Annotated in this window: 47 protein-coding genes and 1 pseudogene (1 of these 48 running past the window's edge); 20 read left to right on the top strand and 28 right to left on the bottom strand. The window is 71.0% G+C overall.

Translation table 11 applies throughout. The annotated features are described in order from the left end of the window. A protein-coding gene (locus tag EAO76_RS15125; RefSeq protein ID WP_148836466.1) for a M20 family metallopeptidase crosses the window boundary here: on the top strand, positions 1 to 362 show its 3' end. The gene continues 823 nt to the left of window position 1, outside the view; only the last 362 of its 1,185 coding nucleotides appear in the window; its start codon lies off the left edge, out of view; its stop codon occupies positions 360 to 362. A gap of 110 nt (positions 363 to 472) precedes the next feature. Here EAO76_RS15125 and EAO76_RS15120 read toward each other — a convergent pair whose 3' ends face one another. Continuing rightward, a complete protein-coding gene (locus EAO76_RS15120; RefSeq protein ID WP_148836465.1) occupies positions 473 to 952 on the bottom strand; it encodes a hypothetical protein in 480 nt (159 codons plus the stop codon). 128 nt (positions 953 to 1,080) lie between these two features. Here EAO76_RS15120 and EAO76_RS15115 point away from each other — a divergent pair, with 128 nt between their 5' ends. Both EAO76_RS15115 and EAO76_RS15110 read left to right on the top strand, forming a co-directional pair. After that, a complete protein-coding gene (locus EAO76_RS15115) occupies positions 1,081 to 1,785 on the top strand; it encodes a hypothetical protein (RefSeq protein ID WP_148836464.1) in 705 nt (234 codons plus the stop codon). Next, entirely contained in the window at positions 1,782 to 2,171 is a 390-nt protein-coding gene (locus EAO76_RS15110) for a GntR family transcriptional regulator (protein WP_148836463.1), read from the top strand. Before EAO76_RS15115 ends, EAO76_RS15110 begins: the two co-directional genes overlap by 4 nt. Positions 2,172 to 2,235: 64 nt before the next feature. On the opposite strand, the gene EAO76_RS15105 is transcribed toward EAO76_RS15110, so the two are convergent. From EAO76_RS15105 to EAO76_RS15085, 5 genes are all read right to left on the bottom strand, one after another. Next, a complete protein-coding gene (locus EAO76_RS15105) occupies positions 2,236 to 2,820 on the bottom strand; it encodes a DUF4240 domain-containing protein (protein WP_148836462.1) in 585 nt (194 codons plus the stop codon). A 67-nt stretch (positions 2,821 to 2,887) separates the two neighbouring features. After that, on the bottom strand, positions 2,888 to 3,355 hold the full coding sequence (locus EAO76_RS15100) for a hypothetical protein (protein WP_262375486.1): 468 nt from the start codon (positions 3,353 to 3,355) through the stop codon (positions 2,888 to 2,890). Positions 3,356 to 4,221: 866 nt separating this feature from the next. Further along, positions 4,222 to 5,214 (bottom strand): ABC transporter permease subunit, encoded by a 993-nt coding sequence (locus tag EAO76_RS15095; RefSeq protein ID WP_148836461.1) that lies wholly within the window; start codon positions 5,212 to 5,214, stop codon positions 4,222 to 4,224. Continuing rightward, a complete protein-coding gene (locus EAO76_RS15090; RefSeq protein WP_148836460.1) occupies positions 5,211 to 6,116 on the bottom strand; it encodes an ABC transporter ATP-binding protein in 906 nt (301 codons plus the stop codon). Before EAO76_RS15090 ends, EAO76_RS15095 begins: the two co-directional genes overlap by 4 nt. 17 nt (positions 6,117 to 6,133) lie before the next feature. Continuing rightward, positions 6,134 to 6,313 (bottom strand): hypothetical protein, encoded by a 180-nt coding sequence (locus EAO76_RS15085; RefSeq protein ID WP_148836459.1) that lies wholly within the window; start codon positions 6,311 to 6,313, stop codon positions 6,134 to 6,136. Positions 6,314 to 6,431: 118 nt separating this feature from the next. On the opposite strand from EAO76_RS15085, the gene EAO76_RS15080 reads away from it, so the two are divergent. Further along, positions 6,432 to 7,574, top strand: a complete 1,143-nt coding sequence (locus tag EAO76_RS15080; protein WP_222872168.1) for a histidine kinase — start codon at positions 6,432 to 6,434, stop codon at positions 7,572 to 7,574. Then, positions 7,571 to 8,239 carry a response regulator transcription factor gene (locus EAO76_RS15075; protein ID WP_148836458.1) on the top strand — a complete coding sequence of 223 codons (669 nt, stop codon included), beginning with the start codon at positions 7,571 to 7,573 and terminating at the stop codon, positions 8,237 to 8,239. The genes EAO76_RS15080 and EAO76_RS15075 overlap by 4 nt, the downstream gene beginning before the upstream one ends. A 533-nt stretch (positions 8,240 to 8,772) precedes the next feature. Here EAO76_RS15075 and EAO76_RS15070 read toward each other — a convergent pair. The 15 genes from EAO76_RS15070 to EAO76_RS15000 all read right to left on the bottom strand — a co-directional run bounded on the left by EAO76_RS15070 (position 8,773) and on the right by EAO76_RS15000 (position 22,911). Next, the gene (locus EAO76_RS15070; protein ID WP_148836457.1) at positions 8,773 to 9,255 is read right to left on the bottom strand and encodes a GNAT family N-acetyltransferase; all 483 of its coding nucleotides are present in this window, start codon (positions 9,253 to 9,255) and stop codon (positions 8,773 to 8,775) included. Positions 9,256 to 9,664: 409 nt separating this feature from the next. Next, entirely contained in the window at positions 9,665 to 10,381 is a 717-nt protein-coding gene (locus tag EAO76_RS15060; RefSeq protein ID WP_148836456.1) for a DUF6390 family protein, read from the bottom strand. After that, entirely contained in the window at positions 10,382 to 11,461 is a 1,080-nt protein-coding gene (gene hypE, locus EAO76_RS15055; protein WP_376449677.1) for a hydrogenase expression/formation protein HypE, read from the bottom strand. It lies immediately after the preceding gene. 17 nt (positions 11,462 to 11,478) lie between these two features. After that, a complete protein-coding gene (gene hypD, locus EAO76_RS15050; RefSeq protein ID WP_148836455.1) occupies positions 11,479 to 12,582 on the bottom strand; it encodes a hydrogenase formation protein HypD in 1,104 nt (367 codons plus the stop codon). Beyond that, complete coding sequence (locus tag EAO76_RS15045; RefSeq protein ID WP_148836454.1) at positions 12,579 to 12,875, bottom strand: HypC/HybG/HupF family hydrogenase formation chaperone; 297 nt, start codon at positions 12,873 to 12,875, stop codon at positions 12,579 to 12,581. The genes hypD and EAO76_RS15045 overlap by 4 nt, the downstream gene beginning before the upstream one ends. Before the next feature lie 57 nt (positions 12,876 to 12,932). Then, positions 12,933 to 15,443 (bottom strand): carbamoyltransferase HypF, encoded by a 2,511-nt coding sequence (hypF, locus tag EAO76_RS15040; protein ID WP_222872167.1) that lies wholly within the window; start codon positions 15,441 to 15,443, stop codon positions 12,933 to 12,935. A 38-nt stretch (positions 15,444 to 15,481) separates the two neighbouring features. Beyond that, complete coding sequence (locus EAO76_RS15035) at positions 15,482 to 16,012, bottom strand: hydrogenase maturation protease (RefSeq protein ID WP_148836452.1); 531 nt, start codon at positions 16,010 to 16,012, stop codon at positions 15,482 to 15,484. A 7-nt stretch (positions 16,013 to 16,019) separates the two neighbouring features. Then, a complete protein-coding gene (locus tag EAO76_RS15030) occupies positions 16,020 to 16,232 on the bottom strand; it encodes a hypothetical protein (RefSeq protein ID WP_148836451.1) in 213 nt (70 codons plus the stop codon). A gap of 35 nt (positions 16,233 to 16,267) precedes the next feature. Further along, positions 16,268 to 16,387, bottom strand: a complete 120-nt coding sequence (locus EAO76_RS47590; protein ID WP_376299118.1) for a DUF6893 family small protein — start codon at positions 16,385 to 16,387, stop codon at positions 16,268 to 16,270. Beyond that, positions 16,384 to 17,787 (bottom strand): hypothetical protein, encoded by a 1,404-nt coding sequence (locus EAO76_RS15025; protein WP_148836450.1) that lies wholly within the window; start codon positions 17,785 to 17,787, stop codon positions 16,384 to 16,386. Before EAO76_RS15025 ends, EAO76_RS47590 begins: the two co-directional genes overlap by 4 nt. After that, positions 17,784 to 18,425: a DUF6084 family protein gene (locus EAO76_RS15020; protein ID WP_148836449.1), complete on the bottom strand. Its 642-nt coding sequence runs from the start codon at positions 18,423 to 18,425 to the stop codon at positions 17,784 to 17,786. The genes EAO76_RS15025 and EAO76_RS15020 overlap by 4 nt, the downstream gene beginning before the upstream one ends. Continuing rightward, on the bottom strand, positions 18,422 to 19,075 hold the full coding sequence (locus tag EAO76_RS15015; protein ID WP_262375485.1) for a DUF5947 family protein: 654 nt from the start codon (positions 19,073 to 19,075) through the stop codon (positions 18,422 to 18,424). Before EAO76_RS15015 ends, EAO76_RS15020 begins: the two co-directional genes overlap by 4 nt. Beyond that, positions 19,072 to 20,016: a NifU family protein gene (locus EAO76_RS15010; RefSeq protein ID WP_148836448.1), complete on the bottom strand. Its 945-nt coding sequence runs from the start codon at positions 20,014 to 20,016 to the stop codon at positions 19,072 to 19,074. The genes EAO76_RS15015 and EAO76_RS15010 overlap by 4 nt, the downstream gene beginning before the upstream one ends. After that, positions 20,016 to 21,809 (bottom strand): nickel-dependent hydrogenase large subunit, encoded by a 1,794-nt coding sequence (locus tag EAO76_RS15005; RefSeq protein ID WP_148836447.1) that lies wholly within the window; start codon positions 21,807 to 21,809, stop codon positions 20,016 to 20,018. The genes EAO76_RS15010 and EAO76_RS15005 overlap by 1 nt, the downstream gene beginning before the upstream one ends. 46 nt (positions 21,810 to 21,855) lie before the next feature. Further along, on the bottom strand, positions 21,856 to 22,911 hold the full coding sequence (locus tag EAO76_RS15000; protein WP_148836446.1) for a hydrogenase expression protein HypE: 1,056 nt from the start codon (positions 22,909 to 22,911) through the stop codon (positions 21,856 to 21,858). A 260-nt stretch (positions 22,912 to 23,171) separates the two neighbouring features. On the opposite strand from EAO76_RS15000, the gene EAO76_RS14995 reads away from it, so the two are divergent. Then, positions 23,172 to 23,501 (top strand): hydrogenase maturation nickel metallochaperone HypA, encoded by a 330-nt coding sequence (locus EAO76_RS14995; protein ID WP_148836445.1) that lies wholly within the window; start codon positions 23,172 to 23,174, stop codon positions 23,499 to 23,501. A 3-nt stretch (positions 23,502 to 23,504) separates the two neighbouring features. Next, positions 23,505 to 24,290 (top strand): hydrogenase nickel incorporation protein HypB, encoded by a 786-nt coding sequence (gene hypB / locus EAO76_RS14990; protein ID WP_148836444.1) that lies wholly within the window; start codon positions 23,505 to 23,507, stop codon positions 24,288 to 24,290. Between the two features lie 22 nt (positions 24,291 to 24,312). Here hypB and EAO76_RS14985 read toward each other — a convergent pair whose 3' ends face one another. Beyond that, positions 24,313 to 25,992 (bottom strand): enoyl-CoA hydratase-related protein, encoded by a 1,680-nt coding sequence (locus EAO76_RS14985; RefSeq protein ID WP_148836443.1) that lies wholly within the window; start codon positions 25,990 to 25,992, stop codon positions 24,313 to 24,315. 546 nt (positions 25,993 to 26,538) lie between these two features. Next, entirely contained in the window at positions 26,539 to 26,907 is a 369-nt protein-coding gene (locus tag EAO76_RS14980) for a VOC family protein (protein WP_148836442.1), read from the bottom strand. A gap of 180 nt (positions 26,908 to 27,087) precedes the next feature. Here EAO76_RS14980 and EAO76_RS46210 point away from each other — a divergent pair. Beyond that, positions 27,088 to 27,500 (top strand): annotated as a pseudogene (locus EAO76_RS46210) (IS30 family transposase); the annotation flags it as partial. A gap of 283 nt (positions 27,501 to 27,783) precedes the next feature. Here EAO76_RS46210 and EAO76_RS14970 read toward each other — a convergent pair. Then, positions 27,784 to 28,425, bottom strand: coding sequence for a ScbR family autoregulator-binding transcription factor (locus tag EAO76_RS14970; RefSeq protein WP_148836440.1), 642 nt, complete (start codon positions 28,423 to 28,425; stop codon positions 27,784 to 27,786). Positions 28,426 to 28,997: 572 nt separating this feature from the next. On the opposite strand from EAO76_RS14970, the gene EAO76_RS14965 reads away from it, so the two are divergent. The 6 genes from EAO76_RS14965 to EAO76_RS14940 all read left to right on the top strand — a co-directional run bounded on the left by EAO76_RS14965 (position 28,998) and on the right by EAO76_RS14940 (position 45,682). Continuing rightward, a complete protein-coding gene (locus EAO76_RS14965; protein ID WP_148836439.1) occupies positions 28,998 to 29,684 on the top strand; it encodes an HAD family phosphatase in 687 nt (228 codons plus the stop codon). Positions 29,685 to 29,690: 6 nt separating this feature from the next. Beyond that, complete coding sequence (locus EAO76_RS45400; RefSeq protein ID WP_148836438.1) at positions 29,691 to 29,957, top strand: hypothetical protein; 267 nt, start codon at positions 29,691 to 29,693, stop codon at positions 29,955 to 29,957. Positions 29,958 to 30,119: 162 nt separating this feature from the next. After that, the gene (locus EAO76_RS14955) at positions 30,120 to 30,647 is read left to right on the top strand and encodes an IFRD domain-containing protein (protein WP_262375483.1); all 528 of its coding nucleotides are present in this window, start codon (positions 30,120 to 30,122) and stop codon (positions 30,645 to 30,647) included. 265 nt (positions 30,648 to 30,912) lie between these two features. After that, positions 30,913 to 43,191, top strand: a complete 12,279-nt coding sequence (locus tag EAO76_RS14950; protein WP_262375482.1) for a type I polyketide synthase — start codon at positions 30,913 to 30,915, stop codon at positions 43,189 to 43,191. A 111-nt stretch (positions 43,192 to 43,302) separates the two neighbouring features. After that, complete coding sequence (locus EAO76_RS14945; protein ID WP_222872171.1) at positions 43,303 to 44,901, top strand: DHA2 family efflux MFS transporter permease subunit; 1,599 nt, start codon at positions 43,303 to 43,305, stop codon at positions 44,899 to 44,901. A gap of 223 nt (positions 44,902 to 45,124) precedes the next feature. Continuing rightward, on the top strand, positions 45,125 to 45,682 hold the full coding sequence (locus EAO76_RS14940; protein ID WP_148836436.1) for a YrhB domain-containing protein: 558 nt from the start codon (positions 45,125 to 45,127) through the stop codon (positions 45,680 to 45,682). 19 nt (positions 45,683 to 45,701) lie between these two features. On the opposite strand, the gene EAO76_RS14935 is transcribed toward EAO76_RS14940, so the two are convergent. After that, positions 45,702 to 46,268, bottom strand: a complete 567-nt coding sequence (locus tag EAO76_RS14935; RefSeq protein ID WP_148836435.1) for a TetR/AcrR family transcriptional regulator — start codon at positions 46,266 to 46,268, stop codon at positions 45,702 to 45,704. 151 nt (positions 46,269 to 46,419) lie between these two features. On the opposite strand from EAO76_RS14935, the gene EAO76_RS14930 reads away from it, so the two are divergent. The 4 genes from EAO76_RS14930 to EAO76_RS14915 all read left to right on the top strand — a co-directional run bounded on the left by EAO76_RS14930 (position 46,420) and on the right by EAO76_RS14915 (position 49,943). Then, positions 46,420 to 47,889: an MFS transporter gene (locus tag EAO76_RS14930; protein ID WP_148836434.1), complete on the top strand. Its 1,470-nt coding sequence runs from the start codon at positions 46,420 to 46,422 to the stop codon at positions 47,887 to 47,889. 72 nt (positions 47,890 to 47,961) lie between these two features. Continuing rightward, positions 47,962 to 48,627, top strand: a complete 666-nt coding sequence (locus tag EAO76_RS14925) for a CatB-related O-acetyltransferase (protein ID WP_376044039.1) — start codon at positions 47,962 to 47,964, stop codon at positions 48,625 to 48,627. 5 nt (positions 48,628 to 48,632) lie between these two features. Beyond that, positions 48,633 to 49,532: a virginiamycin B lyase gene (locus tag EAO76_RS14920; protein ID WP_376044037.1), complete on the top strand. Its 900-nt coding sequence runs from the start codon at positions 48,633 to 48,635 to the stop codon at positions 49,530 to 49,532. 63 nt (positions 49,533 to 49,595) lie between these two features. Next, entirely contained in the window at positions 49,596 to 49,943 is a 348-nt protein-coding gene (locus tag EAO76_RS14915) for a YciI family protein (protein ID WP_148836431.1), read from the top strand. Between the two features lie 211 nt (positions 49,944 to 50,154). Here EAO76_RS14915 and EAO76_RS14910 read toward each other — a convergent pair whose 3' ends face one another. Beyond that, positions 50,155 to 51,360, bottom strand: coding sequence for a cytochrome P450 (locus tag EAO76_RS14910; RefSeq protein ID WP_148836430.1), 1,206 nt, complete (start codon positions 51,358 to 51,360; stop codon positions 50,155 to 50,157). Positions 51,361 to 51,549: 189 nt separating this feature from the next. Here EAO76_RS14910 and EAO76_RS14905 point away from each other — a divergent pair, with 189 nt between their 5' ends. Beyond that, a complete protein-coding gene (locus EAO76_RS14905; RefSeq protein ID WP_187438632.1) occupies positions 51,550 to 52,575 on the top strand; it encodes a ketoacyl-ACP synthase III family protein in 1,026 nt (341 codons plus the stop codon). A gap of 73 nt (positions 52,576 to 52,648) precedes the next feature. Beyond that, entirely contained in the window at positions 52,649 to 52,903 is a 255-nt protein-coding gene (locus tag EAO76_RS14900; protein WP_148836429.1) for a phosphopantetheine-binding protein, read from the top strand. A gap of 88 nt (positions 52,904 to 52,991) precedes the next feature. Here EAO76_RS14900 and EAO76_RS14895 read toward each other — a convergent pair whose 3' ends face one another. Next, on the bottom strand, positions 52,992 to 54,512 hold the full coding sequence (locus EAO76_RS14895) for an FAD-dependent monooxygenase (RefSeq protein WP_187438631.1): 1,521 nt from the start codon (positions 54,510 to 54,512) through the stop codon (positions 52,992 to 52,994). A 78-nt stretch (positions 54,513 to 54,590) separates the two neighbouring features. Continuing rightward, positions 54,591 to 57,416 carry an SDR family NAD(P)-dependent oxidoreductase gene (locus EAO76_RS14890; protein WP_148836427.1) on the bottom strand — a complete coding sequence of 942 codons (2,826 nt, stop codon included), beginning with the start codon at positions 57,414 to 57,416 and terminating at the stop codon, positions 54,591 to 54,593. Between the last annotated feature and the right edge of the window lie 255 nt (positions 57,417 to 57,671).

The following is a 57,671-nucleotide window of genomic DNA, read 5'->3' as shown; positions in this document are numbered from 1 at the left end:
CCGTACGGCAGATCCAGCCCGACTACCTCGATCTGCGCCATGACCCTGCGCTGATGGCCTCTTACGCCCGCAATCTGCGCGCGACCGGGCGGGAGGTGCCCGAGCCCGGTCCGGTGCCGCAGGGCACGGGCGGCTCCACGGACATGGGCAACGTCACCCACGCCCTGCCCGCCATCCACCCCGGCCTCGGGGTGCTGGGCGCCGGTGGCATGCCGCACACCCGGCAGTTCGCCGAAGAGACCGCGAGCCCGGCCGCGGACGACGCGGTGCTCGACGGAGCACTCGCGATGGCATGGACCGGCCTGGACCTGGCCTCCGATACCGAGTGGCGGGCCCGCTGCGTAACCGCTCGGCACGGCTGACGCACGCAGGGCCCGGGGCAGGATCCGGGGTGTGCCGGGGCATGCGATGCCGGCGTCGTGACCGGTCGGCCCGGCGAGTGCCTGCTCGGCCAAGGCCGGGCCCATCGCGTTCACCGCGCCTTCGGCAGCCTGCCGAGCACGAGGCGGTCCTCGCCCTGGCCAACGGCCCGGCTCCGGCATTCCTCGCACAGGTGCGGGTGTGGCTGTCGCCTGCTCCGGTCCCGTGTGTATTCGACCGCCTTCCAGCGGTCGTCGGTGAACTTCTGTCCGCAGTCCACGCACGTCGGCCGCCGCGCTTCCCGCTCCGCGCGGTGTCGTTCCTCGCGGCGCCGTTCCTTTTCCCGGGTGGTCCGGCGGCGGCGGGCGAGGTGGGCGTCCCGGCGCGGGTTGCCGACCGTGTCCAGCAGCGACTGGTGACGGTCACGGCCGAAGCGCCGGAACGCGGGCCCGGCCGGGCCGTGCTCGCGCAGCAGGTCCGGCGTGGTCGCCACGATCGGGATGCGGCGGCCGTAGGGGCGGTAGCCGTCCTCGGCGAGTGGTGCGCGGGAGCAGAAGGCCGGAGGCCGGTATCGAACAGGGAAGTGTGTCACTTCCTTGACACACTTCGACGCGTCGGGCAGTGTGTCACAGAGTTGATACACATCGAGAGGGAACGGGGTCGGCCATGTCTGCTGCCGCTGAAACGGAAAGAGCATGGCGAGCGAGGCTGGACACTCCTGTGCGATGGGTCGGTGCGGCGTCCGGTCTGGCCGTCAACGCCCTGGTCTCCTTCAGCCCCGAGCCCGATGTGGATCTGCTGTACGGGTTTCCCGTATTCGGTCTGTGCGTCATGGGCGGCGTGTTCGCGGCGGATGTGGTCGCGCGCCCGAGTCCTGGCCGGCTGCGAGTGGCCGAAGTGGCGCCGCGCCGGATCCGGGACCACTTGCCCCGACTCCTGACTGCCGCACTGGTCACGCAGGCTGTTGTCCTGACGGTGCTCCTGATCGTCGCCGCCGCGACGGGCTCGGAGGACGCCGACGGCCGTGCGGGACGGGCTCTTTCCGTCACGTGCCCGAAGGGCACCCAACTGCTCTCGCCCTGGCCCGGCCCCTACTACGCCTGGCCGACCCTCGGCGGTCTCGCCCTCGGCACCGTTGCCTGCGCATTGCTTCTGCGCCACGTCACCGCGCGGCGCGGGAGCGACGACCAACGCCGCACGAGCGTCCGGGCGGCGGTCGGCGCCTGGGGAGTGGTGGTGACCGCCCCTCTTTTCGCCGTATCCTTGACGATGGGCGCTGCGGTACTGAGCATGTCCTGCGCGGGCGGGATGAAGAGCGTGGCCCTGTGGGGGCTGGCTGTCACCGCTCTCACCTCCGCACTGACCGCGTCTCACTGTCTGGGAGTCCTGCTGCTGCCGCAGGCATACATCAAGGCTCGACCATGACGACAAACGGCATCAGCGTCAACGTCAACCAGGCTTCGCCTGTCCCGCCGTACGAGCAACTCCGCGCACAACTGGCGGATCTGATCTCCGTCGGTCGGCTGAATCACGGGGACAGACTGCCGTCCGTGCGCCAGCTCGCCTCCGACCTCGGGCTGGCCAACAACACCGTGGTGCGGGCATACCGCGAGCTGGAGACCGCCGGCCTGGTCAAGAGCCGCCGCGGCTCCGGCACTCAGGTCGTCGCTCCTGCGGCCACTGCCGACATCAAGGTGAAACTCGCGGAACACGCGCGCAGTTACGCGGCCGTGGCCAGGCAGCTCAAGGCCACTGAAGAGGAAGCCCTCGCGGCGATCCGACAGGCTCTCGCGTGCCGCGATACGCCGTGACCTCAGGGAGGTGACCCCGGAGAGGGCCCGGGTCGTGTTTCAAAAGTCCCGTCCGCCCGGCGGGTCACGTGCCGGGGCCGGTTTCTGCGGGAAAGAGGGCGTCGAGCCGCGGTGTCCCGATCCTCGCCGCGGCTTCTGCGGTGCAGATCGCTTCCTCGGGCTTCGCCCATGTCTCCTGGACGGCGTCCAGGGCCTCGTGGAACGCTTCCAGGCAGTCGTTCCCCCGGCCCGCCAGCTCGTCGAACACCTCCTGGGCCACGTAGTCGAGCTCCTCCCATTCCGGCCACTCCTCGTCACGCCACTTTCGCGGGTGCCGTCCCGCCAGGGCCCGCACCTCGGCAACGTCGGCGAGGGCATCCGGATCGGCGAGCACCGCCCTGTACGTCCCTTGCCCCTGGGCCACCAGCCAGAGCGCGAAGTAGTCGAAGCCGTCGTCGGAGCACAAACCACTCTCGATCCGGCGCACCGCCCGCCACAGCGCGCCCGTGGCAACCGCCTCGCACGCGGCCTCCAGACGTGCCTGAAACTCCACCCCCTCCGCGGCCGGCCGGCCCCGCAACTCCCCGCGCAGCCACTCCAACCGTTCGTGTCGGCCACCGGAGCGACGGCCCAGCTCATCCATGAGCGCCCAGAAGGTCTTCTCGTCCATGCCGCCCAGGATCGCAACCACCACTGACACACACCCGAGAGCCCCGTGCGAGAACAGCAGTAGCGGATCACGGAGCCTCGGGCCGGGGCTCCTCACCGTCGTAGGCCGCCAGTGCGGCCTGGCGGCATTCCAGCAGGTCGCCGAGGTCCTCGTGGGCCACGTGCTCCCGGGTCAGCGTCACCACGGCCCTGGCCTCGACCGAGGCCCATGCGTGCCGGGCACGCTTGTTGGCGCGGCGCCTGGTGTCGCTGCGCAGGAAGCCCGCTCCCGCCGCGAACCCGGCAGAGGCCAGAGCGGCAAGGGCGGCGGGAACGCGCACGTCCGCCGAGGCCAGTCCTGCCGCTCCCGCCGTGCCCGCGAGCAGGGCTGCGGGGAAACCGAGGGCGATGTCCAACTTGGCCCAGAACTCGGCCCGGCGGTGGGCGAGTTTCCTCTGGCGCGTCGCCTCGTCTCTCAGCCGCTCGATCTCGGCACGCAGGCGGTGCGCGAGCTCGTCCGGGCTCAGGCGCGTGGTTCCGTCAGCGAAAGTGACCATAAAGAAATTCCAACACGTCTGTAATAGAAGGGACTTGGCGAGCACGGACAGTCTTCGGGCGCGGCGGACGTGAGCTTCCCACAACGTTGTGCCGCCAGGTCGTGCAGCCGATCTTGCCGATGTGGCGGCAGGCGAACCGCACCGGGTTCGGTACCGCTCGATGACCAGCCGCACCCCGGTCGCATCACCCGACCGCCGGACCGAACCTCCTCCGGAACCGCGGGCCCGGGACGGCCTTCACCGAGATCACCGCCCAGGAGGAAATCCTCCGGGCCCGGCCCCGCCGCACCGGGCACGACGGAACACTGGAGTCCGGCATCCGCGCCGCCCAGTACCGGGCCCGTGCCGGGTACGGCCAGGCGTCACCACCGTGCCGGACCAGGCCCGGCACACAACCGCGACGCAGCCCCCGGCACCGACCACGCACACCTGACGCGGAGTACGCATATGCCCAGCGCAGGGCGGCCCCCTCCGGCTCACAGTCCAGGCCCTGATGCGCCTGACCGGCGAAGGCCAGGCCGACCTCGCCACCGGCACCGGACCCGGATCGGCCGCAAACAGTCCGGCACCGCCGCATGGTCCCCGACCGCCATCTCTCTGCCCACCACGGCATCCCCGTCCCGGGAGCACCGTCCTGTCAGGGCACTCATGCCCGACCGTACGAGCAGCTACGGGGCCGGGCCGGCGACCGGTCCCGCAACCGCCCGGATCGGTGCCGGGGGCGCTCACCACGCCGGGCGTCTTCCTCGTGAGGGAAGTGTCTCCCGATTTCGGATCTCGTATCCTCCGTCTTCCCCGACGGCCCGGAGCGCACCAGCGGTCCGGGCCGTCGTCGTGTTCGGGAAGCGAGTCGCGGCGGTGTTCCGTCAGACAGGATGCCTACGGATCCGCCAGAAGGCGAGAGCGGCCAGGAGGGCCGTCAGGACGGCGAAGAGCGCGGTTTCCACGTACTGGAAGGTCCAGTAGCGGTCGGCCGGCTGCTCGGCGATCTCGACGTGGACGTTGCCTTCGGCCAGGCAGGTGGGCAGTTCGGAGAGTGAACTGCGGTCCATGCAGTCCTGAAACCACGTGGTGTGGCCGACCTCCCTGCCCGCGGAGTCGAGGATCGGGCTGGTCTCGACGACCCACGGTCCGCCGGGGACTCGCAGGCCGCCGATGTCCCCGTAGGTGCCGATCTTCGTCAGGCGGCCGACCAGTTCGGCGGTGAGTGGCACCGAGGTGCGGGCGGGCGCTTCGTAGTGCGGGCGGATCATTGTGGGTACAGCGATCTGGAGCACGGCGAAGACCACCAGCGTGGCGGCCATGGCGGGCACGGCACGGCGAAGGACCAGGCCCAGGGTGGCGCCCAGGGTGAAGGCAAAGGCCGCGTGGCCCAGCGGAGCGATGTTGCGCGAGGCGAAGAGCGCCGGTTCGAAGCGGTTGTCGAGGACGTCGGCGACCGGGCCGGTCGCCCAGGTCAGCAGCAGGCTGTACAGGCCGACGCCGGTCGTGCTCACCAGGCCCACCAGGCCGAGTTTGGCCGCGAGCCACCGGCTGCGGGTCACGCTCTGGTTCCACACCATGCGGTGGGTTCCGGCCTCCAGTTCCCTGGCGATGAGCGGTGCGCCCCAGAAGACCCCGATGGCACCGGGGACAGCGAGCAGCAGGTAGCCGAGCAGGTCGGTCCGGAGGCTGTAGCGGTCGGCGAAGGCACCCAGCGGTCCGGTACAGGCGTCACGATTCGCGCAGTGGGCGAGGGTGTCGTCGTACGCGCCGTGGATCTGCCCGCCGAGCACGACGAGGTACACGGCGAGGAGCAGGAGCGCCCCGAGGCCCACCAGCGCCTGGGTTCGGAACTGACGCCAGGTCATCCAGATCATCGGCGGGCCTCCACGGCAGTCGGAACAGGTCGGCCATCGGTCCGGTCCGTCCGGCCGAGGTAGGCGAGGACCAGCTCTTCGAGGCCCACGTCCGCCGTCGCCCATGGACCGCCGGCCAGCAGCCTGCGGTCGGCACGGACCAGGGCGGTCCTCTCCTGCTCGGTGCGGTCGGTGAGCGCGATGACGTCTGCGTCGGCGGGCAGGGCCGAGAGGGCGGAGCGGGCGCCGGTGATCCGGACGTGGCCGGCCAGCAGCTCTGTCACATCACCGGCCAGCTGGATCCGGGAGCCCGCCAGCACGATCAGGTAGTCACAGACCCGTTCCACGTCGGACAGGGCGTGGGAGGAGAGGATGGCGGCGGCGCCCAGTTCGGTGACGGACTCCATCAGGTGGTCCAGGAAGGCACGCCGGGCCAACGGGTCCAGGGCGGCGGCGGGCTCGTCGAAGATCAGCAGCTCGGGTCGCTTGGCCGCCGCGAGGGTCAGGGCGAGCTGGGCACGCTGGCCGCCGGAGAGCCGGCCGGCCTTCTGCCGGGGGTCGAGGTCCACGCGGGCGAGGCGGCGCCGGGCAAGTTCCGGATCCCAGCCGGGATTGAGCCGGGCGCCCATCCGCAGGTGGTCGGCGACGGACAGTTCGGCGTAGACGGGTGTGTCCTGGGCGACGAAGCCGACCTTGGCCAGGTGGGCGGAGTCGGCGGCGGGTGTGGCGCCCAGTACGCGGATCGTGCCCGAGCTGGGCGTGATCAGTCCGCTGGCCAGTTGCAGCAGCGTCGATTTGCCGGCGCCGTTCGGGCCGACCAGTCCGATCACCCGTCCTGGCGGAACGTTCAGGTCACAGTCGGTGAGCGCGTGGTGTCGGCCGTACCGCTTGCCGAGCTTCACGGTTTTCAGTACCGGTGTCATGTGTTCTCCCCTCCGGTTCAGCCACGAGGGGCGCGCTTTGCGCGCCACGACTTGACGAACCGGTACGCGCCGTAGCCGACTGCGATCAGCACGGCGAGGTTGAGCGCCCACCAGGCGTACAGCAGCGGGCTCCGTTCGGTCTTCTCGGCGTGCGCCGCCGCGGCGAGCAGGAGAGGTGCGGAGGTGAAATCAGGCATGTGGACAGCCTGTTGAGCGGCTGCGGGCCGCGCACCGGCCGAAGGGACGCATCCGGGCGCACGGAGTCGTACTTTCGGCTGGTTCGGCGGCCCGCCGGGGCGGGCTAGCGTGAGCCGGGTGAGTACAGCAGAGCGGCCGGTCCGCAGGCCGACAACCGTGGTGAACGCGGCGCTGGGCGCATTCTTCGCGCTCGTACTGACCGTCGTGGCGGTGCAGTACAGCGTGCAGGGCCGTGTCTGGGCCGTCGACGCGTGCGTCGGCGCCGTCGTCTGCCTGATCGCACTCGGCAGGGAGCGCCATCGGGGCTGGGCCGCCGCGGCCGGCCTGGTCGTCGCGGGGGCGGGCGCGGTGATCGCCGGGGTCGCGGATCTGCCGGGCGAGCCCGGCGTCGGCGCCGTCGTGGGGCTGCTCGTCCTCGGCGGCTCCGCTGCGAGAACGCTCCCGTGGCGCCCGACCGTTGCCGTCGCTTCAGCCGGGCTGGCGCTGATGGCCGCCGGGCTGCTGACGGCCGAGGGCCCGGGAACGCCCTTCCGGGTGGGGATCGAGGGCTGGATCCTCGCGCTCGGGGCCGGGCTGGGGCTGCGCTTCGTGGACTTCCGCCGACGGGCCGCCACCGACGCGGTCCGGCAGGAGGAGCGGCTCGCTCTGGCACGGGAGTTGCATGACGTGGTCGCCCATCACATCACCGGCATCGTCGTCCAGGCCCAGGCCGCGCGGATCGTGGCCGGGCGGCGGCCCGAGAGTCTGGACGCCACTCTCAGCGACATCGAGGAGGCCGGTGGCGAGGCGCTCACCGCGATGCGTCGGGTGGTCGGGCTGCTGCGCGATACCGACGACGTCGCCACCACGGCTCCCACCGCACCCGGTCGGCAGGAACTGACCGAACTGGTCCGCCGGTTCGACGGGCACGGCCCCGAGGTGTGCCTGCGGCTGCCCGCCGACCCCGCGCCCTGGGCACCCGAAGTGGCCACCACCGTCCACCGGATCGTCCAGGAGTCCCTGACCAACATCGCCCGCCACGCCGGGCATGCCCGCTCCGCCGTCATCGACATCGCCCACGGCCCGGACGGCGTCACCGTAACGGTCACCGACGACGCCCCGCCCGGCTGCACCCGGCCCAAACACCACGGCGGCTTCGGCCTCATCGGCATGCGCGAACGCGTCGAGGCGCTCGGCGGCCACTTCAGCGCCGGCCCCGGCCGGGACACCGGCTGGTCGGTCCGCGCAATCCTGCCCGCCCCCGGCAAGGAGACCCGTTGAGCATCCGCGTCCTGCTCGCCGACGACCAGGCGATGATCCGCAGCGGCCTGCGCCTCATCCTGGAGGACCAGGGCGACATCACCGTGGTCGGCGAAGCCGCCGACGGCGCCGAAGCGGTCGAACTCGCCCGCCGACTGCGCCCGGACGTGTGCCTGGTCGACATCCGCATGCCCGGACTGGACGGCATCGACGTCACCCGTGCCCTGGCCGGCCCCGGAATCACCGACCCGCTCCGGGTGGTCATCGTCACCACCTTCGACCTGGACGAGTACGTCCACGGCGCACTGCACGCCGGGGCGGTCGGCTTCGTCCTCAAGGGCGCCGCCCCCGCCCTGCTCACCGAGGCCGTCCGGGCCGCACACGCCGGGGACGCCCTGATCTCCCCGTCCATCACCCTGCGCCTGCTCCGCGACCTCGCCCCGGCGCGGACGGCGGCCGCGGCCCGGCCCGCCCGGCCGCTCTCGGCACGGGAGATGGATGTGATCCGGGCCATCGCCCGGGGCCGCACCAACCAGGAGATCGCCACCGCGCTGTTCATCACTCTCAGCACCGTCAAGAGCCATCTGTCCACCATTCAGGACAAACTCGGCGTCCGCAATCGCGTCGAGGTCGCCGCCTGGGCCTGGCAGAGCCGCCTCATGGACTCCTGGGGACCACGCACCTGAGCGCGTGAAGCGGGCTCGGTGCCGGTGCTGTTGGGTCCGGTCCCGTTCGTTCGCTCCAGCACATAGGCCCAAGGCCGTGGTCGGGCCTCCTCGGGCCGGCTCGGATGCCGCCGGGCGGCGGTTTGTCTCGGTTCGGCTGAGGCGGTGGGCACCTGCTGTGGCAGGCGGGACGGGTGGCGGCGTTCGCAGACCCGTTTCGGGCCCATCCGGCGGTGCCGGCGGGGATGCGACCGACGGCGGGCGGGTGAAGGAGTAGCGGCCGAGGACGTTGATGCGGTCGTACTGGAGGGGGAGAGGCGGGCGAGGCGCCGGAGCGGGAACGCACCGAGTGTCAGTGACCGACCAGGGCGGTGATCGGCTTGCGGGCCGCCCCGGTCAGCCGCTCGGCAGCGGTCGAGGTCCGCTCGGGGGCGGCGCGATCGGATGCCGGTCCCTTTGACGGCCCTGGCGAACCCGGCGTTGAAGTGCATGAGGGCCTCGCCGCAGCCATCTGCTGCTACGAGCGACTCCTCCGCTTCACCACACAGGATCTCTCACAGGTTCTTACGCATGGACATCGACGACACTTCGTAGCCGCTGTGGCGGTACATTGCGATGGCCGCCTCGTTGCCTCCGACGACATCCAGGGCGAGCGCTGTCCTGCCCTCGCGAGCGACGAGTTCCTCGGCGGCCGCGAGGATGGCGGATCCGTATCCACGGCGTCGGAACGGCTCGAAGACGTTGATGTCGTACAGCCAGGCGGAGTCGGCGGTGCCCGACGCCTGACCCGGGTCCGGACCGATCCACGCGTTACCCACCACCTCGCCCGATCCGTTCTCCGCCATCACGAGATGATGACCGGCCGTGTCGACACCGTCAGGAAGGAACGTGGCCGTGCCGTGCCGGAACCGCTCCCGCGCCAGCTCTTCCGGCATGAACTTCCCGAGCACACGAACCGACTCGGCTTCACGATGCTCAGCCGCCGCGTGATACTCCGCTGACGTCATCTTCCGCAAGGTCACCCGCTCCGCATTCATGCCGCCATCTTCAATCGGTCACTTGCAGCAGCGCCACCGGTTTCCAAGCCCGATGAATCTCGCCACCACCCCCATCCACAACACCAACGGATCGACCACAGGTTTTGACGATTGCTCCCCGATCGGCCCTGGTGGGCGGCTGACGGAACGTCGGCGGCGGGACCCGTCTGAAGCCGTCCCGCAGACAACACCCCATTGTCCGCGGCAAGGGGGAAGCGGTGCCGGCCGTCGTGCGACTGCCCGTCGGGAAGGCGCTCCCCGTCCGCGCGGCGGCCGACGTGCTCTCCTCGCCCCGCTCGGCAGCCCGAACACGGTCCGCGACCACGGGGCCGGTGTCGGGAAGACCGCCGAGCGGATCGGCGGAGTCCTCGGCTGTCAGCCCGGAGCGCCGTGGATGCCGATGCCCGGTTCAGGGGGGAGAGAGGCCCAAGTCGGTGCGTCGGCGTTCCTCAAGGAATTCGATGCGCCGGGCCTGTTCGTCATTGATCACATCGCACACCCAGTCCCAGTGCAGCGCCACCCGGTCGCCGGCGGAGAGCCCGTCGAGCAGCGTCAGACCACCGGCCGAGCAGCGTACGGTCTCCTCCCGCCACGAGCCGTCGGTCAGCCCCGCGCCGTCCCAGCACAGGGGGCGTGACCGCACGGTCGCGATGTCCCTGTCGGCGGCCACGACCACTCCCGTACGGACCCGGCACCGGTCGAGTACGGACAGGGCGGTCGGATGGCCCACCGACCGCAGCATCGGGGCCCACGGATACACCTCGAACACCTGGAAGCTGTGATGGGCCAGGGCGCGCCGCCCGGCGTCGCGCCAGGTGCCGCCGCGCTGTCCCCGGAACCGGTCGGTCATGCGCTCCACCAGAGCGGCGGGATCGGCCCGGTCCAGCAGCTCGTTGCCGATCCAGTACGCCTCGACCACCCGCACGTCGAGCGGGTCCGCCAGGCCGGCCGTCTCCGCGAGGAACTGGAGATAGCACCAGGCCCCCTCGAACTGCCGAGCCCGCCGCTCGATGTCGGCGGTCGCGTCACGGCGCAGAAGGGCCGACGCATCGGCGGGGCCGCAGTAGCCGAGCTCGTTGGGCGGGTAGGCGTATCGCGCGAACAGCAGGGCGCCCTCGGCACTCACTCAGCAGATCCTCGGTAGTTGTTCGCCGATCGGCAGCCCGATCACCCGGCTCCCGCCCAACCCCGTCCTCGCCACGACCATCCCGGCATGATCCGGAACACAACTGCCGATCCTGCAGGCGGACCTGCCCAGGGGGTGGGCCCGCATGGCGGCCAGCACCCGGTCCGCGTCCTCCGCCGGGACGATCGCGATCAGTTTGCCCTCGTTGGCCACCTGGAGCGGGTCGAGCCCCAGCAGGCTGCACGCGTCGCGCACCGTGGGCGGCACGGGAAGCAGCCGCTCGACCAGTTCGATGCCCACGTCCGAGGCGCGGGCGATCTCGTTCAGCGAAGCCGAGACGCCCCCGCGCGTGGGATCCCGGAGCACATGGAGGTCGGTACCGGTGGCGAGCATGGCGGCGACCAGTCCGTGCAGCGCGGCGGTGTCGCTCTCCACCGTCGTGCCGAATTCGAGGCCCTCCCGGCAGCTCATGACGGCCACACCGTGCACGCCGATGTCGCCGCTGACGAGCACCGCGTCGCCGGGATGCGCCCGGCGCGCGTGGATGTCGACACCGGGAGGGATCACGCCGATGCCCGAGGTGTTGAGGTAGACGCCGTCACCACTGGCGTGCTCCACGACTTTCGTGTCCCCGGTGACCAGGCGTACGCCGGCGTCCTCGGCGGCCCGGCCCACGGCCTGTGCGATCCGGCCGACGTCGCTCAGCGCGGTGCCCTCCGCGAGAATGAAGGCGGTGGACAGGAACAGGGGCGTCGCACCCGACATGGCCAAGTCGTTGACCGTGCCGTTCACCGCCAGATCACCGATCGATCCTCCGGGGAAGAACATCGGCTTCACCACGAACGAGTCCGTGGAGAAGGCGAGGCGGGTGCCGGATCCGACCGTCAGGACGGCCGAGTCACCGAGGTCGGCGGCGGCCGCGGCACCGTACGCGGGCAGGAACAGGTGCTCGATCAGCTCACCGGACATCGCACCGCCGCCCCCGTGCCCCATGACGACGGACGGGATGTCCCGCAGCGGGACCGGGCAGGCCCACCCCTCGAAGTCGAGGTCGGGCACGTCGTTCACCACAACGGTCATGTCCTGCATCGCGTCAGTCACTTCGCATCGACCAGTTCCAGGCGGCGGTGGGTGTAGTACGCGGCACACGCGCCCTCGGACGACACCATGGTCGCGCCGAGCGGGTTCCTCGGCGTGCACTCCTTGCCGAACGCCTCGCACAGATGCGGTTTGATCAGGCCCTGGAGCACCTCGCCCGAGCGGCAGAGCGACGACTCGGCGGTGTGGATGCCCGTCACGTCGAACCGCTGCTCCGCATCGAACGCCCGGTACTTCTCGGAGAGCTTCCAGCCGCTGCGGGGAATCATTCCGATGCCGCGCCAGGTCCGGTCGGTCACCTCGAAGACATCGGCGAGCATCTCCATGGCGGGCACATTGCCCTCCGCGCGCACGGCCCTGGGGTAGGCGTTCTCCACCTCGTGCCGACCCGTCTCCAGTTGGACAACGGTTCGGCGGATCCCTTCGAGGATGTCCAGCGGCTCGAAGCCGGTCACCACGATCGGCACCTTGTACTTCCGGGCCAGCGGCGGGTACTCGGCCGTTCCCATCACACTGCACACGTGGCCCGCGGCGAGGAACGCCTGCACCCGGCAGGTCGAGGACTCCATGATCGCGGCGATCGCGGGCGGCACCAGCACGTGGGACACCAGCAGCGAGAAGTTCCGCACCCCGAACCGCTGGGCCTGGTACACCGTCATGGCGTTCGCGGGGGCGGTGGTCTCGAACCCGATCCCGAAGAAGACGACTTCGCGGTCGGGGTTCTCCCGGGCGATCTTCAGCGCGTCGAGCGGCGAGTACACCACGCGTACGTCGCCGCCGGCGCTCTTGACGGAGAAGAGGTCCTGGCTGCTGCCGGGCACGCGCAGCATGTCGCCGAACGAGCAGAAGACGACTCCGGGGCGGGCGGCGATCGCCAGTGCCCGGTCGATGGTCTCCAGCGGGGTGACGCAGACGGGACATCCCGGTCCGTGGATCATCTCCACGCTGTCCGGCAGCAGTTGGTCGATGCCGTGCCGGATGATCGAGTGGGTCTGGCCGCCGCAGACCTCCATCAGCGCCCACTTCCGCGTGGTGGCCGCGTGGATCTGGTCGATCAGCTTCTTCGCGACATCGGGATCACTGAACTCGTCGAGGTACTTCACCGGTCGGCTCCTTCGGGAGAGGCACCCTGTCGGGCTGCGTATTCGAAGTCGTCTCCGAACTCCTCGGCCAGGATGCCGAGCCGCTCGAAGTCGGCGAGGGTGTCCAGGGCCGACCGTTCGTCGAGGCGCTGGATGGCGAATCCGACGTGCACGATGACGTACTCACCGACGGCCACATCGGGGATGTACTGGAGGCACACCTCCTTGCACACCCCGCCGAAATCGACCTCGGCCATCACCGTGCCGTCGACTTCGGCGGTGCTGAGGACACGCCCCGGAACAGCCAGACACATGGTCTCTCTCCTCTGTGGATCCCTCTTGAGGTACGGCGGTGCGGTCGTGCGGCGGCGTCATCCCGATGCGGCGATCATGAGCTGGCCGAGGGCGATCCCGCCGTCGTTCGGGGGGAGCAGGCGCGGCCGCAGGACGGTGAAGCCCCGCTCGGTCAGGCCGCGTTGCGTGGCTTCGAGCAGTACGGCGTTCTGGAAGACGCCACCGCCCAGCGCCACAGTGCCGAGGCCGGTGCGCGAGCGGCAGAGGTCCGCGAGGCGGGTGGTCAGAGCGGCGACGGCGGTGTGGAAGCGCACGGCGATCAGCCCGGCCGGAACGCAGTCCCGCACGTCGGACACCACGGCCCGAATGACCGGACCCGGATCCGCGACGGCGGGTTCCTCCCCCTTCCCGGGCCGGATGCCGAAGCGGTAGCCGCCCTCCGGTGCCGCAGGACCGGCTGCCGCGGTACGGGCCAGCCCTTCCAGTTCCATGGCCGCCTCCGCCTCGTACGCCACCATGTGCCGGACGTCGGCCAGGGACGCGACCGCGTCGAAGAGCCGGCCCATGCCCGACGTGGGCACGCAGCCGAATCCGGTGGCGAACTGATGGGCCAGCACGTCGCGTTCGGCAGGCGGGCAGGCACGGACCGCGGGCATGTCGTCGGCCCAGGGGATGCCGGCCGCGTGCAGATGCGCGAGGGCCATCCGGTACGGCCGCAGCACACTCGCGTCGCCTCCGGCCAGCGGAACGTAACCCAGGTGCGCGGCCCTGCCGAACGACGCGTAGCCGGCCACCAGGACCTCACCGCCCCAGGCCGCCCCGTCGGTGCCGTGGCCGGTGCCGTCGAAGGCGATGCCGATCACGCGCTCGTCCGCGCCCAGGCCGTGCTCCGCCATCACGGACGCGATGTGCGCGTGGTGGTGCTGCACGGTGCGGACCGGCCGCCCGGCCGCGTGGGCGCGAGCCCAGCCGCCGGAGTGGTAGCCGGGGTGGCGGTCGGCCACCAGCCGGGTGGGCGCCACTCCGGTGAGGTCCTCCAGATGCTTCTCGGTCCGGGTCAGAGCGCCGACCGTGGAGAGGTCGTCCATGTCGCCGATGTGCTGGCTCAGCCAGGCGTAGCGGCCCTCGGCCAGCGCACAGGTGTTCTTCAGGTCGGCGCCCACGGCGAGCGTCGGGGGCACGTCGAAGGGCAGTGCGAGTGGCAGCGGGGCGTATCCGCGCGAGCGGCGCAGCGGCAGCTCGGCACCGGCGGCCCAGCGGCTGACCGAGTCGTCGCACGGCACATGAATGCGCCGGTCGTGCCGTAGCCAGGCATCGACCAGCGGTGCCAGAGCGGTCAGCGCGTCGCCGTCGTCGGTGACAATCGGCTCGCCCGACAGATTGGCCGACGTCATCACGAGCGCGTCCGGGCCCGGCGGGTCGTCACCGATCCCGAAGAGCAGGACGTGCAACGGGGTGTAGGGCAGCAGCAGTCCGAGGTGGGGGCTGCCGGGTGCCACGGCGTCGGACACCCCGGCCCCGGTGGCGAGACGGGGGAGGAGGACGATCGGCCGGCGCCCACCGCTCAGCAGCTCCTCCTCGTCAGCCGTAGGAGTCACCAGCCCACGCGCGACGTCGAGGTCCGGCACCATCACCGCGAACGGTTTGCCACCGCGCTGCTTGCGCCGGCGCAGCTCCGCCACGGCCGCGTCGTCGCGGGCGTCGCACACCAGGTGGTAGCCGCCGAGGCCCTTGACCGCGATGATCCCGCCCTCGGCGAGAAGCTTCCGCGCGGTCCGCAGCGCGTCCGCGTCGTGCGACGGGAGCGCGCCCTCCTTGCCCACGAGTTCGAGCCGCGGTCCGCAGTCGGGACAGGCGATCGGCTGGGCGTGGAAGCGCCGGTCGTGCGGGTCCTCGTACTCTGCCCGGCAGGCCCCGCACATTTCGAAGTCCGCCATGGTGGTGGCGGCGCGGTCGTACGGAAGGCCGGTGACGATCGTGAACCGGGGGCCGCAGTGCGTGCAGGTGATGAACGGGTGGCGGTAGCGCCGGTTCGACGGGTCGCTCAGCTCCTCCAGGCAGTCGTCGCAGGTGGCGATGTCGGGCGAGACCAGCGTCCTGGCCCGGCCGGACGCGCTGGACCGCTCGATGGTGAAGCCCGTACCGCCGCGCGTCGGCTGTTCGCTCGTACGCACGTCCTCGACGACCGCGAGCGGTGGGGCGTCGGCGCAAAGGCGGCGACCGAACTCCTCCACGGCCCCGGCCGTTCCCTCGACCTCGGCGAGCACCCCGTCGCCGGTGTTCGTCACCGAGCCCGTGAGCAGCAGCTCCGAGGCGGTGACATAGACGAAGGGCCGGAAGCCCACCCCCTGCACGACACCGCGCACCTCGAATCTGCGCCGGATCCGCTGTTCCCGGCCGCGGCCCATCATCTCCAGTCCCGACAGAGCCTCCCGGGCCTTCGCCCGGTCGATGAGCTCGACGGCGAAGCCCATGTGGAGAAGCACCCAGTCGTCGCGACCGGGCGCCTCGTCGAGCATGCCGATGTTGACGCGGCGCCTGGCGCCCTCCACGTCCACCAGAGCCAGCTGGCCCGCATACCCGTCCACGATCTCCACGACGCGGCCAGGAATGCCTAGGCACATGATCAGGATCTCCGGGGTTCGGCGCTGTTCACGGACGCGGTCGGTACGGCGGGCACGAGCTGCCGGACCAGGGTGTGCACTGCCTGCATCGCCTCGGGCACCACGCTGTCGACGGCTTCGCTGAGCCCGATGCCCTCCTCCACTCCGGCGGGTGTGCAGCCGACGAGGTAGGTGAGCGGAAGCGTACCGCCCAGTTGGTCCAGATTTGCCAGGACGGAAACCGGATTCATCCCGTGGGCGTCGAATTCACCCGAACCGAGGTCCTCCACACCGATGCGGAGCACCGTCACCTCCCCGGGGGCGCCGCCCCCCGGGTACGCGTCGACCAGAACGAGTGCGTCGTACCCGTCGAGCAGGTCGTACGCGAGGTGCATGCCGCGGATGCCGTAGTCCACCACCCGGACCTGCGGGGGCATCCCGCCGTCGTGGGCCAGTCGGCGCACGACCTCCGGGCCGAAGCCGTCGTCGCCGAGAAACAGATTGCCGATGCCCGCGACCAGCACCCGGGCGGTGGCGTCGGGTTCCTTCGCCATCCTCGGCTCAGCCGCCCCCGGACTGAAGGTCGGGTGATTCCGGATCCTGGGCCTTCTCCGGCTGCACGGAGGTGTCGGAGCGTTCGTCCGAGGTGCCCGAGGGGCGGTCGGCCGGCCCGCCCGAAGGCCGGTCCGAGCCGGTGCCGCGGGACCCCTTCGGGCCCCGTTCCTCCTGCGGCTCCTCCTGGACGTCGCTGTTCTTCTCCGGTGTGTCCGCCATGGGGTGCTCCTTCATCACTTCACTCGGGTCGGGATTCACATCGAACGGATGCGCAGGTAGCGGCGGATGTCGGGGATCGATCTGATCCCCACCGCCACGGCGACGAGCGCCACGGCCGCGGCCGCTCCGGTGGTGATGATGCCCAGGGTCTTCACGATCGGTTCTCCTCACGGTGCTGCGCCGTTTCCTCGACGCTCAGGGGTGTCAGCTCGTCGGGCGCGAAGTAGAAGTAGCGGCCGTACCAGTCGTGCAGGTCCGACGCGGGGTCGTCGACGAGGACCAGGGCGATGTGCGTACCACCGTCCACGTCCGACAGAACCGCCGTCACCCGGGCCACCCGGCCGGCGAAGAACAGGTCCTGCGCGTCCGCCCTCCGGGAGGGGTGGACGCGGACCAGACTGTCCTTGGCCACCCGGACCCCGTCGATCACGACCGCGTCGCTCCCGGGCCGTACCGAGGCGTCGGCCGCCGGGTCCCACCAGGGGGCGCCCGCGGTGTCGAAGGCGGCGGGTTCCACATCCCGGACGTCGGCCGCCGGGCCCACGGGGGGCGCGGGCTGCGGCGGGTGCGAGTCGCGCAGCAGGCCGTGCAGCTGCTGGAGGTCGGCGGGCGACATGCCGTCGCACCGGTCGATGATCTCCCGGGCCCGGGGGTCGGTGGCCCTGGCCTCCGCCTTCTCCTCCTCCGTCATGGTCATCACGCGGAGGGTCAGGATCTCGTCGATCTCGGTGGAGTCGAAGAGCGCGCCGGGGCTCTGCTCGGCGACCTCCGGGTGGTCGTACAGGATGATCGGCGCACCGAGCAGGGTGTCCGTCGTCCCCTTCGGTCCGGCCAGCACTGGCCAGCACCTGCGCTGGCGGCAGCGGCCGGCGGCCGCCGCCGCCCCGGCGGGCGGTTCGAGCAGCGAGACGAACTCGGCTTCGTGCGCCCGCAGCAGCAGATGCGCGCCGATCAGCGAGGACCGGATCGCGGCGTCCTTGGTGGCCGCGGACTCCGGATGCTCGTTGCGCACCACCACCGAGAGGCGCACATATCCGTCGTCGACGACGGCCCGCGTGCGCACCCGGACCGCCAACGGCAGCCGCCGTCGTACGATCCGGCCCATCACCACGCCCCGCGCGTCGGTCACCGGCTCGGTGTCCTCGCCACCCGGTACCTCGTGGACGGTGTCCGCCACCTCACCCAACGGCAGGGCGGTCAGCACGACTTCACGCTCGACGGCCTCGTCCCAGGACATCACCGGCACCCCGTCGACGACGAGCTGCTCGACGGGTGTGTCCGCCCCGTCCTCGCCCGTGCCGCGCACCTCGCGGACCTGGAGCTGGAGGAAGCGCAGATGCACGGTGACGGCGGCCGGCCCCTCGTGCGGCGCCAGCAGGCACTGCATCTCCATCTCCGGCTCCTCGCCGAAACTCGCCGCCGTGGCGTGCGGCGGGCCGAGGACCCCGAACTGCCAGCGCGACCGGTTCTTGTGCGAGCTCGCCCGGTACGGGTACAGGAGGTACCCCTCGTACAGGACGGCGTCGGCGATCGAACGCACCTGGTCAAGACTCACCGGACCACCTCGTCGTGCTCGGCCAGGAGGGCCTGGACCGTCTCGTCCCAGCTGATCAGCCCGCGCCGGGCCCGGAAGTCCGCGAAGCGTGCCAGCACCTCGTGGTCCAGCCGGATCCATCCGGTGTTCGGGTAGTGCGCCGCCATCATGCGCCGCCACACCTCGACCGGCATCGGATGCCGGGCCTCGCAGTCCCACGGCACCTGCTCGACCCCGAAGCCCTTGCTGCCACGGGTGAAGACCGTGCCGGAGAACATCAGGACGAGAGGTACCGAACCCTCGCCCAGGGCGTGCAGATAGCGGGAGCCGATCACGTCGAAGTCGTAGGTGCAGGGCAGGGCGAGATCGACCTCGGTCGCACCGCTGAACCCCTGCACGGTGGTGTCGCAGCTCATCCACTGGAACGGTTTGAGGGTGTCCGTCCAGCGGTCCCGGCAGCCGAACAGCGCCACCAGGCCGCTCTGTTCGGCCTCGTCGTAATGGCGCCGCTGCGGCTCGATGCGGACCTGGCAGTGCAGCGCGATGGCGTGGATCCGCCGGCCCGTCCGCTCCTCGATCCGCAGCCGCGCGGTCAGCTGCGGTGCGGCCGCGTACGGCTCGGCGACGACATCGAGCACGGAGAACGCGAAGTCGCTCACGGCGCCCCGATCCCCGCGGCGGGCCGGCTGCGCTCCGCCACCCGCGCGAAGAAGCCGTCCATCGCGGCACGGGCCTCGGTGCCACCGTCGAACCCGCGCCACAGCGAGCGCAGTTGTCCCACCAACTCGTAGCAGGCGTCGATCGGCACGAGATGGCATGAAGCATCGCTCCGGGCCGTACGCCGGATCAGCAGCGCCTCCACATCCGGACGCAGCACGGCGAGCTCCGGACTCGACTCGACGACGGCCGCCCAGGCGTCCAGCGGCAGTTCCGACTCGGTGGCCCCGGCGGGCCCGGGGTAGAACGCGACCATCCGGTCCTGGACGGAGTTGCGGAACAGGAAAACGAGCCCCACGGGAATCTGCAGCTCGTCCCAGGCGCGCCCGTCCACAGTCAGCCCGGCGAAGTGCAGATACCGCTCGGGGACCGACCGGTAGCGCAGCTCCGCGTTCTCGTCGGTGAACAGCAGGTAACAGGACCGACAGCAGCACATCAGGGCGCGGCTGTCGAGGTTCACCACATGGGAGTGGCTCCCGCCGATCGGTTCCGCGCACATCTCGCAGCGCTCACCGGCGGGCGGCCGCGGCCGGTTGCGCCTGAGCCGCAGCAGGGTGGAGGCCGGCGAGGCGGAACGACCCGTGGCGATCACGGCGCCACCGCCGCGGGCACCGCCACCGAGACCGCGGCACCGTCGGACAGCAGGGGCAGCGGAGCCAGGTGCACACTGTCCCCGTCGAGGCAGATCCCGGCCCGCCGCACGTCGTAGTGCGCACGGCACCCGGCGCAGCGCAGGACCGCGTCCCCGGACCGTCCGCCCAGCCGCCGCGCCAGCGTGGCACCCTCGAACGGCCGCTCGCAGCGTGCGCACCGGTCCTCGAAGGCGAAGAGATCCGCGCCCACCCGACAGGCCACCACCGGCATCCTGCCGACATCGAACCGGGCCACGGCACCGGACTCCAGCCCCGACAGCTCCGGCACGACCTCCCACGAGGCGCCGTCGTCGCTAGCCGTCCCGGACTCCGCGTGCAGCCGGGCGAACAGCGAGTCCACCGGTACCAACGGCCCCGCTGCCCCGGCGTCCTCGTCGGCCGCGGTCTCGACCTCGATCGAGGTGATCTCCGGCGCCGCCGCCTCCACCGCACCCTGCACGGCCAGCCTGAGCGTGACCGAGGACGAGGGGCAGCCGTCACAACTGCCCAGCAGCCTCAACCGGACGGTTCCCTCGTCGGTGACGGCGAGCAGCTCCACATCACCGCCGTGCGAACCCAGATACGGCCGTACGCTCTCCAGCGCCCGCTCGACCCGGGTCTCCACGCCGTACGGATGCAGCCCGTGGACCAGCAGGACGCCGGCCACCAGCTCGTCGTCGGCCAGGGCGGCCAGGACGTCGTCGTCCAGCCGCCCCTGTTCGTGCACCAGGTCGAGCAGCCGTTCCAGCCCGGCACCGTAGAAGTCGGTGACGAGCCGGACCAGTTCCTCGCTGCGCTCGCGGGCGACCGCGCCGCCCGAGCCGCTGGCGGCGATCAGGGTGTCGATGCGTTCACCGGTCGTCCGCCAGTCGGGCGCGGCCGTGGACTCCTCCCGCGCCATCACTCACTGCCCGCGGACTGGGTGGGGGAGTGCAGGAGCTCCAGCTTCTTGCCCTCGCCGAGATACATGTGCACACCGCAGGGCAGACAGGGGTCGAAGCTGCGCACCGTGCGCATGATGTCGATGCCCTTGAAGTGCTCCCGGTCGTTCTCCTCGAAGATCGGCTGGCCCTGCACGGCGTCCTCGTAGGGGCCGGGCGTGCCGTACGTGTCACGGGGGCTCGCGTTCCACGGAGTCGGCGGGTACGGGTGGTAGTTGGCGATCTTGCCGTCCCGGATCACCATGTGGTGGGAGAGGACACCGCGGACCGCCTCGGTGAACCCGCAGCCCACGCCCTCCTCGGGCACCTCGAACTTCTCCCAGGTCTTGGTGTTCCCGGAGCGGATCTCCACGAGAGCCTTCTCCGCGAAGTGGAGCGCGCAGGCGGCCGCGTAGGCCTGGAAGTAGCTGCGAGCCCGGTTGCGCTCGATGGTGTTGCTCCACTTCGGGACGTGCCACTCCAGCTCCACCGGCCCCTTGAGGGCGGTCTTGGGGAGGTTGATCTTGACGCTGTGACCGGTGGCCCGGACGTAGCCGATGTCGACCAGACCGGCCAGCGCGGTGGTCCACAGCCGTGCGAGCGGCCCGCCGCCCGTGTCGAGCGCCAGGTAGTCCTTGCCGTCGAACCACCGCGGTGACATGACCCAGCTGTACTTGTCGTCCAGGTCCCGCTTCTGCGGCTGCGGGTTGGTGTGCTGGTTCCACGGGTGGCGCCGGTCGACCGGATTGCCGAGCGGGTCGTGGGAGACGAAGGTCTCCTGCTCGTCCCAGTCGTTGTAGTACGACGAACCGAGCAGGATCCGGATGCCGAGGTTGATCTTCACCAGGTCGGTGGTGACCAGCTTCCCGTCGACGACGACACCGGGGGTGACGTACATCTTCCGGCCCCAGTCGGTCATGTCCTTGTACTCGAAGTTGCAGTGCTCCGGGTCCTGGAAGGAGCCCCAGCAGCCCAGCAGGATGCGCCGGTTGCCGACCTGCTCGTACCCCGGCAGGGCTTCGTAGAAGAAGTCGAAGAGATCGTCGTGCATCGGCACGACCTTCTTCATGAACTCGACGTACCGCTGGAGGCGGGTGATGTAGTCCGTCATCAGCTGGATGGTCGCCACGGTGCCGACCCCGCCGGGATAGAGCGTGGAGGGGTGCACGTGCCGGCCCTCCATCAGGCAGAACATCTCCCGGGTCATCCGGCTGACCTGGAGCGCCTCGCGGTAGAACTCGCCGGTGAACGGGTTCAGCGATCGCATGATGTCGCCGATCGTCCTGTATCCGTGCGCGTCGGCGTGCGGGGAGGGGGTGCGGTTGGCCTGTTCCAATACACCGGGATTGGTCTCCGCGACCATCTTCTCGCAGTAGTCGACCCCTACCAGGTTCTCCTGGAAGATGTTGTGGTCGAACATGTACTCCGCGGCCTCGCCGAGATTCACGATCCATTCGCCGAGGTGCGGCGGCTTCACCCCGTACGCCATGTTCTGCGTGTAACAGGAACACGTGGCGTGGTTGTCACCGCAGATTCCGCAGATGCGACTCGTGATGAAGTGCGCGTCCCGGGGGTCCTTTCCCTTCATGAAGACCGAATAGCCCCGGAAGATGGAGCTGGTGCTGTGACACTCGGCGACCACCTTCTGCTTGAAGTCGATCTTCGTGTAGATGCCCAGACTGCCGACGATCCGGGTAATGGGGTCCCACGCCATTTCGACCAGGTCGTTCTTTCCCCGGCCGCTCCCGGCGCCCTTGTGCTGCGTCGCGGTCATTGCGCCGCCTCTGCTTTCTGTCCATTGCGGTGATGTACGCGGTCACTCACCAGGTGCGTGTGGCGCCGGTGGTGAGTTTCTTGCCGGGCTTGCGCCATTTCGGTTCGCGGTCCAGGGCGTGGGTGGTGAGATGGCGCAGCCGCCGTATCGTCGACCCGTAGAGTCCGACCGCGTTGGTCGAGAGCTTTCCTCCGGGGGGCTCGTCCATGAACGGCATGAACTTGTCCGGGAACCCGGGCATGGTGCAGCCGATGCAGATGCCACCGACGTTGGGGCAGCCGCCGATGCCGTTCATCCAGCCGCGCTTGGGCACGTTGCACTTGACCGCGGGGCCCCAGCAGCCCAGCTTGACGATGCACTTCGGTGAGCCGTACTCCGTCGCGAAGTCGGCCTGCTCGTAGTACCCGGCCCGGTCGCAGCCCTCGTGGACCGTCGACCCGAACAGCCATGTCGGCCGCAGCGCGTCGTCGAGCGGGATCATCGGGGCCTGGTCGGTGGCCATGTAGAGCAGGTAGGTGAGCGTCTCCGAGAGGTTGTCCGGCTGGATCGGGCACCCGGGGACGCACACGATCGGGATGCCGGCTTGGGACTTCCAGTCCCAGCCCAGGTAGTCGGGAACCCCCATCGCGCCGGTCGGGTTGCCCGCCATGGCGTGGATGCCGCCGTACGTCGCGCAGGTGCCGACCGCGACGACCGCGGTCGCCTTCGGAGCCAGCCGGTCGAGCCATTCGCTGGTCGTCATGGGCTGGCCCGTGGCGGGATCGTTGCCGAACCCGCACCAGTAACCCTCGTCGTGCAACCGCTCGTTCGGAATGGACCCCTCGACCACGAGGACGAACGGTTCAAGTTCTCCTCGATCGGCTTTGAAGAACCATTCGAGGAAATCATCGGCGCCACCGTTCGGGCCGCATTCGAAATCGATGAGCGGCCAGTGGACGGAGACCTGTGGAAGCCCTGGAAGGGCGCCGAGCGCGATTTCCTCGATACTCGGCTGCGTGGCTGCGGTCAGGGAGACGGAATCGCCGTCACAGCTCAGTCCTGCGTTGATCCACAGCACATGGATCAGTGTGTCCTCCGCCTTTACCGATTCCTCTGTCGGCATGGAAGTGCCGCCTTTCAGAATGACGGCCCACCGGCCATCGGCCCCCCACGGGTATGTATGCGCACATTGCTACCATCACGCCTCGATTCGCGGGCACCGGCAACAGGGGGATTCGCCGCCCCGCCGCGTCACCGGGGCCCGAATGACGGCATGCGGTGGGCCGCTCGGGTGGTCCGGGCGGGGGACCGGTCCTGTCGGGCGGTGCCACGGTCCTCCCGTGGCCCTACGGTCGGAGCCACCCGCGGAAGGTCGAGGCACCGGTGCACGAGCTGGCCATCACACAGAGCGTCGTCGACTCGGTGTGCGAACGCGCCGGGGGGCGTCCGGTCCGATCGGTCCGCGTCCGCGTCGGCGTGCTCACGGCCGTGGTGCCCGACTCGATGCGGTTCTGCTTCGGCCTGGTCACGGAGGGAACGGCCGCCGAGGGGGCGCGGTTGGAGATCGACCAGCCACCCGGCGCCGGCCGCTGCCGCACCTGTGCCGTCGAATTCACCTTGACCGACCTGATTCTGCTGTGTCCCTGCGGCAGCGCGGATGTGGAGATCACATCGGGACAGGAACTGCAGATCGTTTCCATGGAAGTGGGCTGAACCATGTGCGGTACCTGCGGCTGTGCCGAGGAGGCCGGCGGGACCAGGATCGTGATGCCGCGGGAGGATGGTGCACCGGACCACGCTCATCCGCATCCGGACCCGCACCCTCATCCGCACGAGTGCCGTCAGCCGAGTGGAGCGGGTGGGACCGTCACCATCGAGCAGAAGGTACTCGCCAAGAACGACCTGCTCGCGGAACGCAACCGGACATGGATGACCGACCGCGGCGTCGTGGCCGTGAACATGATGAGCTCGCCGGGCGCAGGCAAGACAACCCTGCTGGAACGCACCGTCACCGACCTCGGCGGCCGTCGGCCGGTGGCCGTCATCGAGGGCGATCAGGAGACGAGGCTCGACGCCGACCGGATCAGGCGTACGGGCTGCGCCGTGGTGCAGGTGAACACGGGGGCGGGATGCCACCTCGACGCGGAGATGATGAGGGACGCCCTCACGGCGCTGTCCCCGGCCGAGGGATCGCTGCTCATGGTGGAGAACGTCGGAAACCTGGTGTGCCCCGCCCTGTTCGACCTGGGGGAGTGCAGCAAGGTCGTGATCATCTCGGTCACCGAGGGCACGGACAAGCCGCTGAAGTACCCGTACATGTTCGCCGCTGCCGACCTGATCCTGATCAACAAGTCCGATCTGCTGCCCCATGTCGACTTCGACGTCGAGCAGTGCGCGCAGCACGCGCGCTCGGTGAACCCGGACGTGCGCGTGCTGACGGTCTCGGCGACCACCGGCGAGGGCCTGGCCCACTGGTACGACTGGCTGGCGGAGCAGCGGTAGCCGCCCCGCCGCCGCACCGCGGTCAGCCCCGGGGGAACGGGGGCTGCGGGACCGCGGTGGCGGACGCCGGGCGTTCCTTGCGGACGAAGGCCCGGCGCAGCCCGTGGTACGGGTGGTGCGGGTCCGCGAAGATGCGATGCATGCGGACGAGTTCGGCCTCCCGGTACGGGGCCAGGTCGACCCGGTCCCGCTCCTCCTTCTTCGCGTGGATCCGGGACTGCGTCGCGGGCAGGGCCGCCAGGCGGGTCGCCAGGGCGCCGACCTCCGAGTCGAACGACTGGGGTGCGCACGGGATCACCCTGTCGACCAGCCCGAGCCGGTGGGCCGCGGCGGAACCGACCGGCAGGGCGTCCCGCATGAGCCGGTCGGCCGCCGCCGCCCCCACCCGTCGCGGCAGTGTGTACGTCCAGTACTCCGATCCGTACAGCCCCATCAGGCGGTAGTGCGGATTGAGTACCGCACCCGCCCTGCACCACACCTCGTCGGCGGCGAGGGCCAGCATCACCCCGCCCGCCGCGGCGTTCCCGGCCAGGGCGGCGACGACGAGCCGGTCCGTGGTCGTCAGCACCGCCTCCACCAGGTCGTCCATGGCGTTGATGTTGGCCCAGGACTCGGCGCCGGGATCGGCCGCCGCCTCGATCACGTTGAGGTGGATGCCGTTGGAGAAGAAGTCCCGGCCACCGCCGACGACCAGCACCGAGGTGGGCCGGGAGCAGGCGAACCGGTAGGCGCGCAGCAGGCGTCGGCACTGCTCCGTGCTCATCGCGCCGCTGCGGAACGAGAACGACAGGAAGCCGGTCCCGGCCTCCTCCCGGTAGCCGATCTCGGACCAGGCGTCGTCGTCCCCGGTCCGGTGCAGCGGAGCCGGCCGCTCGGGCACGGCGGACAGCCGCCCGGCCAGCGCCGAGGTGGCGGGGAGCTTGAAGGTGGCCGGACCTCCCGGCGCCCGCCGTGGCCGCAGCTCGGGGATCCACACCGCGCCGTCGGTGGTCGCCCGGCAGATCGCACCGTCCCGGGTGGCCACCACATCCCCCGGACGCCCGCTCAGCCGGGACTCGGGATGCCCGCCGTGCAGGAACCACTCGCCGCCCAGCAACTCGTCGAGCACACCGGGCCGGGAGTCCGCCGCCCTGAGTTTGCGGACCACCGTCGCGGTGGAGTCCGACCCCCAGTCGATGCGGCGCAGCGGCTGGCGGAACAGGGGGCGGCAGCCGCCGCCGGAGGCCTGCGGCGCCGGGGTGTACGTCCCCGACGCGAAGCGTCCGACCGCCAGAAGCACCGCCTCCACGGCGGCGTCCGAAATCTCGTTTCGGTACAGGTCGCTCTTGCTCACCGGGGGCAGCGGACAGGTCACGGACGCCCAGACGTCGCCCGCGTCCATCTCCGCGTTCGCCTGAAGCACGGTGACGCCCCAGCGTTCCGCTCCCTCGTGGACGGCCCAGTCCAGGGAGGAGGGCCCGCGGTCGCCGACCGGCCCGGGATGGACGACGAGACAGGTGTGGACCGACCAGACGTCCCTCGGGATCGCGGTCTTCAGGTACGGCGCCACGACAAGGTCCGGGCGCTCCCGGCGGACGGCTTCCCGGACCGGGTCCTCCTCGTGCGCGAGTTGCACGGCAACGCAGTGCCCGTGGTCCCTGAGCTCCGCCTGGACACGTTGGGTGAGACTGTTGAAGGCGCTTGCGACAAGCAGGATGTGCACGGCGATCTCCCGATGGCTATGGTCCGTCCTGAACGAGCGTGAGCGCGGGCTCTTGCCCGGAGGGACTCACCCAGCGGGAACATGCCGGGAATTCACCCGAAGCGCACAGAGCGGACAGGGAGCCGACCCGCTGCTTCGCCTGCCGAGTTCACAGCGGCGGAGCGGCCCGCTGTCCTGTCCGGGTGCCACGAGCGGTTGGCACCGCCGGCTTTTGTCCGGCAGCGGCAAATCGGTTTTGCGAGTGTCACGCGCGCGGCACCGAGCCGGGCCACTGAGGCTGATCCTTTGAAGCGGACACTCTGATAACGGATCTTGATGGTCCGGGGAGGGGGTTCCAGGTGGGACGCAGATCTCCGCATCCGCCAGTTCTTCAGGACGGCTTCGCTCACCTGAAGAACTGGCGGATTCTCACCAAGCTCCGTACTGCCCCCGCCCGTGCCACCCACCTGTCTCGCGCGCTGCTCGTCCTGACGAACATCGAGGCCGCTGCCGACGGTTGATCTCTACCGGGGGCAGTCCACGATCAGTACATGCCCCGGAACGGCGTCACCGGGCCGGGGTCGGCTGAGTGAGGTTCACCGGGTTGCCGTCGGGGTCCTGGATGTGGGCGACGCGCTGTCCCCACGGCATGTCGTTGGGGCCGCCGCGGACCGAGCCGCCCAGCGCCTCCACCCGGCCGAGCGTCTCGTCGACGTCGTCGACACCGATGCTGAGCAGGATCCGTGGCGCCGCCCCGGTCCCCGGGTTCGCCTTGGCCACCAGCCCGAGGTCGGTGTCGCCGATGCGCAAGCCGAGGTAGAAGGCCGGGCCTTCCGCCGGTACCCGGAAGATTTCCTCAGCACCGAACAGTTTCGTATAGAAGCCGAGCAGAACGTCCTGGTCGGCAGTAATGATCACCGGCTGGATGGTGGACATGGCACTCCTGTCGAGAACGGTCGTGTCGCCGGGTAGACCGTTCGAGGACGGTGAACTCATCGGTGGAACCACCCCGCCGGACGATCTGCAACACGGACTGCCGCCCACGACCAGCCCGAGCACCCCGAAACGAGGCAACGCCACCCCGCTGACCAGCCACTCCAAGATGGCGGAGCTTCGATGAAGTCACCGGGGCGCGTCGTTGCGACGTGAGGTCGAGCGCGAGTTCTGGCGCGAGATCGCCAAGGGGCTCCTGGGCGAGGAGGGCCGCTGCTGAGGGCGCAAGGAGCCGGAGTCCGTGGGACAGGGCGTCGGCCGGGCCGTGCTCCGTCCACGATCTCCCGCGGCCTTCGCCGCAGCGCGGCGACCCGCGCGGGCAAGCTGGACTGCCGTGCCTCGGTCGCGCAGTGGAAAGCGGACCTGCTGGCGCTTCGTCCGAAGGAGGCGAAGCTCGTCGCGCATCAGCGACTGCGCGAACATGTGCAGGAGAGGCTGTCGGGCCACGTGCACCGCCTGCGGAGCCTTTGGCGCAGGGGCCCGGGACGGAGCGTCGGAAGGGCCGCGACAAGCCGCACCGCAAGGACCGGAAGTGGAGGCCGGCTACGCCAATGTGGTGTGCGTCAACGACGCCCGACAGGTACCCGCCCGCGCCCGGCGCCGGCCCGCGGCCGGGTACGGGCAGGCCTCGGCAACTGCCCGTCCGCAGTGGCACCCTGGTGCCGGGGGAGAATGCCCGGCCAACCGCCGCTCCCGCTCGGGACCCGATCCGCGAGGCAGGGGCACACCTTCCCTCCGACCCGCCATCCCGAGCTTCTCGATTTCGGCCACTCGCCCGGCCTTCGACGTCACCACGAACGCTGCTTCCCCGACAGCCCCTCAGCTTCGTTGCGCCGACCCGTGGTGCGCCAGGGCCCGTGCCACCAGGGCAGCGGGCTCGGGGCGCGCCTGCAGGGCCTTCAGGATCAGCATCCACCACCGGTGCAGCCGGTCGGGGAGATCCTCGTGCTCCGCCATCTCCTCGGTGAGGTCGTACAGCCCGAAGAACGAGCACACCAAGGTGGTGGCGGTGCCCGACGGCTCGACTTCGTCGGCCAGTTCGCCGTCGTCGCGCGCCTTGGCCAGAAGGCGAGTGGCGGCAGCCGTCCAGACGGCGAAGGGAGCGGGTATGGCGACGTCGATGGTGCGGCGCTCGGCCCACAGGCGCGCGCCGGCCCGGGTCATGACGTCGTCGCGCAGTGCCTTGGCGATATCGAAGCTGAGGGCGACCAGCTTCTCCAACGGCGGTATCCCGGGGGCGGCATAGCGGTCGTTCAACATCGGCCAGGACGCGAACTGTTCGCGCACTACCGCCAGTGCGAGCTTCTCCTTGCTGGAGTAGTGGAAATAGACGGCTCCGCTGGTGCGCCCTGAAAGGTCACTGATCTCATTGATGCTTGTCCGCGCGTACCCTTGTTCAACGAAAAGGTGTGCTGCGGCTTCCAGTAGGGACCTTCGCGTTGCACGCGCCCTGTCCTGCATGCGTGTTCCACCCTCGTTCGTCAGTTCGCATTTTCTTGATCAAGGAAAGTCGTGCGCCGTAGCGCACACACGGCGCTCCGCGCCGTTAATGCTTGGAGATTATTATTGTTCTTGGGTCGTACGTGAGTACGGTCAATCCCGAAGATTCGCTCCCTGTCGTTGCTGCCTGTGCGGGCGCCCGTCTCCGTGGTCCGGAATCTACAGTCAACTCCCCTTGTTTCCACTTGAGTTGGGGGGAGAGTTTCTGGCGCGCCTGTTATCGGTTGTCGCGCGCGCATCGCGAGTACTGGGTAATGGGTGTTCCGTCAAACACTCAAAATGATGATTGCGTCCACTTGGTCGAGGAATTAACGTAGTCATCACGATGTTTCTGGGGTCATCCGGAGAAAATCGGACGACGTCCTTTGCCGGAGGACCCGGAGACGAGGCATCGGCCTTCACGCGTGGTCGAACGGGAGCTCGTTCGACGGCGCGCACTCTCTGCGGCCAGGCGCGCCTCTCCGCAGCGCCCTGCTTCCTACTGCGAGCATCAACGACGCGGGGCGGCGCGCTCTTTCGAGAACGGCAGGTAAATGTCACCTCGTCGCATCTTCATCTGGTTCCCAGCCGCCATCGTCTTCGACTGTGACGGAACCCTCGTTGATACCGAACGACACTGGCAGGACGCGCGCAGCCGGGTCTTCGGAGAGTTCGGTCTGAAACCCCGCCCAGGCTTCGCCGATCGGGCCAAGGGCGTGCACTACACCGAGTGCGGCAGCCTCATGGCCAGAGAGGCCGGAAAGCCGCAACTCGCCGACGACATGACGCACGCACTCCTGAGGCAATTCACGGCGCTCGTCGCCGAAGACCCCGTGACCATGCCGGGCGCGGCGGCACTGGTCCGCCTCGCCGCCCACCACATCCCGCTCGCGGTCGCCAGCAACTGCCCGTTGGACGTGGTCGAGTCCACCCTTGCCCGGGTCGGCCTGCTCAGCTACTTCGCCCATGTCGTCGTCGCGGGTGACGGGCTGCTGCCGAAACCCCATCCCGACGTCTACGCCACCGCGGTCCGCCTGTGCGGCGTGCGGCCCGAGGACGCGATGGCGGTGGAAGACTCGGTCACCGGGGCCGAGTCGGCCCGGAGAGCCGGCATGCGCGTGCTCGGCGTGGGACCTCGACCGGCCGCGGAAGAGGCTGACCAGGCCGACCTGTGGCTGCGCACTCTGGCTGATCCGGAACTCCAGGCATGGGCCCATGCCTGGAGCGGACGGGACGGCTGAGATGCCTTGAGCATCCTCCGGCCCGGCGGGGCGACGCGCGAGGAGCACCACGAGCCGTGCGCGCGGGTCGTCCCCGCCGAGCCGGAGAAGGCCATCGCCGCGGCGGAACCGGCGCAGGAGCCGGGACACCGGGTGGGCGACTTCCTTCCCCTTTCCCTCACCGGCTTCCCAGCCCCCTATCCGCGCGGGCTGCACGGGCTCCTGCGCGGCTCGACCAGCGGGGGCGCGACCTCATCATCGCCTCCTTGCCGGTGGAGGAGGGGATGGGACTGATGGGCTGCTCGGGGCCTGCGACCGTGGCAGATCACGCCGAGCAGACACGGACGGGGCTGTCAGGACGCAGCAGGAGCCTGCGTATCGAGGCCATGAGTGCCTGGCTGTAAACCGGTGACTGTGCAGATGGTCAGCGCCATTCGCCGACGATGAGGCCCAGGAGTGTCCAGGGAACTCCACCGCTCTGTACGGTCGGGCGAGTACCGCAACGTCGACACAGGAGCCGAGATGGGACCGGATCATGTTTCTGATTGGTTCTGGGAGGTCTTGGAAGCGACACGACCGCGTCTGTCTGCCCTGGAGTTGTGGTTGGAGTCCCACTCGCGGGAGGTGCTTGAAGCCTTCGCACTCGCATACGAGTCCGCGGCGGAATCGCTGGCCGACTTCTCGGAAGGTGTGAGCGTGGATGGGGACGTCTGGTCCGAAGACAGCACCGAAGATTTGTGTATGTGGGTGGTCGGGCAGGGCTACGGGCTGTGGAGCTCGGTGGTTGTGGGAGAACTACGGCTGGAAGAAGTCGCTCAGATGTATCTGGGCCGTGCTCCGCTGCTTCCAGAAGGCGTGGCGCCCTGGGACGGGGATGTCTCGGACCCTGAGCACAGGGGCTACCAGTCTCCCGGGGCCATCGTCCACGGCGTCTACCGGACGCGATTCGCCGAGGAGCTCCATGAACGGCTTGAGGGTATGTGAGGAGATTGCCCGGGCCGGGCGGGTAACGCGGCAGGGCTCCTGGCAGATGCAGCGGTTGTCTAAGGGCTGTCCCGTAATCCCCGGCGGGCGCGCGACGACAGCTACAGCACCTCGCTGCGTTGTCGGAACGTCCGAATACATCCAGTATGCGGACGCTCCTCCGCCTTGCGATGCACCGCATCTGACGCCGCGCGCTGATCCACCGGGGATTACGGGACAGCCCTTAGGTTCTGTCCGGCGGATCATGAGGCCATACGATCTGATCGTGATTGATCTCCAGATCCGACGCGAGAACGGCACGATCGAGGCCCGCGCGAAGCACGGTGTGGCCTGGGGGCCTGAGCTGGCTGGTCTTGATCAGTCAGTGTTTCCAATGCTGGGACACCTGCTGCCGTACGCGGACACCGTTTTCAACCACCGGCAGGTGTCGACCCTGTTGGAGGAGGTACCGAGGCTGCCTGTAGGTGTGCTGACTGATGAGTTCGCGCGTGAGTTGATCGAGCTGGGCCACGTAGTTCTTGACGGTCAGTCCGCTGCGCTGGTCCCAGAATCCCCAGGCGAGCGAGGTCGCTTCGCGTCCCTCGGCGCGGCGGAGCTGCTGGGGTCGGTTCCGGCGGAGCATCCGTTGACGGCGGTGGTGCACACGGCGGGGGTGCTGGACGACGGTACGGTGACGGCGTTGACGCCGCGGCGGGTGGACGCGGTGCTGCGTCCCAAGGCGGACGCGGCCTGGTACCTGCACGAACTGACCCGGGACCTCGACCTCGCCGCCTTCGTCCTCTTCTCCTCCGTGATGGGCGCGATCGGTGGCGCGGGCCAGGGCAACTACGCCGCCGCCAACGTCCACCTGGACGCGCTGGCCCAGCACCGCCGCGCCGAGGGACGCGAAGCGACCTCGCTCGCCTGGGGATTCTGGGACCAGCGCAGCGGACTGACCGGCGACCTCGACGACGTGGACATCGCCCGCATGGCCCGCACCGGACTGGTCCCGCTCGCCACCGACGAGGGGCTCGCGCTCTTCGACGCGGCGATCGCCACCCCCGAAGCGGCCCTCGTACCCGTGCGCCTCGACGTCGCACGGCTGCGCGCGCAGGCCGACTCCGGCTCGCTCGCCGCCGTACTCGGCGGACTCGTCCGCACCCGTGCCCGTACCCGTCGTGCCGTGGCCACGGGCGTCACCACCGACGGCGCCTCGCACCCGTTCGCCCACCTCTCCGGGGCCGAACTGGACAAGGCGCTCCTCGACATGGTGCGCGGTCACGCCGCGGCCGTTCTGGGCCACTCCGCACCCGACGCGATCCGTGCCGACAGCAAGTTCAAGACGCTCGGCTTCGACTCGCTGTCCTCGGTCGAACTGCGCAACCGGCTCAACGCGGCGACCCGGCTGCGGCTGTCGGCCACGGCCGTCTTCGACCACCCGACCCCCACGGCGATGGTCGCCCACCTGCGCGGCGAACTGTGCGACGACGCGGACACCGCCACCGGGGCGACGGCCCAGGCCCCGGCACCGGTCCCGGCCGCCGGGGACACGGCCGACGACCCCGTCGTCGTCATCGGCCTCGGCTGCCGCCTGCCTGGCGACGTATCGACACCGGAAGGACTGTGGGACCTCCTCTCCTCCGGCCGCGACACCGTCGCGGACCTCCCCACCGACCGGGGCTGGGAGCTCGACACCCTGCACGACGCCGACCCCGACCGGTCGAACAGGAGCTACGTCACCAAGGGCTCCTTCCTGTACGACGCGGCCCGGTTCGACGAGGAGTTCTTCGGGATCAGCCCGCGCGAGGCGCTCGCCATGGACCCGCAGCAGCGGCTGCTCCTGGAGACCGCCTGGGAGGCGTTCGAGAGGGCGGGCATCCGTCCGCATTCCCTGGAGGGCAGCCAGGCCGGTGTCTTCATCGGCGCGCTGTTCCAGGAGTACGGCTCGCCCATGCACGAGGCGTCGGAGGGCGTGGACGGCCTGATGCTGACCGGAAAGACGACCAGCGTCCTCTCCGGGCGGCTGGCGTACTTCCTCGGTCTGGAAGGGCCCGCGATCACCATCGACACGGCGTGCTCGTCGTCGCTGGTCGCCCTCCACCAGGCCGCCCAGGCGCTGCGCGGCGGCGAGTGCTCGCTCGCCGTGGCGGGCGGGGTCTCGGTCATGCCGACACCGGGGTTCTTCACCGAGTTCAGCCGGCAGCGCGGGCTCGCCACGGACGGCCGCATCAAGGCGTTCGCCGCGGGCGCGGACGGCACCGCCTGGGGCGAGGCCGTGGGCGTCCTGCTCCTGGAGCGGTTGTCGGACGCGCGGCGCAACGGGCACGAGGTCCTGGCGGTGGTGCGGGGCAGTGCGGTCAATCAGGACGGTGCCAGCAATGGTCTGACGGCGCCGAACGGCCCCTCGCAGCAGCGGGTGATCCGGCAGGCGCTGGCGAATGCGGGGCTGACGGGTGCGGACGTGGATGTGGTCGAGGCGCACGGCACCGGCACCAGGCTCGGTGACCCGATCGAGGCGCAGGCGCTGCTGGCCACGTACGGTCAGGAGCACACGCCCGAACAGCCCTTGTGGCTCGGCTCGTTGAAGTCCAACATCGGGCACACCATGGCTGCCGCAGGCGTCGCCGGGGTGATCAAGATGATCGTCTCGATGCAGCAGGGCGTACTTCCGCAGACCCTGCACGTCGACGAACCGACTCCGCACGTGGACTGGGAGTCGGGTGCCGTCTCGCTGCTGACGCGGGAACAACCCTGGCCGAAGCTGGACCGCCCGCGCCGCGCGGCCGTGTCCGCCTTCGGTATCTCCGGTACGAACGCACATCTGATTCTGGAGCAGGCTCCGGCGGAGGAAGCGGGGCCGGACGAAACGGCCATCGACGAGGGCCCGGTGCCGTGGGTGTTGTCGGCCCGGAGTGGTGCGGCGTTGCGGGAGCAGGCCGCCAGGCTGGCCGGTTTCGTCGCCGAGCGGCCGGAGCTGGACCCGGTCGCGGTCGGTTCCGCGCTGGTGCATGCCCGTACGGCCTTCGACCACCGGGCGGTCGTCGTCGGGACCGACCGTGAGGAGCTGCTGCGGGGTCTGGAGGCCGTGGCGGAGGAGGAAGGACTGTCGCGGCCTGTTGCGCAGGGCCGGACGGTGTTCGTTTTCCCGGGTCAGGGGTCGCAGTGGGTGGGGATGGCTGCGGGGTTGTATGCGGATTCGCCGGTGTTCCGGGCGCGGTTGGAGGAGTGTGCGCGGGTTCTGGCGCCGTTCGTGGAGTGGGATCTGCTGGAGGTGCTGCTCACCGAGGGGGGTGCCGGGCTTCTGGAGCGGGTGGATGTGGTGCAGCCGGCTCTGTGGGCGGTGATGGTGTCGCTTGCGGAGCTGTGGCGGTCCTTCGGTGTGGTGCCGGATGCGGTGGTGGGTCATTCGCAGGGRGAGATCGCSGCGGCCGTGGTGGCGGGGGCGTTGTCCCTTGAGGATGGTGCTCTGGTGGTGGCGTTGCGGAGCCGGGCGATCGTGGTGCTGGCGGGGCGGGGCGGGATGGTGTCGGTCGCGCTGGGCGTGGACCGGGTGCGCCCGTGTCTGGAGCGGTGGTCGGGTGAGGTGGCGGTGGCCGCGGTCAACGGCCCCTCCTCGACGGTGGTTTCGGGTTCCTCGGCGGCTCTGGACGAGCTGGTCACGGTTCTGGAGGGGGAGGGGGTGCGGTGCCGYCGGGTTCCGGTGGACTACGCCTCCCACTCCCCGCACGTCGAGACGATCGAGGAGGAACTCGCCCGCCTCCTGGCCCCGGTGTCCCCTCTGATTCCGGCCGTTCCGCTGTATTCGACGGTCACGGGCGAGGTGATCGACAGTGCTGTGCTGGATGCGGGTTACTGGTACCGCAATCTGCGGGGCACGGTCGAGTTCGAGAGCGCGGTCCGCTCCCTGCTGGCGGACGGGTTCACCGCGTTCGTGGAGTGCAGCGCGCATCCGGTGCTGACGATCGGTCTCCAGGAGACCTTCGAGGCCGCCGATACCGGCCCCGCTGTTGCCGCGATACCGTCCCTGCGCCGRGACGAGGGCGGCATCCAGCGCTTCCTCGCCTCGCTCGGCCAGGCATGGYCCCACGGCGTGGATGTGGGCTGGGGGCAGATACTGCCCGAGGCGGGGAGCCTRGTGGGGTTGCCGACGTATGCCTTCCAGCGCGGTCGTTACTGGCTGGAGTCGGTGGGTGTGGTGGGTGGGGATGTTTCGGCTGCGGGGTTGGTCGCGGCCGGGCATGCGTTGCTGGGTGCGGTGGTGGATCTGGCGGGTGCGGACGGTGTGGTGCTCTCGGGGCGGTTGTCCCTGCAGAGCCATCCGTGGCTCGCGGACCACGCGGTCGCCGGGACGGTCCTGCTGCCCGGCACCGCCTTCGTCGACCTCGCCCTCCACGCGGGCGACCGGACCGACTGCGACACCCTCGAAGAACTCACCATCCAGGCACCCCTCGTCCTGGCCGAAGGCACCGCCGTCCAACTGCGGGTCGAGGTCGGTGAGCCGGGCGAGGCCGGCCGCCGCACCGTGAACATCCACTCCAGGCCCGACACCGAGGGCTCCTCGTGGACCTGCCATGCCTCCGGCGAACTCGGCATCGGCTCGCGCACCGAGGCATCGGACGTTTCCGGGGTGTGGCCTCCGGTGGGTGCGGTGCGGGTTGATGTGTCGGGGTTGTATGGGGAGTTGGCGGGGGTGGGGTATGAGTACGGGCCGGTGTTCCAGGGGGTGGAGGCGGTCTGGCGGCGGGGTGCGGAGGTGTTTGCCCAGGTGGTTCTGGGTGAGGAGGAGTGTGGTGGGGCAGGTGGGTTTGGGGTGCATCCGGCGTTGTTGGATGCGGCGTTGCACGCGGGGTTGTTGCCGGAATCGGGGGACCGTGCGGCTGGTTCGGGGCCGGTGGCTCCGAGGTTGCCGTTCGTGTGGTCGGGTGTGCGGTTGCATGCGACGGGTGCGGTGGCGGTTCGGGTGCGGTTGGTTCCGGTGGGGAACGACAGCGTGTCCGTGGAGCTGTTCGACGGCGAGGGCCGGCCGGTCGTCTCCGTCGACTCCCTCGCCCTGCGCGAGATCCCGAAGGACCGGCTCCGGGCCGGGGGCGCGGACGAGGCGCACACCCCGTACGCCGTCGAATGGATCCGTCCGACCCTGCCCGAGCGGGGCCGGCCGGGAACGTGCGCCGTGGTCGGCGGGGACACCCGGCTGACCCGCGGTCTCGCGGACTCCCTGGACGCCCCCGTGCACCCCGGCCTCGACGCCCTCCTGGCCGCCGTGCGCGCAGGCGCCGAACCGCCGCAGCTGGTCGTCCTCGCCGCGTCCGAGCCGCCGCTGCCCGGCTACCCGGCCGTCGGCGCCCTGCCTTCTGACGCCCCGACCACCGACGACACACCGCGACACGTGCGCGCCACCGTGCACCGGACCCTGGAAGCGGTCCAACAGTGGCTCGGCAGCGAGGAGTTCATGCGCTCACGGCTGGCCGTCGTGACGCACGGCGCCCTGGCGACCCGGCCCGGCGAGGACGTCACCGACCTGGCGGGCGCCGCCCTGTGGGGCCTGATGCGAACCGTCCAGGCCGAGGAACCCGACCGGTTCGCACTCGTCGACCTGGACGGACCCGACCACCCCGCCGACGACCTGGCACGGGTGTGGTCCGCCCTCGACACCGAACCCCAGCTCGCCCTGCGGAACGACGGCCCGCTCGTGCCCAGACTGGTCGGGGCCACCACCCCCGACGACACGCCGGCCCCGCGCCCGCTCGACCCCGAGGGGACGGTGTTGATCACCGGTGGTACGGGGACGTTGGGTGTGTTGTTCGCGCGTCATGTGGTGCGTGAGTACGGGGTGCGGCATCTGCTGTTGGTGAGTCGGCGGGGTGCGGGTGCGGAGGGTGTTGCCGAGCTGGTCGCGGAGTTGGGTGGGTTGGGTGCCCGGGTTCGGGTGGTGGGGTGTGATGTGGGTGACCGGGGGGCGCTGGCGGAGCTGCTGGGGTCGGTTCCGGCGGAGCATCCGTTGACGGCGGTGGTGCACACGGCGGGGGTGCTGGACGACGGTACGGTGACGGCGTTGACGCCGCGGCGGGTGGACGCGGTGCTGCGTCCCAAGGCGGACGCGGCCTGGTACCTGCACGAACTGACCCGGGACCTCGACCTCGCCGCCTTCGTCCTCTTCTCCTCCGTCACCGCCACCCTCGGCAACCCCGGCCAGGGCAACTACACCGCGGCGAACGGATTCCTGGACGGCCTCGCCCAGCACCGGCACGCCCACGGGCTGCCCGCGCTGTCCCTCGGCTGGGGCCTGTGGGGCCGGGCGACCGGACTGACCGGCCACCTCGGCGAGGCCGACCTCGCCAGGATGACCCGGGGCGGTCTCGCCGCCATGGACACCGACCACGGCCTCGCCCTGTTCGACGCCTCCCTGAACACCGGGCGCGCGACCACCGTCCCCACCCGTCTCGACCTCGCGGCACTGCGGGCCGGTGCGGGCGACGGGCGGCTCCCCACCCTGCTCCGCTCACTGGTCAGGGTGCCCGCCCGCAGGAGCGCCAGGACCGCCGCCGAGACCCCGGCCGGCGAATGGGCCCAGCGGATCGCCGCCCTGCCGGAGGCCGAGCGCGCCGACGCGGTCGCCGGACTCGTACGCACCCAGGTGGCCACCGTCCTCGGCCTCGGTCCGTCCGGGGCCGTCGACGACACCCGGGCGTTCAAGAACTACGGCTTCGACTCGCTGGCCTCGGTCGAACTGCGCAACCGGCTGGCCACCGCCACCGCGCTGCCGCTGCCCGCCACCCTCGTCTTCGACTTCCCCACCCCCGGCGCGGTGACCGGCTACCTGCTGGAACGCGTCATGGGGGAGAGCACGCCCGCCGAGGACGAACCGGTCCGGCGCCGGGCCGAGGACGACGACCCGATCGCCATCATCTCGATGAGCTGCCGCTACCCCGGTGGCATCACCTCCCCCGAGGAGCTGTGGCGACTGGTCGCCGACGGGGTGGACGCCGTCGGAGGCTTCCCCGCCTCGCGCGGCTGGGACGAGGCCGAACTGTACGACCCCGACCCGGACGCGGCCGGCAGGACGTACTCGCGGTCCGGCGGATTCCTGCACGGCGCCGAGGACTTCGACGCCGAGTTCTTCGGGATCAGCCCGCGCGAGGCGCTCGCCACCGACCCGCAGCAGCGCCTCCTCCTGGAGACCACCTGGGAGGCGTTCGAAAGGGCGGGCATCGACCCGACGACGATGCGCGGCAGCCGCACCGGGGTGTTCGCCGGAGTCATGTACAACGACTACGCGTCGCGGCTGCACCCGGCACCCGCCGGATACGAGGGCTACCTCGGCAACGGCAGCATGGGCAGCGTCGCCTCCGGCCGGATCTCCTACACCTTCGGACTGGAGGGCCCCGCCCTCACCGTCGACACCGCCTGCTCGTCGTCCCTGGTGGCACTGCACCTGGCCGCCCGGGCGCTGCGCGAGGGCGAGTGCTCGCTCGCCCTGGCCGGCGGCGTCGCCATCATGGCGACACCCACCACCTTCATCGAGTTCAGCCGCCAGCGGGCCCTGTCGCCGGACGGACGCTGCAAGGCGTTCTCCGCCTCGTCCAACGGCACCGGATGGGCCGAGGGCGTCGGCCTGGTGCTCCTGGAACGGCTCTCGGACGCGCGCCGCAACGGCCACCGCGTACTCGCCGTCATCCGCGGCAGCGCCGTCAACCAGGACGGTGCCAGCAACGGACTCACCGCCCCCAACGGACCCGCCCAGCAGCGCGTCATCCGGCAGGCCCTCGCCGACGCGGGCCTGAACGGCGCGGACGTCGACGCCGTGGAGGCGCACGGCACCGGCACCACCCTCGGGGACCCGATCGAGGCCCAGGCGCTGCTGGCCACGTACGGCGAGCAGCACACCCCCGAACAGCCGCTGTGGCTCGGCTCGTTCAAGTCCAACATCGGTCACTCGCAGGCGGCGGCCGGGGTCGGCGGCGTCATCAAGATGGTGATGGCGATGCGCCACGGGACGCTGCCGCGCACCCTGCACGTGGACGAACCCACTCCCCACGTGGACTGGTCAGCCGGCACGATGACGCTGCTGACCGAGGAACAGCCCTGGCAGGAACGGGCCGGCCGGCCGCGCCGGGCCGCCGTCTCCTCATTCGGCATCAGTGGCACGAACGCCCACCTCATCCTGGAACAGGCCCCCCATGCGGAGCCCGCACCGGCCGGGCCCGCACCGGCGGCCGATCCCGTGGAGGACGGGGCCGGGCCGTCGGCGCGCCCGCTGCCCTGGGTGCTGTCCGCGCACACCGAGGAAGGACTGCGGGCCCAGGCGGCGCGCCTGGTGTCGTACCTCGCAGAAGCGGCCGAACCGCCGCGCCCCGAGGACGTGTCCCTGTCACTGGCCACCACCCGGGCCCGCCTCGCACACCGCGCCGTGGTCCTGGGCGCGGACCGGGAAGAACTCACCGGGGCCCTGACCGCCCTCGCCCGCGGCGGGAACACACCGGACGTGGTGCGGGGAACGGCCTCCGGCACCGGCCGCACCGCCTTCATGTTCACCGGGCAGGGCAGCCAGCGCGCGGGCATGGGGCGCGGACTGTACGAGACCTTCCCCGTCTTCGCCGAAGCCTTCGACGCGGCCTGCGCACGGCTCGACACGGAACTGGGCCGCTCCCTGAAGGAGCTGGTGTTCGCCGGGCCGGACAGCCCCGAGGCCGACCTGCTCGACCGCACGGTCTTCACCCAGGCCGCCCTGTTCGCCGTCCAGACCGCGCTGTACCGGCTCACCGAGCACCTCGGACTCGCCCCCGACCTGCTGATCGGCCACTCCGTGGGCGAGGTCACCGCCGCACACGTCGCCGGGGTCCTCACCCTGGACGACGCGTGCACCCTGGTGGCGGCCCGGGGACGGTTGATGCAGTCGGCCCGCGAGGGCGGCGTGATGATCGCGATCCGCGCGGCCGAGGCCGACGTCCTCGACCGGCTGCGGCCGTACGGGGGAAGGCTCAGCCTCGCCGCGGTCAACGGCCCCCGGGCCGTGGTGATCTCCGGCGACGCCGACGCCGCCCACGAGGTGGCCGAACACTTCCTGGCCCAGGGGATCAAGACCCGCCGGCTGACGGTCTCGCACGCCTTCCACTCCCCGCACATGGACGGCGTACTCGAAGAGTTCGAACGGATCACCCGCACCCTGACCTTCCACGAACCGCGCATCCCCGTCGTCTCCAACATCACCGCACGCGTCGCGCTCCCCGGGGAGCTGACCGACCCCGGCTACTGGGCGCGGCACATCCGGGCGGCGGTCCGCTTCCACGACGGCATCCGCACCCTCCACGGGGAAGGCGTCACCACCTACCTCGAACTGGGCCCCGACCCCGTCCTGACCTCGCTGGTCCACAACGCCTTCGAGGACGGGGACGACCTGCCCGCAGCGGCCCCGGTGCTGCGGGCGGGCCGTCCCGAGGACCGCACCTTCCTCGCCGCGCTCGCCACCGCCGACACCCGCGGCGCCCCCGTCGACTGGACGGCACTGCTCGACGGGCGGAACGCACGGGTCGCCGACCTGCCGACGTACGCCTTCCAGCGCAGCCGCTACTGGCTGGAGACCCCCGTCGCACCCCGAGACACGGCCGGGACGGGGCAGGACGCCGCCGACCACCCGCTGCTCGGCGCGTTCGTCGAACTCGCGGGCGGCGAGGGGCTGGTGTGCACCGGTCGGCTCTCGCTCGACGACCACCCCTGGCTCGGCGACCACGTCGTGGCGGGTGCCGTGGTGCTGCCCGGCGCCGCCCTGGCCGACCTCGCGACCTGGGCCGGGGACCGGGTCGGCAGCACCACCGTCGAGGACCTCGCGATGGAGGCCCCGCTGGTGCTGCCGGAACGCGGCGCACTGCGCATCCAGGTCACCGTCGGCGCCGCCGACGACACGAACCGCCACCCCTTCAGCGTGTACACCAGGCCGGACGACGGGACCACCGGCGACGGGAGCGCGCCCTGGACCCGGCACGTGACCGGGACGCTCGGCGACGGCACCCCGGGCGGTGCCGGGGCGACGGACACCGCACTCGGCGGGGCCTGGCCGCCGCCCGGCGCCGCGGCCATGGACGTCGAGGCGCTCCACGACCGCCTCGTCGCCGCCGGCCTCTCGTACGGCCCCGCCTTCCGCGGACTGCACGCCGCCTGGCGGCTCGGCGACGAGCTGTACCTCGACGTACGACTGCCGGAGGGCGACTTCGCCGCGCCGGACGGCTACGGCATCCACCCGGCGCTCCTCGACTCCGCCCTGCGCCCGCTGGCACTGGGCGGCCCCGGCAGTCCGGATCCGGCGGACCCGGACGGGCAGGCGGACCCGGACGGGCAGGCGGAAGAGGACCGCGTCCACATCCCGTTCCTGTGGAGCGGCGTCACCCTGTACGCGACCGGCGCCACGGCCGTACGCGTACGCATCGCCCCGACGGCGACGGCCGGTGCCGTATCCCTGGACATCGCCGACCCCGAAGGGGCGCCGGTGGCCCGGGTCGAGACCCTGGCCGTGCGGGCACTGCCCGCCGGCCGGCTGCACGCCCCGACGGCGACGACCGGTGCGGACGGCGGACTCCTGCACCTCGCCTGGACCGAACTCGCCGGAGCCGACGCACCGGAAACGGACGGCTCGCTCCACGAAGGACGCTGGGCGGTGCTCGACGACCGGTCCGAACTGGCCGCGCCCGCGATGGCCCACGCCGCACGGCGCATCCCGGTCGAAACCCTCGGCACGCCGACCGGCACCGGCACCGGCACCGGCACCACGACACCGCCCGACATCGTGGTCCTCGACGCGCTCGGCCGGTCCCGGACACCCGGGACCAACCCGCCCGACGCGGCGCGCGCCGCCCTCACCGACGCCCTGGCCCTGCTGCACACCTGGCTCGGCCGGGAGGACCTCGCCGACACCCGTCTCGTCCTGCTGACCCGGCAGGCCGCCGCCGTCCGGCCGGGCGAGGCACCGGACCCGGTGGCCGCCGCCGTCACCGGCCTGCTGCGCTCCGCCCAGTCGGAGAACCCCGGCCGCCTCGTCGTCCTCGACCTGGACGGCACCGACGCCTCGGCACGCGCCGTGGCCGGGGCGGCGACCGCGGCCCTCGTACAGGGCGAGCCGCACATCGGGCTGCGCGAAGGCACGGCATACGTCCCGCGCCTGGTGACCCGGGCGTCCGACCGGAACCAGGTGCAGGACCCGGACCCGGACCGGGGCCCGCGGTTCGCCCCGGGCGGCACGGTCCTGATCACCGGGGCCACCGGCTTCCTCGGCGGACTCGTCGCCCGGCACCTGGTCGCCGAACACGGCGTACGGCACCTGCTGCTGGTCAGCCGACGGGGCGAGGACGCCCCCGGCGCCCGCGAACTGGGCGCCGAACTGGCCGCGTCGGGGGCGAGTCCCGTCCTCGCCGCGTGCGACGTCGCGGACCGCGAGGCGGTCGCGCACCTTCTGACGACCGTCGACGCCGAACACCCGCTGACCGCGGTCGTCCACACGGCGGGCGTGCTCGACGACGCGGTCCTGACCGGACTGACCCCCGGGCGCATCGACACGGTGCTGCGGCCCAAGGCGGACGCCGCCTGGAACCTGCACGAACTCACCGGCGACCTCGACCTGTCGGCGTTCGTGCTCTTCTCCTCGATCGCCGCACCGCTCGGCACCCCGGGGCAGGCCAACTACGCGGCGGCCAACGCCTTCCTCGACGCGCTCGCCCTGCGCCGGCGGGCGGACGGCCTGCCCGCCCTGTCCCTGGGCTGGGGGCTGTGGGGCAACGACGCCGGCATGGCCGAGGAACTCGCGGCGGCCGACCGGGCCCGCCTCGCCCGCTCCGGCCTCGCGCCGATGGCGAGCGACCACGGCCTCGCCCTGCTGGACGCCGCCCTGCCCGCCCCGGACGGGCTGCTCGTACCCGTACGGCTCGACGCCGCAGCCCTGCGCACCCAGGCCGCGTCGGGCCAACTCCCCGCACTCCTGCGTGCGTTGGTCCGTACCCCCGTACGTCGTTCCGCCGCATCCGGCGGCCCGGCCGACAGCGCGCAGCCCCTGCTCGACCGGCTGACCGCGATGACCACCGACGAGCGCGCCGACGCCGTACTGGAACTGGTGCGCGCCCAGGCCGCGGGCGTGCTCGGCCACACCGACACCCGGCGCGTCGACAGCGGACGCAGTTTCCAGGAGCTGGGGTTCGACTCCCTCACCGCGGTCGAACTGCGCGACCGGCTGTCGGCCGCGACCGGGCTGCGACTGTCCGCCACGCTCCCCTTCGACCATCCGACGGCCGCCGCGCTCGCCGTGGAACTGCTCGGACGGCTCGTACCGGACGACGCCGCGGGCCCGGCGTCGCTCGCCGAGGCCCTCGACCACCTGGAGGCCGCCCTGACCGGGGCGACCGGCACCGGGGCCGAGGAGTACGAACAGGTCGGCGGACGCCTCGGTGAGCTGCTGCGCCGATGGCAGGGCGCACACCGGCACCTGGCACCCGGGTCCGACGACGTGTCCGACCTCGAATCGGTCACGGACGACGAACTCTTCTCCGCCCTCGACGACGAACTCCGGGCCACCGGAGCCGAATGAGCCCGTACGGACGGGCCGCGGGCGCCCCCTCGACGACGTTCGGAAACCACCGATGTTCGAAAAAGCAATGTGCACCACAGGTGTACGGACAAGGAGTCATCCGTGAGGAATATGCGCGGGAACCCATGGGCAGTCCTGGTGACGCTGGGTCTCGGGTTCTTCATGACACTGCTGGACCTGACCATCGTGAACATCGCGATTCCCGACATGATGGACCGGCTGGGATCGTCCCTCGACGAGGCCATGTGGGTCGTCAGCGCCTACGCGCTGGTGCTCGCCGTCACGCTGATCACCTTCAGCAGGCTCGGTGACCTCCGCGGACCCCGCACCCTGTTCGTCGCCGGCGTCTCCCTGTTCACCCTGGCGAGCATCGCCTGCGGCCTCGCCGGGACCCCCGGCATGCTGATCGGCACGCGCGCGGTCCAGGGCCTCGGCGCGGCGATGATGGTGCCCCAGACCATGGTCCTGATCATGGCGGTCTTCCCGGCCGACCGGCGCGGCACCGCCATGGGCGTGTGGGGATCGATCGCCGGGGTCGCGACCCTCTCCGGCCCGACCCTGGGCGGCCTGATCGTGAGCACGATCGGCTGGCGCTGGATCTTCTTCATCAACGTGCCGATCGGCCTGGCGGTCATCGCCCTGACGTTCCTGTGGGTGCCCGACATCCGGCCCGCCCGCGCGCACAAGTTCGACGCGGTGGGCGTCATCATCGTCACGGCCGCGCTGTTCTGCCTGTCCTTCGGCCTGCAGGAGGGCGAGCGCTACGACTGGAACACCGGCATCGTCGCGCTGATCGCCGCGGGCGTGGCACTCATCGGTGTGTTCGTGCTCCACCAGCGGCGCAAGCAGGACGACGAGCCCCTGGTGCCCTTCGCCCTGTTCCGCGACCGCAACTTCACCGTCATGACCACCATCGTGGCCCTGGTCTCGATGGCGCTGCTGGGCCTGGTCCTGCCGATGAACATCTACCTGCAGTCCGTGCTCGGCATGAGCGCGATCCAGGCGGGCCTCACCCTCGCCGCCTCCCCGGTGATGTCCATGTGCACAGCACCTTTCGCGGGTCGCATGTCGGACCGCATCGGCGGCAAGAACGTCCTGCTGTTCGGCCTGATCGTGTACGGCTGCGGCATCGCCATGGTGTTGACGCTCGCCGCGACCGACAGCCACTGGTACACCTTCACCCTGCCGATGGCCGTCCTCGGCCTCGGCACCGGCTGCCTGCTCGCCCCGATGGCGACCGAGGCGATGCGCAACGTGCCCCGGCAGCTCGCCGGCGCGGCTTCCGGGGTCAACAACACGGTCCGGCAGATCGGTTCGGTCCTGGGTGCCTCGATCGTGGGCGCCGTGCTGCAGAGCAGCCTCGCCTCGAACCTGCGCTCCGAGGCGACCGCCCGCGCCGACGCGCTGCCCGCCGGGTCCCGCGACGGCTTCGTGGCCGCCTTCTCGCACGGCGACGCCCCGGACGCCGCGACGCTCAAGGCACTGGCGGCCGACCTGCCCGACAAGACGGCGGGAACGCTCGGCAAGCTCGCCGAGGACGTCTACGGCCACGGCTTCGTGGCCACCATGGACTCCTCCTTCGTGCTGCCGCTCTGCGCGATCGCCCTGTCCGCGCTGCTGTGCACCACGGCCCACAACCACATGAAGAAGAAGGCCGCGGCGACCGGGACCGTCGCACCGGTCAGGACGGAGCCGGAACCCAGCCGCTGAACCCGACACCGCCGGCCCCGCCGGCCACGACCTCCGGCCCCCACGCACATCCCCCGGCGTGGGGGCCGGAACGTCGCCCCGTACGGCCCGCGCCCCAGGGTCTTTCGTCTGGATCATGCCGGGCCGATCCAGACGAAAGACCCTGGGGCCGACGGCAGCCGCGGACCCGACCCGGGGGGGAAACTCCTGTTCATCTCCCTCGACGTGCGAGATGCTGCCGGACATGATCGACCGTGACTTCGCGATCCGGGTGGCCCAGGAGGATCTGGACCGCACGTACTCGGGACGGCTGGCGGTGTCCGAGGCCGAGGAACACGAGCTCGTCTGGATCGTCCACTACCAGACCGCGGAATACCTGCGCACGGGAGACCCGGATCAGCTCCTGGGCGGCAACGGCCCCTACCTGGTGGATCGCCTCGACGGGAGTCTTCACCGGATCGGACCGGTCACCGCGCTCACCGGCGAGTGGGAACTGGACTACCGGACCCGTATCAGGAAGATGACGGTACGCACCGCGGTGGACGATCTGCACGACGAGATCCGCCGGACAGTGGCGGCCGACGGGCGGATCATCGCCATGCGCCTGCTGCGGCAGCGGGTCCGGCCACTCACGTACGCGCAGGCCGTCGAGTACGTCACCACCCTGCAGGCCGGCACCGCGCCACCGCACCTGGTGGACATCGCCACCAGGGTCCTCGTCCCCGTCCTCGACCCCGTCCTCCGTGTCGAGACCATCCACGACGCGGGCTCCCCGTCGTCCGAGGAGTCCGCCGGGGGTTGATCGCGGGACCGGATCGAGGTCACAGCAATCGGTCGACCAGCCCGTCGACGTAGTCCGGGGTGAGCGGGCCCATGCCGAACAGGACGCGGACGTACATCGGGGCCAGGACGTGGTCCAGCACGCCGAGCGCGTCGGGTGCGTGCTCGCCGCGTTCGCGGGCGCGGTCGAGCATGGCCTGCAGTTGCCGGATGCGTTCGTCGCGGATGGCGTCACGAGCCTGCAGGCCCTGCTGATCGGCGCCGGACAGGGCGACGGCCAGGTGCAGTACCGCCGGACCGTCGGGTCCGGTGATCTCGCGGGCCACGTTGGCCGCGTAGGTGCGCAGGTCGCCGGACAGGCTCCCGGTGTCGGGCATCGGCGACTGCGCGTTGAGGCGGTTGAGTGCCACGTCGGTGAGCAGGGTCTCCAGGTTGCCCCACCGGCGGTAGACGCTGCTGTCGGCCACGCCCGCGCGGGCCGCGACCTCGCCGACGGTGAAGTTGCCGTAGCCGCGCTCGCCGATCAGCTCGGTGACGGCCTGGTGCACCTGCGCGCCGACGCGGGCGCTGCGCCCGCCGGGTCGTCGGGCTCGCTGTCGCTCGTTCATGCCCACCACCTTAACGCAGTAGCGACTTGCGTTTGTGGGTGACCCTCCGTACAGTCCCCTAAAGCAGTCGCCAGCTGCTTTAGGGCGCTCGGGTGCATCGCCACCCGTGTCGGCCGTGGCCGGGCGCAACTATCGATCGAGGGGGATCTCCATGGCCGCATCGCATACGACCGAAGGCAGTCGACCAAACCGGACCGTGCTGCTCACGGTGACCTGCCTGGGCCAGTTCATGGTCCTGCTCGACAACACGATCGTCGGAGCGGCGCTGCCCGACATGCAGCACCGGCTGCACACCCAGCTGACCGGTCTGCAGTGGATCGTCGACGCGTACGTACTGCTGGTCGCCATGCTGCTGCTGTCCGGTGGTGTCTTCGCCGACCGGTTCGGCCGCAAGCGGGTGTACCTGACCGGCGTGGCGGTGTTCACCGCCGCGTCACTGCTGTGCAGCCTCGCACCCTCGGTCGGCTGGCTGGCCGCCGGCCGGGTGCTGCAGGGCATCGGGGCCGCGGCGCTGAGCCCCGCCTCGCTCGCCCTGCTCGTCGCAGCCTGCCCCGTGCCGCAGGAACGGATCAAGGCGATCGGGATGTGGGCCGGATTCAGCGGAATCGGCCTGGCCGCAGGCCCCGTGGCCGGCGGCGTGCTGACGGAAGCCTTCGGCTGGCCCGCCATCTTCCTGGTCAATCTGCCCATCGGCGCGGTCCTGCTGCTGGTCGGCCTGCGCCACCTCGGCGAGTCCCGCAATCCGGGCGCCCCCGCGATCGACGTCCCGGGCACCGTGCTGTCCGTTCTGGCCGTGGGAGCCCTGACCTACGGGCTGATCGAGGGCGGTGCCCGCGGCTGGACCTCGCCGGTGATCCTGGGCGGCTTCACCGCCGCGGTGATCCTCCTGGCCGCCTTCGTCGCCGTCGAAGCGCGTCGTTCCGCACCGATGCTGCCGCCGAGGCTGTTCCGGCAGCGCCTGTTCACCGTGTCCAACACCGCCATGGTCGTGGTGGGGTTCGCGCTCATGGGCTCGTCGTTCTTCTTCTCCCAGTTCTTCGTGTACGTCCAGGGCAGCTCGATCCTGCGCGCCGGTCTGCAGACCCTGCCGGTGTCCCTCGCCATGGTGATCGTCAGCCCGTACGCGGGCCGGCTCGCCGCCCGGTACGGTTTCCGAGTCGTGGTCACCACCGGCCTGGCCCTGGCCGGACTGGGACTGCTGGCGCTCGGCATGGTGCATGCCGACACCGGATACGGGAACGTGTGGTGGCGGCTGGGACTCGCCGGAACCGGCTTCGCCCTGGCCATGTCCCCACTGACGGGCGCCGCCATCCAGGCGGTCAGTCCGCAGGAGGGCGGTCTCGCATCAGGCATCAGCAGCACCACCCGGCAGATCGGCGCGGTGCTCGGCGTGGCGGTGCTCGGCGCCGTCGTCCGCAGCCGGCAGTCCGGTGGCGCCTCCTTCGAGGCCGGCCTCAACAGCGCCTTCGTCGCCGCCGGCGCCGTCACTCTGGCCACCGCCGTGTTCACCGGCCTGTGGCTGGTGAGGTCCAAGCCCGAGGAAGGCTCCGCGGCGCCGCGACGTTCCACCGGGCCGGATGCGGTCACCGCCTCGAACGAGGCATCCGTGAGCGGCCGTTGACCATGACGACCGCCCCGGCCGGGAGCACCCGCCGCACAGGACCGCGCACGACATCCCACAACCACGCGAAGGATCCCGAACTTGTCCCCTGACCCGACCACCGTGCACCCGCTGCCCGCCCACGAACGCGTGGTGTTCCTCAAGCCGCTGGTCACCTCGCCGAACATCGCGGTGGGCGAGTACACGTACTACGACGACCCGGACGGCGCCACGGACTTCGAGCACCGCAACGTCCTCTACGCCTACGGGCCGGAGCGTCTCGTCATCGGCAAGTACTGCGCGATCGCCTCGGGAACCACGTTCCTGATGGCCGGCGCCGAGCATCCGACGATGGGGGCGTCGACGTACCCGTTCACCATGTTCGGCGGCCGGTGGGCCGAGCGGACGCTGGACATCGTCACCGCCATGCCCAGCCGCGGCGACACGGTCGTCGGCAACGACGTCTGGTTCGGGTACCGGGCGACCGTCATGCCCGGCGTACGGATCGGCGACGGCGCCATCATCGCGGCCGGCGCCGTGGTCACCTCCGACGTCCCGCCCTGCACGATCGTCGGCGGCAACCCGGCCAGGCCGATCCGGCAGCGCTTCGACGACGCCGACGTCGAACGGCTGCGGCGCGCCGCGTGGTGGGACTGGCCCGCAGACCTGGTGACCGAGCACGCCCGCACCATCATGGCCGGAACCCCGGCCGACATCGAACGCATCGCCATCGAGCACGGACAGGAGAAGTCCCTTTGACCCGCGTGACCCAGGTGTCCATCGAAGAGCACACCGTGGCCGACAGCACGGCCGGACCCTACGCCCTCACCACCGGACCGGACGGCGCGCTGTGGTTCACCCTCGTCCACGGCGGCCGGATCGGCCGACTCGTCCCCGGTGAGGAGCCGACGAGCCACCGGCTCGACCCCGACTGCGGGCCGACCGTCATCACCCCCGGCCCCGACGGCGCGTTGTGGTTCACCGAGTACCGGGCGGACCGGATCGGGCGGATCACCACCGACGGCGTCATCGACGGGTTCGACGTGTCCACCCCGGGCTGCGGGCCGTTCGGCATCGCGGCGGGCCCCGACGGCGCGCTGTGGTTCACCGAGACCGCCGCCGACCGCATCGGCCGCATCACCGTCGACGGCGACGTCACCGAGTTCCCGCTCCCCGTCACCGGCGCGTTCCCCTCCGCGATCGTCGCCGGTGACGACGGAGGGATGTGGTTCACCCTCAACCAGGCGGGCGCCATCGGGCGGATCGGCATGGACGGCACGGTCACCCTCCACTCCCTGCCGACGGAGGCGGCGGCGCCGGTGGGGATCGCCGCGGGCCGCGACGGAGCCCTGTGGTTCGTCGAGATCGCCGCCGGGCAGATCGGCCGGATCACACCCGACGGGCAGATCACCGAGTTCCCGCTGCCCGACCGCGCCGCCCGCCCGCACGCCGTCACGGTCGACGCCGACGGTACCGCGTGGTTCACCGAATGGGGCGGCAACCGCGTCGGCACGATCACCACCGACGGTTCCATCACCGTCCACGACCTGCCCACCCCCGGCTCCGAACCGCACGGCATCACCGTCGGTCCCGACGGCGCCCTGTGGACCGCGCTGGAGATCGGCGCGCTCGCCCGCATCGCCCCGGCGACCGGCACCGCCTGAACAGACCACCCCACACACACCGTCAGCAGTGGTCGCCCGTAAGGCGGCCGGAAAGGAAGTCCCATGAAATACGCACTCGTGATCTTCGAGACGGACGAGTCGCGCCGCCGGATCCAGGCCGACCGGGCCGCGTACCGCAAGGAGTACGAGGGCTGGATCGGCGGCCTCGCCGCGGCCGGGAAACTGGTCGGCGGCGAAGCCCTGGAGACCGAGCGCACCGCTCCCGCGACGGTGCGCACCGCGGCCGACGGGACGTCGGCGGTGACCGACGGGCCCGCGCACGCCGGCGGGGAGACCCTCGGAGGATGGTTCATCGGCGAGGTGGCCGACCGCGCGGAAGCCATCGAACTGGCCAGGAGCCTCCCCACCCCGGAGACCGTCGAGGTCCGCCCGGTCCTCGAATCCGCCTGACCGGAGCCGGGAACCGGCCCGACGAAACGGCGCCCGGCCACGGGGTCGCCCCTGCGGGGAGACGGGCGCAGGTTTTCGCGGCCCGGAATCCGCAGCCTCGAATTCGCGACCCGGAAACGGCAGGTCCCGTCCGACCCGACGGGTCGGACGGGACCTGCCGTTTCCGGGGTGCCGCGCACGGCGGGGCGGGGCCGGGAGGCGCCGCCCCGTCCTACCAGCGCACGTGCAGGGCGGAGAGACCACCGGTCAGTGTGTTGTCCCGGAACTGCAACTCGTCCAGCTCCGTGGCGAGCTGCAGGTTCGGGAACCGCTCGAACAGGGTGGAGAACACGATCTGGAGTTCCAGGCGGGCCAGGCCCGAACCCAGGCAGAAACGCGGACCGTGCCCGAACGCCAGATGCTGGGTGCTGTCCCGGGTGATGTCGAAGTAGTTCGGGTCCGAGAAGATGTCCGGGTCCCGGTTGGTGGCGGTGAAGGCCAGCAGCACCAGGTCGCCCTCGGGAATGGTGAGGTCCCCGACCTGGATGTCCTCGTGCGCGTACCGCGGCAGCACGTCCTGGGTGGACGGGGCGGCCATCCGCAGGATCTCCTCGACCGCCGACTGGATATGCCCCCGGGGGTCGGCCTGGAGCTTCGCACGCTGCTCGGGGTGGGTGAGCAGCAGCAGCGTGCCCAGGTCGAGCCGGGTCACCGTCGTCTCGTGGCCGGCGAAGAGGATGCCGGAGGCCATCCGCGCGATCTCGGTGTCCTCCAGGCCCTCCTTCTCCTGCGCCGCGACCAGGTCGGAGAAGACGTCCTCGCCGGGGTTCCGCCGCTTCACGTCGATCAGCCGGTACATGTAGTCGTTCAGCTCGGCCCAGGCCGCCTTGGCGGCCTCCACGTCGTCCAGGCTGGTCGAGCCCGCCGAGAGCCGGCGGAACTCCTCACGGTCCTCACCGGGGACGCCGAGCAGCTGGCAGATCACCAGGACGGGCAGCGGGAAGGAGAGGGCCTCGTGGAAGTTCCCGGGGTTCGGGCCCGACTCGAGACCGTCGTACAGCTGGCTCACCAGCTCCTCGACACCGGTCTTCAGCCGCGCCACCCGGCGGGCGGAGAAGGCCGGGGAGAGCAGCCGGCGGAAACGGGTACGGGTGGCCACCTCCTCCTCGGGCTTGCCCAACGGACCGGTGAGAACAGCCGCGTTGGCGACCCGGGCCGCCTTCTCCGGGTGGGCGTGCGAGCGTCCCAGCCGCGGATCGTTGAGGAGCTGCTTCACCTCGCCGTAACGGGTGACCAGCCACCCCTCGTCACCGGCGGACGTGCCGACCCTGACCACCGGCGACTTGGACCGCAGGGCGCGGAACGTGGGCGCGATGCCGTTCACGTCGTCCGGATCACGAGGGAAGGGAAGACGGGCGAGTTCTTGAACCTCTGTCACGGTCGTGCTCCTCGGGTCGGCATGGTGAGGTGACTGACAATCCCGAGGGGGACGCTAGGCAACCGGGCTAAAGGTGTCTTAAACCGCTTGCCGCGAATCCACCTGCAAGCGCCGCGAAAGGGCTGCGCAAGCCCCCGGTGCCAGGGTGACCCGACTTTCATTGGTTCTGTGGAAAGAGGGCGTCGCAAGATGAAGGTGGACAACGTCTTCCTCGCCGGGATCGGTACGTTCGTCCCGGAACGGGTCACGATCGACGAGGCCGTCGAACGCGGGTGGTACGACGCCGCCCTGCGCGAGTCCAGCGGCATGATCTCGGTGGCCGTCGGCGGCGACACACCGGCCCCCGACATGGCCGTCAGTGCCGCACGGGACGCGATGAAGCGCTCCGGACACCGGCCCGAGGACATCGACGTCCTCATCCACACCCCGGTGTTCCACCAGGGCCCCGACATCTGGTCCGCTCCCCACTACATCCTCCACAACACCCTGGACCGGCCCATCCCCGCCCTGGAACTGCGCCAGGGCTGCCTCGGCATGGTGACCTCGCTGCGGTTCGCCGCCAACCTGCTGATGGCGGACCGCGACTCCACCGCCGTGCTCGTGACCGCCGGCGACAACTTCTCGACGCCCAACGTGGACCGCTGGACGGTCAGCTCCAACTACATCCTGGCCGACGCCGGCTCGGCGGTGGTGCTCTCCAAGCGGGGCGGCTTCGCCAAGCTCCTCTCGGTTGGTTCCGTCTCCATTCCGGAAGCGGAGCTGCTGCACCGCGGGGGAGACCCGCTGTTCCCGCCGAGCGTCACCCTCGGCAAGGGGCTCGACCTGGAGGCGCGCACCGACCACCTGCGCGAACAGTGGGCCAAGGGCGTGGTCCCGCCCGTCTTCCACCTCGGCGACATCGTCAACGAGACCGTCGACGCCACCCTTGCCGAGGCCGGGCTGACCATGGACGACATCACCGGGGTCGCCCACAGCGGAGTCGCCTGGGAGCAGGTGGAGAACGGCTTCCTGGCCCCGCTGGGCATCGACAGTTCGCGCGGCACCTGGGAGTTCAACCGTCGCACGGGCCACTCGGGCGGCACCGACCAGATCGTCGGCCTCGACCACCTGCTGTCCTCGGGCCGGCTGGAGCCGGGCGACCACGTACTGCTGCTCGCCGCGGCCGTGGGCATGGAGGTCGGCTCGGCCGTCCTGGAGATCGTCGAGATCCCGTAGGACGCAGGTTGTGGACCGAAGGCCGTATGACCTGCGCAAACCGCATGAACCGCACGAGAAGAGGAACCCCACCATGAACCCTTCCGCCACCGGCACCGTCGGCGCCCCGGCCGCCTTCACCCCGCAGCAGATCAAGGACACCGTCGCGCAGCTCATCGGCGTCGACGCCGATGTCATCGCCGACGACACGAACCTGGTCGCCCTCGGGCTGAAGTCCATGCACATCATGCAGCTGGTCAACGGCTGGCGGCGGGCCGGCCGCAGGGTCTCCTTCAAGGACCTGGCCACGGACCCCACCGTGGCGAGCTGGTCCCGGCAGCTGGCCTGACCCCGCACCACCGGCCGGTCCGGTCGCACGACGACACGGCGGTGGGGCCGGGGCGAATCGCCCCGGCCCCACCGCCGTACCGTCGTGCTCACCGCCGCGGCGAACCGAACCACTGCCGGAGAGCACCCGTCAGCGTCTCGTCGTCCGGCTCGCCCGCCCACGCCACATGCCCGTCGGGGCGCAGCAGGACGGCACGCGCGTCGATGTCCGCCACCGGTTCGGCCACCACCACCTCGACCCGGTCCGACCAGGGCGCCAGTCGGTCGGCGGCAGCGGTACGGGTACGGGTGTCGGCACCCCTACCCGTACCGGTGTCCGAGCCGGTGTCCGGGCCGGTCAGGTCGAGGAACACACCGCGCCCGTGGTGCTGTACCTCGGGGACGCTGCTCGTCCCGCCCGGCCCGGTCAGCGCCACGTGCGGCAGCCGTCGGCCCAGCGGCCGGGCCGCGTCCGGCTGGGCGTAGCTGACGTCCAGCCCGGTGGAGAGCTCCAGCAGATAGCGGTTGACGTCGGGGAACTCCAGCAGCGTCGTCACCAGCTCCCGCACCGGGGCCACCCGTTTCACCGGGTGGATCAGGGCCAGCTGGGTGTCCGTGGCGGAGGCCGCGCGCACCGCCGCCGGCCGGCGCTCGGCCGTGTACGTGTCGAGCAGCTCGGGCGGCGCCCAGCCGAGCAGGTCGCCCGCGAGCTTCCACCCGAGGTTCACCGCATCCTGGAGACAGAGGTTGATCCGCAGACCGGCCAGGGGGTAGAAGGTGTGCGCCGAGTCCCCGACCAGGAGGACCCGCTCGTCCTGGAACCGGTCGGCGACCCGGGACGGGCCCCCGTACCTGCGGATCCACCGCACCGGAACGTCGGGGAACGGCTGCTCGTTGAGCCGCTCGACGCCCGCCCGCAGCTCCGCGGCCGTGGGTGCCACCGAAGCGCCCGGCAGATCGGTGTCGAACTCGGCGGTGATCACCCTGGTCACCCCCGGCTCCACCGGGACCGCCGAGTACAGACCGCCGATCGGGCAGAACCGGGCCCCGCGGTGGATCTCCTCCAGATCGCCGAAGTCGATCTCCACATCGGCCACCAGCCCGCAATTGGGCTGACTGGAACCGGGAAAACCGATCCCCGCCAGTTCACGCACCACGCTGTTCTCGCCGTCGGCCCCGATCAGGTAGCTGCCGCGCAGCCGGTACTCGCCGTCGGCGGACCGCACGGTGACCGTGACGCCCGACTCGTCCTGCGTGAACCCCGTCAGCTCGTGACCGGGGCGCAGGTCCGCACCGCGCTTCACCGCCCGGTGCTCCAACTCCCGCTCCAAGTACTCCTGACCGAGCAGCAGCGCCGGCAGGTGCCGGTTCTCCAGCGGGGTGCTGTCCAGCCACAGCAGTGAGAAGTGGGTGCCCTGCGAGGGTGCGGTGTGCTCGCGTATCCCGTCCAACAGCCCGCGTTGGTCGAGGAGTTCGGCCGCGGTCGTGTTCAGGGCCTGGCCGACGGAGCGGCCGCCGTCGCGCGTGGCGTGCCGTTCCAGCACGATCGATTCGATGCCCCACAGGCCCAGCTCGTGGGCGAGCATGAGCCCGGCGGGCCCGCCGCCCGAGATGATGACGGGATCGGACATAACCTGATTCCTAGGGGGTGAGGGGTTTGGGAAAACCGGATCCATCATGGCCGGGGGTGAGAACGGGAGGAGCCCGGTTCAGGCGATCCCGAGCTCGTTGTCGATGAGGTCGAAGATCTCGTCGTCGGTCGCCGCCGAGATGCGCTCGGCGCTCGGACCCTCGGACGCGTGCGTGGTGGAGCTGCCCTTCTCCAGACTCAGCAGGAAGTCCTGGAGACGGGTCACGACCTTGCCCACCGCGACCGGGGACGCCTCGGCGGTCCCCGACCCGCTCTGCAGCAGGTCGAGTTCCGAGAGGAGCCGCCCGAACACATCCGCCTCCGGCGGGGCGAGCAACTCGTCGAGATGCCCGACCAGCGCGTTCGGCGTGGGATGGTCGAAGATCAGCGTCGGCGAGAGCCGGTGGCCGGTCGCGGCGCCGAGCCGGTTGCGCAGTTCGACGGCGGACAGCGAGTCGAAACCGAGCGTCTTGAAGGGCTGTTCGAGGCCGATGCTGTCCGCCGTGGCGTGTCCGAGCACCGCGGCGACGTTCTCGCGCACGAGACGCGCCAGAACGTTGCGCCGCTCCTCGGACGACAGCGGCGCCAGGCGCTCGACGAGCGGTACGCCGGATGGCACGGACCGGACCGGACCACTCGCGGCGCGGGCCGCGGAAGCCCCGGCCCGCTGCTGGACGAGACCGCTGAACAGCGGCTCCAGCAGCCCCGCCCGGGCCCGTTCGCCCAGCGTCGCGAGGTCCATCCCCATGGCCACCGACAGGGGCCGGCGCAGCCCGAGCGCCTCGTCGAACAGCGCCAGGCCCTCCTCCGTGGAGAGCGCCACCACACCGGTACGGGACAGCCGGTTCAACGCCGTCCCGTCGAGGTGCCCCGTCATGTTGCTGGTCTCGCTCCACAGTCCCCAGGCGATGGAGGTGGCGGGGAGTCCTTGGGTGTGGCGGTGGTGGGCGAGGGCGTCGAGGAAGGTGTTGGCGGCGGCGTAGTTGGCCTGTCCGGGGTTGCCGAGGGTGCCGGCGGCGGAGGAGTAGAGGATGAAGGCGGTGAGGTCGTGGTGTCGGGTGAGGGTGTGGAGGTTCCAGGCGGCGTGGGTTTTGGGGGTGAGGACGGTGTTGAGTTGGTGGGGGGTGAGGGTGTCGATGGTGGCGTCGTCGAGGGTGCCTGCGGTGTGGATGACGGCGGTGAGGGGGTGGTTGGTGGGGATGGTGTCGATGAGGTGGGCGAGGGCGTCGTGGTCGGTGGTGTCGCAGGCGGTGAGGGTGACGGTGGCGCCGAGGTCGGTGAGTTCGTCGGTGAGTCGGGTGGCGCCGGGGGCGTGGGGTCCGCTGCGGCTGGTGAGCAGGAGGTGGCGGGTGTGGTGGTGGGTGACGAGGTGGCGGGCGAGGAGGCTGCCGAGGGTGCCGGTGGCTCCGGTGATCAGGACGGTTCCCTCGGGATCCAACCCACGCGGCAGGGTGAGGGCCACCTTGCCCATGTGACGCGCCTGCCCCAGGTACCGGAACGCCTCGCGGGCCCTGCGCACGTCCCAGGCGGTCACGGGCAGCGGCCGCAGTGCTCCGGCCTCGAACAGCGACACCAGCTCGGTCAGCATCTCCTGGATGCGGTCGGGTCCGGCCTCCATCAGGTCGAACGCCCGGTACGCCACACCCGGGTGCTGCTCGGCGACCTGGTCCCGGTCCCGGACGTCCGCCTTTCCCATCTCCAGGAAGCGGCCGCCGCGGGGGAGGAGGCGGAGGGAGGCGTCGACGAATTCCTTGGCGAGGGAGTCGAGGACGACGTCCATGCCGTGGCCGTCGGTGGTGGTGAGGAACTGTGTCTCGAAGTCGGTGGTGCGGGAGTTGGCCAGGTGTTCGTCGTCGAGGCCGAGCCTGCGCAGGGTGTCCCATTTACCGAGGCCGGCGGTGCCGTAGACCTCGGCGCCCAGATGGCGGGCGATCTGGAGGGCGGCCATGCCCACACCGCCGGCCGCCGAATGGACCAGCAGCCGCTCCCCGGCCCGCAGCCCCGCCAGGTCCACCAACCCGTAATACGCCGTCAGGAAGACGATCGGGGTCGCAGCCGCCTCGGCGAACGTCCAGCCCTGCGGCACACGGGCGAGGGTTCGTCCGTCGGTGACCGCGATCGGTCCGGCGCCCTCGGAGAACAGGCCCATGACGCGGTCGCCGACGGCCACCGACGTCACATCGGGGCCGACCTCCAGCACCACACCCGCGCCCTCGCTGCCCATCGGCGCCTCGCCCGGATAGCTGCCCAGCGCGATCAGCACGTCACGGAAGTTCGCACCCACCGCGCGCACGGCCACCCGCACCCGGTCGCCGGTCAGCGGCTCGCCCGCACCGGGTGCGGGGACGAGGGCGACGTTCTCCAGGGTGCCGGTGCCGGTGCTGCCCAGACGCCAGTGCGGCGTGTCGTCCGGCGGCGCGAGAACGTCGTCGGCGTTGTCCTTGACCAGCCGAGTCGCATACACCGCACCGTTCCGGACGGCCAGCTCGGGTTCACCGCATTCGAGGGCGACGCGCAGGAAGTCCGGCGCGGAGTCGCGGTCGAGGTCACGGGGCAGCTCGGCGTCGAGATCGAGCAGGACGAAGCAGTCCGGATTCTCGGCCTGTGCGGAACGCACCAGCCCCCGCACCGCCGCGCCGGCCAGGTCACGCACGCCCTCCCCCGGTCCGGCCTCCACCGCACCGCGGGTGACGACGACCAGGCGCGCGGCGGCGAACCGATCGTCGCTCAGCCACTCCTGAACGGTCCGCAGTACGGCCTGCACCGCCGTACGGGCCGCCTCTCCCTGATCGGTGACGTCGGCAGCGGTCGTGGTGACGTCGGCAGCCTGCGCGTGCGGGGCGTCGCACGGCAGGAACACCACGTCGGGGACTCGGCCGTCGCTGTCGATCAGCGCATCCAGCACACCCGACCTGTCCGACCCATCCGATCCGTCCGTTCCACCCGTTCCGTCCGCTCCACTTGTCCCATCTGACCCGTCCGACCCGTCCGACCTGTCGAGTACGGCCCAACGTCGGCCGGTGTCCGGGCGCCCGTCGCCACGCTCACCACCGTCGTGCACCGGGGTCCAGTCGACGCGGTACAGCACGCTCGGCTCCGCGCGGAGCCGAGCGTGCTGTACCGCGTCGACTGGACCCCGGTGCACGACGGTGGTGAGCGT

It is taken from the genome of Streptomyces sp. sk2.1 (genome assembly GCF_008120935.1).
Taxonomy (GTDB): domain Bacteria; phylum Actinomycetota; class Actinomycetes; order Streptomycetales; family Streptomycetaceae; genus Streptomyces.
This window is presented reverse-complemented; position numbering and strand designations above follow the sequence as displayed.

Coding starts and splice junctions, on each gene's coding strand:
- EAO76_RS15005 (WP_148836447.1), bottom strand. CDS start 21,809: ATGACCGCGACGCAGCACAAGGGCGCCGGGAGCGGCCGGGGAAAGAAC.
- EAO76_RS15110 (WP_148836463.1), top strand. CDS start 1,782: ATGACGACAAACGGCATCAGCGTCAACGTCAACCAGGCTTCGCCTGTC.
- EAO76_RS15100 (WP_262375486.1), bottom strand. CDS start 3,355: ATGGTCACTTTCGCTGACGGAACCACGCGCCTGAGCCCGGACGAGCTC.
- EAO76_RS14935 (WP_148836435.1), bottom strand. CDS start 46,268: ATGAACGAGCGACAGCGAGCCCGACGACCCGGCGGGCGCAGCGCCCGC.
- EAO76_RS14895 (WP_187438631.1), bottom strand. CDS start 54,512: ATGTCCGATCCCGTCATCATCTCGGGCGGCGGGCCCGCCGGGCTCATG.
- EAO76_RS15070 (WP_148836457.1), bottom strand. CDS start 9,255: ATGAATGCGGAGCGGGTGACCTTGCGGAAGATGACGTCAGCGGAGTAT.
- EAO76_RS14980 (WP_148836442.1), bottom strand. CDS start 26,907: ATGTCCACCATCCAGCCGGTGATCATTACTGCCGACCAGGACGTTCTG.
- EAO76_RS15105 (WP_148836462.1), bottom strand. CDS start 2,820: ATGGACGAGAAGACCTTCTGGGCGCTCATGGATGAGCTGGGCCGTCGC.
- EAO76_RS14945 (WP_222872171.1), top strand. CDS start 43,303: ATGCGCGGGAACCCATGGGCAGTCCTGGTGACGCTGGGTCTCGGGTTC.
- hypE (WP_376449677.1), bottom strand. CDS start 11,461: ATGACCGTTGTGGTGAACGACGTGCCCGACCTCGACTTCGAGGGGTGG.
- EAO76_RS15030 (WP_148836451.1), bottom strand. CDS start 16,232: ATGGCGGACACACCGGAGAAGAACAGCGACGTCCAGGAGGAGCCGCAG.
- EAO76_RS14940 (WP_148836436.1), top strand. CDS start 45,125: ATGATCGACCGTGACTTCGCGATCCGGGTGGCCCAGGAGGATCTGGAC.
- EAO76_RS15095 (WP_148836461.1), bottom strand. CDS start 5,214: ATGATCTGGATGACCTGGCGTCAGTTCCGAACCCAGGCGCTGGTGGGC.
- EAO76_RS14970 (WP_148836440.1), bottom strand. CDS start 28,425: ATGCAGGACAGGGCGCGTGCAACGCGAAGGTCCCTACTGGAAGCCGCA.
- EAO76_RS14900 (WP_148836429.1), top strand. CDS start 52,649: ATGAACCCTTCCGCCACCGGCACCGTCGGCGCCCCGGCCGCCTTCACC.
- EAO76_RS15000 (WP_148836446.1), bottom strand. CDS start 22,911: ATGCCGACAGAGGAATCGGTAAAGGCGGAGGACACACTGATCCATGTG.
- EAO76_RS15045 (WP_148836454.1), bottom strand. CDS start 12,875: ATGTGTCTGGCTGTTCCGGGGCGTGTCCTCAGCACCGCCGAAGTCGAC.
- EAO76_RS14915 (WP_148836431.1), top strand. CDS start 49,596: ATGAAATACGCACTCGTGATCTTCGAGACGGACGAGTCGCGCCGCCGG.
- EAO76_RS15035 (WP_148836452.1), bottom strand. CDS start 16,012: ATGGCGAAGGAACCCGACGCCACCGCCCGGGTGCTGGTCGCGGGCATC.
- EAO76_RS15085 (WP_148836459.1), bottom strand. CDS start 6,313: ATGCCTGATTTCACCTCCGCACCTCTCCTGCTCGCCGCGGCGGCGCAC.
- EAO76_RS15010 (WP_148836448.1), bottom strand. CDS start 20,016: ATGGCGCGGGAGGAGTCCACGGCCGCGCCCGACTGGCGGACGACCGGT.
- EAO76_RS14965 (WP_148836439.1), top strand. CDS start 28,998: ATGTCACCTCGTCGCATCTTCATCTGGTTCCCAGCCGCCATCGTCTTC.
- EAO76_RS14930 (WP_148836434.1), top strand. CDS start 46,420: ATGGCCGCATCGCATACGACCGAAGGCAGTCGACCAAACCGGACCGTG.
- EAO76_RS15090 (WP_148836460.1), bottom strand. CDS start 6,116: ATGACACCGGTACTGAAAACCGTGAAGCTCGGCAAGCGGTACGGCCGA.
- hypB (WP_148836444.1), top strand. CDS start 23,505: ATGTGCGGTACCTGCGGCTGTGCCGAGGAGGCCGGCGGGACCAGGATC.
- EAO76_RS14905 (WP_187438632.1), top strand. CDS start 51,550: ATGAAGGTGGACAACGTCTTCCTCGCCGGGATCGGTACGTTCGTCCCG.